We start from the raw sequence: 55,197 nt of genomic DNA on the forward strand, positions 1-55,197 counted from the left end.
CATCGGGACGTCCGCGTCTGCCCGGCTCGCGGCCTGGGTCTGGGTCTGATCGCCCATGCCGACGAAGTAGACGCCGGCTGCGATCACGACCGCCACGACCGCAACCGCAGCCGCGATCACTAGGCCTTTGCTTCGGGTGCTGTGGGAATTGGGTGTTTCCGCCACGTCCTTACTCCGCAGTTCGAGCTGTTATTAGGCCTTTTGGTTAAGGCAAGAGCGCGGCGAAAGCCAGCCCTCAAACCTTACGATTTTGTGAGCGTTTGGCCGCCGTGCCGAGCCGCACCAGCGCATCGCGCAAGAGCTCGTATTCGATCTCGGCATCCTCCGGCAACACGGTCGGATCCGGCGGCAGCGGGTCGTGCCGCTGCGGGCGCGTAAGCTTGCCCACCGGGGCCTGCTTGATCCGCATCTCCACCACGGCGCGGTAGCCGAAGAAGCTGTTCACCCGCTCCATGATCTGCCGCGCCTTGTACTGCACTTCGATCGAGCGCGGCCCGTCTACCCGCAGCACCAGCGTTGCGCCTTCCGGGCGCTTGCGGGCCGGCTGCTCTTCGTCCTCGGCGGTTTCGCGAGGCTGGCGCGGCCAGATCAGCCGGTCGGGGGCGGTATATTTCGCCGTGCCCGCGCCCACGATGCTGGCCCATTGCTCCAGCAGCGCCATGGTGGTGAAGCCGCGGGCGCGCGCCGCCGGTTCGAGAGCGCGTGCGGCGAGGCCTCCCAATGGCTTCAGCCCTTGGGCGCGCCGCTTCGGATCGGCCGCATAGCGACCGCCCGATGAAGCGGCTGACGATCGTTCTGCTGTTTCGCCGGCCATGTTCGGATCCAGAATGGCTCGCATCGGTTTCGCCGCATCTGGGGATCGTCCGACGCGGCGCCTTGCCTTCACTGGCGGTGACACTACACCATCGAGCCCGAGATGACGAAGGCGCCGCGAGCGCCGAAGGAGTTTTCCCATTGGCCGCAATTCAGGATGTGGAGGCGGCGGCCTCCGCCGGGCCCGCCATCGCCGAAAAGCTGCTTGCCTGGTACGGCCGGGAGGGGCGGTCGCTGCCCTGGCGCATTCCGCCCGGTGCTGACGAGACGCCCGATCCCTATAAGGTCTGGCTCAGCGAGGTCATGCTCCAACAGACGACCGTGAAGGCCGTGCTGCCCCGCTATGGCCGGTTCCTGCGCCGTTGGCCGCGGGTGGAGGATCTGGCGGCCGCGCCATTGGGTGATGTCCTCGCCGAATGGGCCGGCCTCGGCTATTACGCCCGCGCCCGCAATCTGCACGCCTGTGCCGTCGCCGTCGCCGAGGAGCATGGCGGACGCTTTCCGGCCACCGAGGCGGGGCTGAAGCAACTACCTGGCATCGGCGACTATACCGCCGCCGCCATCGCCGCGATCGCATTCAACGAACCGGCCGCGCCGGTCGACGGCAACATCGAGAGGGTGATGACGCGGCTCTTCGCGCTTAAGACGCCGTTGCCGGAAGCGAAGCCCGAAATCAAAGCGCTGGCCGCGAGCCTGACGCCGAAGGATCGCCCCGGCGATTTCGCCCAATGTCTGATGGATCTCGGCGCTCAGATCTGCACGCCCAAACGTCCGGCCTGCGGGCTGTGCCCGATCCGCGCCGATTGCGCCGGCTATGCGGAGGGTCTGGCGGAGGTGTTGCCTTACAAGGCTGCGAAGGCGGAGCGCCCGACGCGCCTCGGCACCGCCTTCGTGAGCGTTCGCCAAGACGGTGCGGTACTGCTGCGCGAGCGCCCGCCGAAGGGATTGCTGGGCGGCATGCTGGAGGTGCCCTCGACGCCGTGGGAGGGGCAGCAGGCGTCGGCGCCCCTGGATTTCGCGCCGCTGGAGGCGGACTGGCGGAAGAAGGTCGGGCTCGTGGAGCACACCTTCACCCATTTTCATTTGAAGCTTGAAATTTATGCCGCCGAGGTGGCCGAGGGGGCCGCCCTGTCGGTGGCGGCGGATCCCGGCCGCTGCCGTTGGGTGGCGCGGCGCGACCTTGCGGATGCCGCCTTGCCGAGCCTCATGCGGAAAGTCCTCCGGCATGGGCTCGGCGAATAGAGCTGCGGGAATCTCTTACTCCGCCGCAACGACCGGCTTCGGCTTGGCCGTCACGCTGTCTGGCAGGCGGTAGGGGCGCGACGACTTGACGGGCGCCTCCGCCGCCTTGCGCGCGGCGGACGGCTCCGGCAGAGCCGCCACAGGCGGAATCCAGAACTTCTTCTCGATGTCCTTGGTCCGGCGGGATCGGAACAACTTCATGAGGTTGCCTCCAACTGGCGCCGCGCGACATCGCGCAGGCTATCGATCGGGGTAAGCGTCCCTTCCTTTTCGACGTGCCAGAAGGTCCAGCCATTGCAGGCCGATGACCCCTGGACCTGGGCGCCCATCTTATGAATGGAGCCCTGCGCGCCCTTCACGGCGATGCTGCCGTCGGCGCGTACGCGGGCCTCGTGGCGGGCCCGGTGGTCGTAGAGAACCGTGCCGGGCGAGATCAGCCCGAGCTCGACCAGTGAGCCGAACGGGATGCGCTGCTCCTGGCGCTTGCCCTGCATGACCTTCATGGCGTCGTCGCCCAGAGGCTCGATCTCCGCCAGACGCTTGCGGGCGATGCGCGCATAATCGGGATCGCGCTCGATGCCGATATAGTGGCGCCCCAGCTTCTTGGCGGCCGCAGCCGTGGTGCCGCTGCCGGAGAACGGGTCGAGCACGACATCGCCTTCGTTGGAGGAGGCGAGGATAACCCGGCCCATCAGGGCCTCGGGCTTCTGGGTTGGGTGGGCCTTCTTGCCGGTCTCCATCTTCAGCCGTTCGGGACCGGAGCAGATCGGCATCAGCCAATCGGAACGCATCTGGAGATCGTCGTTCAGCGCCTTCATCGCTTCGTAATTGAAGCGGTAGCGGCTCTTCTGGCTCTTCGCGGCCCAGATGAGCGTCTCGTGGGCGTTGGTGAAGCGGCGCCCCCGGAAGTTCGGCATGGGATTGGTCTTGCGCCAGATCACGTCGTTGAGGATCCAGAAGCCCATATCCTGCAGCTGGGTGCCGAGGCGGAAGATGTTGTGATAGCTGCCGATCACCCAAAGGGATCCGTCATCCTTCAGAACCCGCCGGCACTGGGCCAGCCAGTCATTGGTGAACTGGTCGTAGTTCTCGAAGCTGGAGAACTTGTCCCAGTCGTCATCGACGCCGTCGACCTTTGAATTGTTCGGACGGAGCAGATCCTTCTGGAGCTGCAGATTGTAGGGCGGGTCGGCGAAGACCAGATCGACGGAGCGATCTGGAAGCTCTGCCAGCTCTGCCACGCAATCGCCGAGAATGATGCTATCGACCGGGAGCGTCGCCCCCGCCTCTTCCTTAAGCATTGACCGCCTCCGAAGACGCTGAAACCAAACAGTCGGAGCCGCCCCGGCAAATCAGCCGGCGCGAAAGGTCAAACTTGAGGAAAGTTGGTAAAGACGCTGTTAACCGAGCTGCAGCTCGAGTTCCTCGACGAGACCGAGGGCCTTCCCGATGGGGCTGAAGGAGCGTCGGTGATGCAGGCAGACGCCGTGCTTCTGGATGGCTTCCGCGTGCTCACGGGTGCCGTAGCCCTTGTTCCGCTCCCAGCCGTATTTCCGGTAGCGCTTGGCGAGCTTCACCATCATGCGGTCGCGGGTGACCTTGGCGACGATCGAGGCTGCCGCGATGGACACCGAGAGGCCGTCGCCGCCGACCACGGGCCGGGCAGGGCAGGGGAAACGCTTCGGCTTGATGTTGCCGTCGATGAGTGCCGCGACCGCGGGTGCCTCCATCTCGCGGAAGGCGCGGCGCATGGCCCACAGGCTGGCCTGCAGGATATTGTCCCGGTCGATCCGTTTCACATGGCCGATGGCGATGCCGACGATGGCGCTCGCCATGATCTCCTCGAACCGGTCCTCGCGCTCTTTTTCGGTGAGCTTCTTCGAATCGTTCAGCCCCTCCGGGATGCGGTCCGGATTCAGGATGACCGATGCGGCCACCACGGGCCCCGCCCAGGGGCCGCGGCCCGCCTCGTCGAGGCCGGCGACCGGCCCCTTATGCTGGTCCATGAGATCGGCTTCCAGCACGTAGCTGGGTTTGTCGGGAAGAAAGGCCGATTCGAAGAGCGCATCCATGAAGGCGACTTTTGCGCCCCATCGGCTCTCATGCAATCCCCCTCCGGGCAGGGGCGGATGCGGAATGTGGAAAAGCGTCGGCCCTAACGCGTCCGGGCGCGCCCGGTCAGAACAGACGCATCTGCTGTCCCGGCAGCACGGGCGCTTCGAAGAGATCGGTCCGCAAACGGGTCTTGTCCTTGTTCAGGCCGAGCCTCTGCACGGCCATCTCGAAGCGCCGGCCGATCATCCAGGCATAAGGGCCGTCGCCCACCATGCGCTCGCCCCACTTGGCATCGTAGAGCTTGCCGCCCCTCGATTGACGCATCAGCGACAGTACCTTGGCCGCCCGATCGGGGCAGTTCGCCTCAAGCCATTCGGTGAACAGATCGGCGATCTCCAACGGCAGACGAAGCAGCACATAGCCAGCCTCCTTCGCTCCGGCGACCGAAGCCCGTTCCAGAATCCGCTCCATCTCCATATCCGTCAGGCCCGGCATGATGGGTGCCACCATGACCGATGTCGGGATCCCGGCCTCGGTCAGCGCGGCTACGGTCTCCAGCCGCTTTTCCGGCGCCGCGGCCCGCGGCTCCATGGCCCGCGACAGCTTCCGGTCAAGCGTGGTGACCGACAGCGCCACCTTGGCCAGACCGCGCTTCGCCATGGACGAAAGGATGTCGATATCCCGCAGGACCAGGGACGACTTGGTGACGATCGCAACCGGATGGTTGGCCTCGTCCAGCACCTGAAGGATATCCCGCATCAGACCGTATTGCCTGTCGATGGGCTGGTAGGGATCGGTGTTCGTGCCGATGGCGATGGTGGCCGGCTTGTATTTCGGATGCGCCAGCTCGCGTTTCAGCTGCTCGGCAGCGTTGACCTTGGCGAAAAGGCGCGTCTCGAAATCAAGCCCCGGCGACAGCCCCATGAAGGCGTGGGTCGGCCGCGCGAAGCAATAGACGCAACCATGCTCGCAGCCGCGATAGGGATTGATGGACCTGTCGAAGCCGATATCCGGGGATTCGTTCCGGGTAATGATTGCCTTCGCCCGGATCTCCTGCACCTGGGTGGAGAGCGCATCGAGATCCCCCACGGAACCCCAGCCGTCGTCCACCGGCTGGTAGGCGATCGGCTCGAACCGCCCCGACCGGTTGGTCAGCGCACCGCGGCCGCGCCGCCGCTCCGCAGGAACGCCGCCCGCTTCCAGGGGGAAGCTCTCGTGCTTTTCTGGCTTTCTAAGGTCCACGCTCATGGCTCCTATATAGGTCTTGCCATAGAACAAAGCAAGAACATTGATACATCGATCACAAGAGCCAGCGACGCGGAACCCGATTGCCGCTCGCAGACTAAACGCTATAGTCCCGCCATGATTTCCATAGTTATCCCCAGTTTTAATGCGGGAACGACATTGGTCCCGACTCTGAACGCCCTGATCCCGGGTGCTGTCGACGGGTTGGTGCGCGAGGCCATCCTGGCCGATGGCGGTTCGACCGACGGCACCCTCGACATTGCCGAGGCCGCGGGCATGGAGATCGTCCGGGCCGAACGGGGCAGGGGAACCCAGCTGCGGGCGGGCGCCGCCCGGGCCAAGGGGGACTGGCTGCTTTTCATCCACGCCGATACGGAGCTCGATCAGACCTGGCTGGACCATGCCGCCCATTTCATGGCCCGCGTGGATCGCGGGGAACGGGCGCCCGCCGCCGCCACCTTCCGCTTCGCCTTGGACGACGACGGCGTCATGCCATGGTTTTTGGAGCGTCTCGTGGCGCTGCGCTTCATGGTGTTCCGGCTGCCCTATGGGGATCAGGGGCTTCTGATCCCCCGCCGCCTTTATAACGAGCTGGGAGGCTTCGACCCCGTGCCCCTGATGGAAGACGTGGCCTTCGTCAGGAAATTAAAGCGGAACCAGCTGGTGATGCTCCGCGCGGAGGCTGTGACCAGCGCCGAACGCTATCGCAGCGAAGGCTACCTCCTGAGAGGTCTCCGCAACCTGTTCTGCATGCTGCTCTACACCTTCCGGGTACCGCCCCGGGTCCTGGCCCGGCTTTACGGTCAGGCACCGGGCGGCGCGTGAAGCCGGTCCTCATCGTCATGGCGAAGACACCCGGTCTCGGCCGGGCCAAGCGACGTCTCGCCGCCGAGATCGGTGATGCCGCGGCGGCCCGCTTCTATCGGAGCTGTCTGGAAAGGATCTTGCGGCGCCTGGGCGGCGATCCGCGCTGGCGTCTGAAGATCGCCGTGACCCCGGATGGGGCCTGCCGCGAACCTTATTGGCGGCGCATCGGCATCGGACATCGCGCTTCGATCCTGCGCCAGGGGCAGGGCGGGCTGGGAGAACGCATGCATCGCCTGTTATGCGGAGAACGCGCCCCCACGCTCCTCATCGGCAGCGACATTCCCTGTATCGAACGCCACGACATTGCTCGGGCCTTCATGAAGCTCCGGCGATACGACGCCGTGTTCGGGCCGGCGGAAGATGGCGGATTCTGGCTTGTGGGGATCAGGCAGCCGAAACGCATCCGGCCGTTCGAGAATGTACGCTGGTCCACCCGCTATGCGCTGACCGACACGTTGGAGAATTTTCGGAGGAGGGAGGTCGCTTTCGCCCCTCTGCTCGCCGATGTCGATACCAGAGCCGACTACAGGCGCTTCAGGCGGGGAGCGGAGCGGCTGGTGCCGCCCCGCGCCTGAGGTCCGCCGCTACTGGGCCGTGGCCGGATCGATCATCGTCTTCACTTCGGTGATCTTGTTGGCCGGAAAGCCGGAAAGCTCCGCATGCTTGCGGATCGCATCCTCGTCCTTGGCCAGATAGACGCAGAACGTCTTGTCGTCGGCCACGTAACTCTCCACCCATTGGATGTCCGAAGCGCCGATCTTGCACAGCGCGTCGTTGGACGTGTTCGCGGCACCCGAAAGCTCGCCTTCGTTCATCTTGCCGACGCCGGGAATATCGCGCTCGATGATGTACTTCTTCAAAGCCATTGGAGTTCCTCCTTACTGGTTACGTTCGAATTTCCGGGCCGTTTCCCGACCTTCTGGTTGGTAGGCAACTGGGGCAAAAAGATTATGCCTCGATCGTCCGGACGACGGAGGCGATGGCCGGCTTGATCGCGCCGGGATCCTTCATCGCCCAGGCCACCAGGCTGGCGCCTTCCAAGGTGCTCAGGATGAGCGTCGCAGTGTGCTTCGGTTTGAGATCGGATCTCAGCTCGCCCGCCTTCTTGCCCTCGCGGATGACCCCCTGGAGCCATTCCAGGTGCAGTTCGAAGAATCCTCTCACCCGCACCTGAAGAGATTCGGGCAAAACGTACGCCTCCGCCGACAGAGCGCCGCATAGCGGCATCATCCCGTCCTTCATGCTGGAGACGAAGAATGCGGCGTATCGGTTCAGGCGATCGATGGCCGATTTCTCGTTCGCAAGGATGGCGTCCAGCGCCGCGCGGAAATCGTCCAGATAGCTGTCGATGAGCGCAGCGCCCAGAGCTTCCTTGGTGGGAAAATGATGATGGATGGACGCTTTTCGGATGCCGACCTTCTCGGCGAGATCGGCATAGCTGAAGGCAGCATAGCCGCGCGTGCGCAGCAGCGTCTCCGTCTCCTTCAGCAGTAGCTCTCGCGTGTCGGTCGCCATTCAGGATCTCCTGCCACGGTTGGGGGGCAGTCTCCGTGTGTTGCAGTAATCTACCTACCAGATGGTAGGCTAGGCTCAACCTTCAAGGTTCGGCAAGGGAGTCTGTTGCGACGTGGCCTCATGACGGCGAGAACAGGTGCTCCGAAAATAAGGCGGAGTTCGCGTGGGACGTCCCGCGGAATGGCGCTGACTGCGGGCTTTTCCGAAGCGCAGTTCTAGAATTTCCAGCTCGCGCGCCCCTTGATCCCATGCTCTTCGGCGCCGGAGGCGATTTGCCCGTCATAGGCGATGGAGAGGGTCGCGGCCGGCGAGACGGCGAAGTCGAGCCCCGCCTCGATCAGGGCAGAGTCCCGGGCGATCGGCGTCCCCGTGACGTCGAATCCGATATCCGTGGAGGCGAAAGCCAGCGCCTGCACCGTGTCGATGGGCTCGAACGCGTGCAGCCAGGCCACCGACGCCCGCGGGCTGACGTTGACTCCGCGCACTTGCATGGAGGTAGCCGCACGGAGGCCCAGGCTCGAATAGCCGACCTCTTCCGTCTTACCCGATGAGGAGAGACCCGCGACCGCGCCGCTTTCGGTGAAACCGTCCGTCCTCTGATGCACATAGGCAAGTCCCGAGAAGGCTTCGGCGCCGATGTCGCGCTGGACCATGAGCGGATAGGCGAGCTCGCCGAAGACCTGGCCCTGATCGCCGCCGTATGACGCCTTCTCGAATTCGTAGAAGCCCGGGAAGACCACGTAGCGGCTGGTCTCGAGGTCCTGCCAGGACCACACGCCGCCGCCGCGGAGATTGAATCGGTTCACGCGGCCCGAGCCGTAGAGCGCCAGATGGTACGCATCGACTTTGCCGGAGGACAGCCGCGCATCCTCGTCGAGGCCGGACGTGCTGTAGCCCGCGGCGAGACCCGCTCGCCAGCCGGGTAGCACCTCCGCATCGACGCCTGAGAGGAAGCCGCCATACGTTGCATCGAGGGAGGCGGCATTGCCGTTGCCGTCGAAATTCCCCCACGACCCGAAACCCTGGGTCCAGAAGGTCGGCGCATGCTTTGAGGGCAGCGGCTTCATGTCGGAGCCCAGATCTTTCGACCCATAGCCCAGCGCCATCATGCCTCGATGGATGTCGGCGCTCGCCATCTGCACCGATTGCGGTCCGCCGGCACCCAGTCCGCTACCGCCGTAGCTCGCCTGCACGAGCCGGCCGATCACCACATCGCGGAGATGGCGGCTCTGATTGATCAGCGCCCCGTTCACGCTCGCATGCAGCTCCCCCGAAAGCGCGTCGAAGGCCTGCCGCGCGCCGGGAGCCGTTTGGTTGAGGATATCCAGGAAGAGCGGGTTGCTGGTGGGGAAGCGGTCTAGTGCATGGGCGACCGCGCATTGGTTCGATGAAGTCGCCACCGAGCAGAAGCTGACGAAGCCGCCGCCGCCTCCACCGCCGCCCCCGCCATGTGTCGTCCTGTTCAGTACCAGATAGACGCTGTCGGCATCGTATTCGAGGGTCGGCGTCAGAAAGGCGAAGTTGGTGCGCGCGGAGCTGAACGTGCCGACGCGTCCGCCGAGCGCCCGCAGGATCAGATAGCGCGTGTTGGGCAGGTAGGTGCCGACCTGGGCCAACACATCGACGAGACCGCCATTGAGAACGGCCGAACCGGCGGTGTTGATCAGGTCGGAGACGCCGGCCGCATTGATGTCCAGCGCATAGATCGATCCGGCATCGAAGGTGACATTGCCCGAGATGCCGATCGTGCCGATGCTGCCGACGCCCGGCGCCACACTGGCACCGCTACGGACGGTGAGCGCACCCACCGTGCCCGTGCCGGCCAGCGAACCGCCATTCAGAGTGACGTTTCCGCCCGCCGTCCCCCGCACGATCAGCTCTCCGGCATTGACCGTGATATCGCTGGCGACCGAGCCCGTCCCCATGATCTCCAAGGTGCCCGCATCCAGCGTTGCGCCGCCGGAGAAGCTGTTGGTGCCAGAAAGCCGGACCAGGCCACTTCCCGTCTTGAGGAGGGAGCCCGTGCCGGAGATGTCGCCGGAATAGGTGCCGTCGAACGCTTGGTCGAAGACAAGCGCGGCATTGTCGACGATGTCGCCGGTGAGGCTATCGGTATCGCCCCGTAGAGTACCGGCCGAGATCGTGGTTCCGCCGGTGTAGCTGCTGCTGCCGGAAAGACTGAGTGTCCCGGCGCCGCTTTTGGTGAGGGAGCCGGTGCCGGAGATGTCGCCTGAGAACGTGCCGTTGGCGGTCTGGTCGAAGACGAGCGCGGCATTGTCGACGATGTCGCCCGTGAGGCTGCCGGTGTCGCCTTGCAGCGTACCCGCCGAGATGGTCGTTCCGCCCGAGTAGCTGTTGCTCCCCGAGAGCGTCAGCGTTCCGGCATTCGTCTTCGTCAGAGACCCCGTTCCAGAGATATCGCCAGAGAACGTGCCGTTCACCGCCTGGTCGAAGACAAGCGCCGCATCGTCCGTGATGTCTCCGGTCAGGCTTGTCGTATCACCCTGCAAGGTGCCGGCCGAGATCAGCGTGCCTCCGGTATAGCTGTTCGTACCCGTGAGGATCAGCCGCCCAGCGCCAGTCTTCGTGAGGCCCGCCGTGCCTGAGACGTCGCCGGCCAGAGTGGCGTCATTGCCGGATGTGACTTGGATTGCACCGTCGGCATCGAGCGCCACGTCGCGGCTGCTCGTGAGGGTCGACGTGATTTCCAGCGTGCCACCCGAACCTCCGAAAGTCAGTCCGCCAGCCCCATCACCGAGATTGGCGTCCGCAGAGATGCTCAGCCTGCCTTGATCGATTTCCGTTCCGCCGCTGTAGGTATTTGTGCCGGAGAGGATCAGGGTGCCTGCACCGGTTTTCGCAAGTGAACCGGTCCCTGCGATGTCGTCTGAGAAGGTGCCGTTCGCAGCTTGGTCGAAGATCAGAGCCGCGTTATCGACGATGTCGCCGGTGAGGCTTGTCGTGTCGCCTTGCAGTGTCCCGGCCGAGATCGTCGTGCCGCCGGAATAGCTGTTGGTGCCGGAGAGGATGAGAGTCCCGGAGTTCGTCTTGGTTAGAGAACCCGTTCCGGAAATATCGCCTGAGAACGTCCCGTTGCTGCCTTGATCGAAGACCAGGGCCGCGTTGTCGACGATATCGCCCACGATGCTCGTCGTATCGCCTTGCAGGGTTCCGGCGGAAATTGTCGTGCCGCCCGAGTAGCTGTTCGTGCCGGATAGGATGAGGGTGCCGGAGTTCGTCTTGGTCAGAGAACCAGTTCCGGAAATGTCGCCTGAGAACGTCCCGTTGGCGCCTTGATCGAAGACCAATGCAGCGTTGTCGACGATGTCGCCGACGAGGCTCGCGGTATCGCCTTGCAGCGTCCCGGCCGAGATGGTCGTGCCGCCGGTGTAGCTGTTCGCGCCGCTGAGAATGAGCGTCCCGGCGCCCGTCTTGGTCAACGATCCGGTTCCCGAGATATCGCTCGAGAATGTGCCGTTCGCGGTTTGGTCGAAGACCAGAGCCGCGTTGTCGACGATGTCGCCGATGAGGCTGGTCGTGTCGCCTTGCAGCGTCCCGGCCGAGATGGTCGTTCCACCGGTATAGCTGTTGGTGCCTGAGAGGATGAGCGTCCCGGAGTTCGTCTTGGTTAGAGAACCAGATCCGGAAATGTCACCGGAGAAGGTCCCGTTTGAGCCTTGGTCGAACACGAGGGCAGCGTTGTCGACGATATCGCCCACGAGGCTCGTCGTATCGCCTTGCAGGGTTCCGGCGGAAATTGTCGTGCCGCCCGAATAGCTGTTCGTGCCGGATAGGATGAGGGTGCCGGCGCCGGTTTTTGTAACCGAACCAGTCCCTGAAATATCGCCGGAGAACGTGCCGTTCGCCGCCTGATCAAAAACCAAAGCGGCGTTGTCGACGATGTCGCCGGTGAGGCTCGTCGTATCGCCCTGAAGCGTGCCGGCTGAAATCGTGGTCCCGCCGGTGTAGCTATTGGTTCCGGTGAGGATCAGGGTTCCTGAGTTTGTTTTTGTCAGACTGCCGGCCCCTGAAACGTCACCGGCGAACGTGCCATTGCTCCCTTGATCAAAAACGAGCGCGGCGTTGTCGATGATGTCGCCGACCAGGCTGGTCGTATCGCCTTGCAGCGTCCCCGCCGAGATCGTCGTGCCGCCGGTGTAGCTGTTCGAGCCGGATAGGATGAGCGTCCCTGCGCCGGATTTGGTGAGGGAACCAGTGCCGGAGATATCGCCAGCGAAAGTCCCGTTCGCCACCTGGTCGAAGACCAGCACGGCATTGTCCGTGATGTCGCCGGTGAGGCTATCGGTGTCGCCCTGCAGCGTGCCCGCCGAGATCGTCGTCCCTCCCGTATATGTGTTGGTGCCAGAGAGGATGAGCGTTCCGACGCCAGATTTGGTCAGGGAACCGCTGCCCGAAATATCGCCGGAGAACGTGCCGTTCGCCGCCTGATCGAAAACCAAAGCGGCATTGTCGACGATGTCTCCAACGAGGCTGCCGGTATCGCCCTGAAGCGTGCCCGCGGAGATGGTCGTGCCGCCCGTGTAGCTGTTGCTGCCCGTCAGGATCAGCGTGCCGGTGTTTATCTTCGTTAGCGACCCGGTGCCTGAGATATCGCCGGCAAATGTGCCGTTGGTCGCCTGATCGAAGGTGAGCGCGGCATTGTTCACCACATCGCCGACGATGCTGTCGCTGTCGATCTGCAGCGTCCCCGCTGAGATCGTCGTGCCGCCCGTATAGGTGTTCTCGCCGGTGAGGATCAGCGTGCCCGCGCCGGTCTTGGTCACGGTGCCGGTCCCCGAGATCACACTGGAATAGGTGCCGTCCGCTGTCTGGTCGAAGACAAGCTCTGCGTCGTTGACGATGTCGTCCACCAGCGTGGTGGTGTCGCCCTCCAGGATGCCGCCGGCGATGGTGGTCAGCCCGGTGAGCAGCGAGCTGCCGGTGAGGTTCAGGGTGCCGGTCCCTGTCTTGGTGAAATTGCCGTCGCCCTGGATGGTGCCACTGAAGGTCCCGGACGAGCTCATATCCGCCGTCAGGGTCTGGCCGGAAGCGACATTGATCGTGCCGCTGCCGGAAAGCGTGCCGATCGTTTCCGTCTGGTTCACCGTCAGCGTCGCGTTGACGACGATGGCGGTGCCGGGGAGGGCGTTGCCGCCGGTGACCACCAGTTCGCCGCCGTTGATCGTGGTCGTGCCCGTATAGGTATTGGTTCCGGTCAGCGTGACCGTTCCGAGATTCGTCAGGCTGAGCAGAAGGCTGGCGCCCGCGCGTCGAGGTTCACCCCAATATTCTGGTCGGCCGTGCCGCCGACCGTGAGCCCGCCGGAATTGGAGAAGCTCACCGTGCCGTTCTGGAACGTGAAGGTGTTGAGACCGATGATCGTCCAGCTGTCCGGAGAGACGGTCGCGCCGCCGAGATCGACCGTTCCGGATCCCACCAAGCTGTTGTTGAAAAGCGCCGCCTCACCGGAGGAGTTCGGGACCAGGGTCGGCACCCAGTTCAGGCTGTTGTTGTAGCTTGCGCTGATCGTGCCGGACCAGACCGACTGCGCGTTCGCGGGTGTCCCGCAGAGGAGGAGGGCAAGCCCGCCCAACGCCGTCGACGCTATCGATCGATAAACAATTCCCGTGGCTGGCATCCTGACACCTCTGTTGGGCGCGCTACGCCAGCCGTTCGGCCGATTGGGACAGGTTGCACAGACTTCATTCGCGCACACGTGGAACGTGCGGCAGATATGGTTAACGAAACGTTAAGGAGCCCATTCTGAAGGGGCCTTAAATGCAGGAAATAAAAAGAATATTCGGATCGGTGAGGCCCCAGGAAGGGCGCACCCCTCATGAGGGGTGCGCTACCGAAGGGTGCAAATCAAGCTTCCGGTTTCCCTTCTTTCAACCGCGGCATGATCTCGATGAAGCTGCAGGGCCGGTGCCGGTTGTCGAACTGGAACTTCAGCACCTTCGTCCAGGCGTCCTCGCAGGCTCCGGGCGAACCAGGTACGGAAAAGATGTAGGTCCCGTTGGCGAGGCCGCCGCAGGCGCGCGATTGCAGGGTCGAGGTGCCGACCGTCTCGAAGCTCACCATGTGGAAGATCACCGAGAATCCCTCGATCTCCTTGTCGTAGAGCGGGCGCACCGCCTCGGGCGTCACGTCGCGCCCCGTGAAGCCCGTTCCGCCCGTGGTGATCACCACATCGATCTCAGGATCGTCGATCCAGGCCTGCACCTGGGAGCGGATGGACTCGACGTCGTCCGTTGCCGTCTCACGCGCCGCTACCACATGGCCCGCCTCGGTGATCATCTCGGCGAGCAGGGGACCGGATTTGTCGGTCTTCTTGGTGCGCGTGTCCGAGATAGTCAGCACGGCGATGCGGATCGGGATGAAGGGGCGGGTCTCGTCGAAACGGGGCATATTCCTGGTTCTCTCCATTCAATTGAGTCATGCCCGGCACAAGGCGGGTAATGACTCTCAACTTTGATCGCTGTCCAGCCGCTGCTTCACCATCAGCAGGTCCTGCCAGGCCTTCCGTTTCGCGGCGGAATTCCGGAGCAGAAACGCAGGGTGCAGGGTCGCCATCACGGGAATCGGCGTGTCTGTCTTGTCGTAGCTCTTCCACTTGCCGCGCAAGCGCATAATTCCCTGCGTGGTCTGCAGCATGGTCGAGGCGGCGGCGCCCCCCAGCAGCATGATCGTCTTCGGCTTCAACAGCGCAATCTGCTGCTCCAGGAAGGGCAGGCACGCGGCGATCTCCTGGGGCGTCGGCGTGCGGTTTCCCGGCGGGCGCCAGTAGACGGTATTTGTGATGTAGACCGAGTCTTCGGCGCGTCCGATGGCGGCCAGCATCTTGTCGAGCAGCTGTCCGGCGCGTCCCACGAAAGGCTTGCCCTGCAGATCTTCGTCGCGGCCGGGCGCTTCCCCGATCAACATCAGATCGGCGGTCTCGCTGCCCCGGGAGAAACACAGGCTCTTCGCGGTGCGCTTGAGGGGACAGCCGTCGAACTGCTCGACGAGGGCCCGGAGCTCGGCGAGGCTCGCTGTCTTCGCGATCTCGCCGGCCGAAGGCATGTCGGCTGTCTCCTGCCGCCGCGGCTGAACCGGCCGGGGTGTGACGGTCTTTGGCGCGGGCCGGGGTTCGCGGGTTGTCGCGAAATCCGAATACCGGTCGGGAAGGGGCGGGCGCTCACGGCCACCAGCCCGTTCGGCAACCGGTGCTTGCTGTGGCGCAGGGGCCGCCCGAGGCTTTGCGCTCACCGAAAACGCATCGAGCGGCGCTTCGCCGATCGCCTCGTCGGCGCCCATCGCGGCGTACCAGTCGAGCAGCGCTGCGACCTCGCCCTCTATCGTGCGGTCCTTCGTCATCCGGTCCATAGTTTACGCTCTAGCACAGGCCGAGGCAGCGCGACACTTGACCAAATCCCCGCGAAATACGAGGCTAACCACTATATTTGGGAGCCCTGAGAGGAACTTCCCCTACACCTCTCCGTTCCTTTTCACGACCGGCCCGCTGCGCAACGCCAAGAAGCGCTGGGCCGGTTTGTCCGTTTAGAGATGAGTTGGCTGGGAGCCTGAATTTTGAGCGAAGAAGTTGAACGCGAAGCCGAAGAGGCTGAACGCGAGACAATGGAGTTCGATGTTGTGATCGTCGGCGCCGGCCCCGCGGGTCTGGCCGCGGCGATCCGTCTGAAACAGCTGGCGGCGGAAAAGGACCAGGACCTGAACGTAGTCGTCTTGGAGAAGGGCGCCGAAGTCGGGGCGCATATCCTCTCCGGCCTCGTGATGGATCCCATCGGCCTCGACAAGCTGATTCCCGATTGGCGCGATCAGGATTGCCCGCTCACCACGAAGGTGAGCGACGACAAGTTCTATTATCTGTCGTCGGAGAGCGGCAGCTTCGGTATCCCCACCCTCCTGAACCCGCCGCTGATGAACAACCATCACTGCTATACCGGGAGTCTCGGCGCGCTCTGCAAATGGCTGGGCGAGCAGGCCGAGGCGCTTGGTGTTGAGGTGTATCCCGGCATCGCCGTGACGGGCGCCATCTATGGCGACGACGGCGAGGTGAAGGGCGTCATCACCGGAGACATGGGCATCGGCCGCGACGGTGAGAAGAAGGATAGCTACACTCCGGGCATCGCGCTCACCGGCAAGTACACGCTCCTGGCCGAGGGCGCACGCGGCTCGCTCAGCAAAGAGGTCATCAGCCGCTTCGAACTGAACCACGAAAGCGGTCCGCAGAAATACGGCATCGGCCTGAAGGAGCTTTGGGAAATTCCCGCAGAGAAGCACAAGCCGGGCCTGGTGCAGCACACCATGGGGTGGCCCCTCGACGACCACACTGGCGGCGGCACGTTCCTCTACCATTTCGGGGACAATCTGGTGTCCGTCGGCTTCGTCATGCATCTCACTACGCCAACCCCTATTTGCATCCCTTCAAGGAATTCCAGCGGGCCAAGACACATCCCGCCATCAAAAAGCATCTGGAGGGGGGCAAGCGCATCTCCTACGGCGCCCGCGCGCTGACTGAGGGCGGCCTGCAGGCGATCCCGAAATTGACCTTTCCCGGCGGCGCGCTGCTCGGCTGCGCGGCCGGCTTCATGAACGTGCCCCGCATCAAGGGCAGCCATAACGCCATGCTGTCCGGCATGGCGGCGGCGGAAGCCGTCTTCGACGCCATCGGCGAGGAGCGCAGCCACGACGAGTTGACCGCCTACGAGGAAAAGGTCCGTACCGGCGACATCGCCAAGGATCTGACGCCTGTCCGCAACGTGAAGCCGCTCTGGTCGCGCTACGGCACCAAACTCGGCATCATGCTGGGCGGGCTCGATATGTGGGCCAATACCCTCATGCCGTTCCTCAAGCACACCCTGAAGCATCTGAAGCCCGACTTCGCCACTTTGAAGCATGCGGACAAGGCGAAGCCGATCGAATACCCGAAGCCCGACAACGAGCTGACCTTCGATATTCTGTCCTCGGTCTTCCTGTCAGGCACGAATCACGCCGAGGACCAGCCCGTGCATCTGAAGCTGGGCGACCCCGCGATTCCGATCCAGGACAATCTGCCGGAATATGCCGAGCCGGCGCAGCGCTACTGTCCGGCCCAGGTCTACGAAGTGATCGAGGAAGGCGGCGAGAAGCGCTTCCAGATCAATGCCCAGAACTGCGTCCACTGTAAGACCTGCGATATCAAGGACCCGGCGCAGAATATCAATTGGGTACCGCCGGAAGGTGGTGACGGCCCGACCTACGCCAATATGTAGGCGCGACGGCAAGGCCTTCTTCGTTAAGCGCTTTTAAGTTTTCAGGCGGCGGCAAAACCCTTAAACCCGAAGCCGGGGCTAATTGCGTTCAATCACAGCCGGAGACGCCGCATGCCGAAGCCGAGCACCGAGACCAAGCGCCACGCGATGTTAGAGCTGGCCGAGCGGCCCATTCTGCGTTGGTCCCTGCTGTCCCTGCTCATCGTGTTTCTCGCGGCGCCCGCCGCCTATTCGGAGGTCGGCGCCGAGAACGGCGAGACGGCCGCGAAGGGCACGCTGCTCGGCAACTATCTCTCGGGGCGGGTCGCCCGCAACGAGCACGATATCGACACGGCCGCGGAGTATTACGCCAAGGCGCTCGATGAGGACCCGGACAACGTGGTTCTGCTTGAGCAGGCCTTTCTGCTGGAAGTCGCTAATGGCGACTGGAACCGTGCCGTCACTCTCGGCAACCGGCTGATCGACACCGATCCCACTCATCGCATCGCGCGCTTCCTGCTTGGCCTGAACGCCGCCAAGGAAGGCAATTACGATGAGGCCGAGAAGGACTTCGCCTCAGCCCGGCAAGGCCCCATCGCCGATCTCGCCTCGACGCTTTCCCGGGCATGGGTCGAGCAGGCACGCGGCAACACCGACAAGGCCCTCTCCACTCTCGACGGTCTGAGCAGCGCGAGCTGGGCGCAGTTCTATCAGCGCTATCACCGCGCCTTGATCGCCGATGTCGCGGGCCGGCCAAAGGTGGCCGAGCGCGCCTATGCGGAGGCCTTCGCGTCGAGCCCCGGCACGATCCGAGTGGCCGAGGCCTACGCCCGGCATCTTGCGAAGAACGGCAAGCGCGACAAGGCGATCACGATTCTCAAGACGAATATGGAAGCCGCCGCCAAGCACCCGATCACCGAAGGTCTGCTGGAGCGGATCGAGGCGGGCGAGACGCCGCCGCTCGTCGCCGAGAACACCAATGAGGGCTTGGCCGAGGTCTATTACGGCATCGGCGATGCGCTGGCCGGCGAAGGAGGCCTCGATCTCGGCCTCGTCTTCCTCCAGTTCGGCATCTACATGAAGCCAGATCTCGACCTAGCCTATGTCGCTCTGGCGGAAGCCTACGACAATGCCGAGAAATACGATCTTGAGCTTCGCGCCTTCGATCAGGTGAGCAAGGATTCGCCTCTGTGGCTCAACGTTCAGATCCAGAAGGCCTTCGCCCTGAACGGTCTCGAGCGCGTCGATGAGGCGCAAGCGACCCTCGAGAATCTCATCAAGGCATATCCGGACGATATCCGGCCACTGGACGCCCTCGGCAATATCCTCCGCTCCCATGAGCGCTACAAGGAAGCGCTGCCCTACTACGACAAGGCCATCGCTTTGATCGACGAGCCTCAGGAGCAGCACTGGTCGATCTTCTATTCCCGCGGCGTCTGCCATGAGCGGCTGAAGGAATGGCCCAAGGCGGAGAAGGATTTGAAGCAGGCGCTCGATCTCAAGCCCGAGGAGTCCCTGGTCCTCAATTATCTCGGCTACACCTGGGTCGATCAGAAAACCAATCTGAAGACCGCCATGGATTACATCCGTAAGGCCGTGAAACTTAAGCCCGACGACGGCTATTACGTCGATAGCCTGGGCTGGGCCTATTACCGCCTCGGCAATCTCGACGCGGCGGTGAAGCAGCTTGAGCGTGCTGTCGAGCTGGAGCCCAACGATCCGATCATCAACGATCATCTGGGTGACGTTTACTGGCGGGTGGGCCGCAAGCTCGAGGCAAAATATCAGTGGCAGCAGGCCCTGGAGCTGAAGCCCGAAGAAGCGGACGCCAAGAAGATCCGGCAGAAGCTGGCGGACGGCCTGGAAGACCAGCCGAAAACCAAGGCTGCCGAGCGGGCCAAGCCGGACGACGCTCCGACCGCGCAATAGCAGGCGGCCCGGAACGGCCGCTTCGTCCTCAAGTTTGCCGACAAGGTCTTATGAGCCTCCTCACCGAACCCGCACGGGCGAAGCTCAACCTCACCCTGCTCGTCCACGGCCGTCGGGCCGACGGCTACCACGAGTTGGAGAGCCTGGTCGCTTTCGCCGATCTCGGAGACGAGCTATCGCTGGAAGCAGGCGACGCGCCCGTGCTCGACGTAACGGGGCCGTTCGCCTCTGCGATCGATGGCGACAATCTCCTGGAGCGCGTCTCGCGTGCCGCGGCCGGCCACGTTCCGGGACTGTCGACCGGCCGGATCGGACTGGAGAAGGAGCTTCCCGTCGCGGCGGGGCTGGGCGGCGGATCCGCCGATGCGGCAGCGTTCCTCCGGCTGCTCATGCGCGTCGAACCTGAGCGGCTCACCAACAACATCGCCGAGACAATCGCCAATGCCCTGGGGTCGGACATCCTCGCCTGCCTGAGAAGCGAGACGGTGTTGATGCAAGGCCGCGGAGAACAGCTGACCCCAGTCCAAGGCCTGCCGCGCGCCGGAATCGTCATGGCGAACCCGGGCGTTCCGCTTTCGGCTGCGGAGATCTATGGAGGACTCGGCGCCTCCCGATTGCCGGACAATTTCGTCCCGGCGATCGTGCGCCTGGACTTCGACCGATCATTCGACCGTCTCGCCGGCCATCTCGAATCGAGGGGCAACGACCTGCAGGCGACCGCCGTAACCCGCGCACCGGCTATCGCAGACGTCTTGAACGCTCTGGAAGCGCTGGACGGCGCCAGCTGCGTCCGCCTTTCCGGCAGCGGACCGACCTGCTTCGCGCTGTTCGAAGATGTGGAGAGGGCGCAAGGCCAGGCGGACGCGCTCGCCGCGGCTCATCCCGAATGGTGGGTGAGGGCGACGGCGATCGGTGACTAAGCTTGAAGTGAACGGTGGCTAATAGGCCCGCGAGACGCAGAAATCGACCGTCTCGAGCATCGCCTCCTTGGCGTCCGAATCCGGGAAGATGGCGAGCGCGTCCCGTGCGATGGCGCCGTAGTCCCGCGCACGCTCGACCGTCGCTTCACCCGCGCCGCGGCGCTCGATCAGACTGATCGCATGCTCCAGATCGCCGTCCTGGATATCGCCGTCCTGCAGGGTGCGGCGCCAGAAGTCGCGCTCCGCCTCGTTGCCCCAGCGATAGCTGAGCACCGTCGGCAGGGTGATCTTGCCTTCGCGGAAATCGTCCCCGATGGACTTACCGAGATCCGCCTGCTGGCCGGAGTAATCGAGCGCATCGTCGATAAGCTGGAAAGCCAGCCCCAGATTGCGCCCATAGGCCCGCAAGGCCGCTGTCTCTGATTTCGGCCTATCGGCGATCGTGCCGCCGACCTCGCAGGCCGCCGCGAACAGGGCGGCGGTCTTGCAGTTGATAACGGCGAGATATTCGTCCTGGGTCGTCGCGGTGTTGTTGGCGGTGATGAGCTGCATCACCTCGCCCTCCGCTATGGTCGCCGCGGCATTGGAGAGGATGCGCAGGGCGTCGAGCGAGCCCACATCGACCATCATCTTGAAGGCCTGGCCCAGCAGGTAGTCGCCGACCAGCACGCTCGCCTCGTTGCCCCAGAGCATGCGCGCGGTCTTCTTCCCGCGCCGCAGCTCGCTTTCGTCGACCACGTCGTCATGGAGCAGGGTTGCCGTATGCATGAACTCGACGCTGGCCGCGAGATGCACATGGCCGGAGCCTGTGTAGTCGCACAGCTTCGCCGACGCCAGCGTCAGCATCGGGCGCAACCGCTTGCCGCCCGAATCGATTAGATGGCGGGCAAGCTCGGGGATCAGATCCACGTGGGACCGGGCGCGCTCGATGATGATCGCGTTCACGCGGCCCATGTCCTCCTCCACCAGTGTGGTGAGAGCACTCGCGCTGCCAACGGCCTTGCGCGCCTTGCCGAGTTCGACGACGACCCCCAATGCGATAACTCCTAAAGTTTTCCTGAGCCCAGAGACTTATGCGTTCGTAAGGTCCTATATTCGGACGTGCCGGTCCAAGGTTCAAGATGCGCAAAAATACCGCAGGACCGGGACAACGGGATGAGGCCCTATGAAGGAACTGATGCGAACCAACGACGCCGTGCTGATCTCCTTTGTCAGCACCCTGCTATCGGAAGCCGATATCGATTTCATGGTAGCGGATACGAATATGAGCGTCATGGAAGGCTCGTTGGGCGTTCTGCCGCGCCGGGTCCTCGTGGCGGAAGACGAGATGAACAAGGCGCGGCGCATCCTCGAAGAAGCCGGCGTGGGGGACGCGATCAAAGATGCCGGAACATCCTGAACCCGACACAGCCCCCTTCGGCGACGAGACCACGCGCGACGCCTTTCTCGGCGGCCTGATTGAGGCGGTGCAGCCGGTGTCCGGCCATCGCTCGGGCACAGACGCCGTCTTCCTCGCCGCCGCCGCGCTCGACGAGCAGGAGCGCGGTCCCTTGCGGCTGCTGGATGCCGGTGCGGGCAGCGGCGTGGCAGGTCTTTGTCTACTGGCCCGATTCCCCAATCTCTCGGTCACTGCCGTGGAACGCAACTCGGACGCTTGTGCACTGGCCCGCGCGAACGGCGCCGAGAACGGTTTTTCCGCGCGCTACGAGGTCATCGAGGCCGATCTCACCGCGCCGGGAAAGACCCTTGCCGAGGCCGGGCTGAAGCAGGGAAGCTATCAGAGGCTGATCGCCAATCCGCCGTTCTACCTGCAAGGAGCCGTACGGCCCGGCCAGGGACGGGAGGACGCCCATGTCATGGCGCCGGGCGGGCTGGAAGATTGGGCTCGCTTCCTGGCGGCCATGGCGGCGCCGGAAGCCATCCTCACCATGATCCACCGCCCCGACGCTCTCGCCGAGCTTGTCGGCGTGCTCGGACGCCGGTTCGGCGACCTGACGCTGTATCCGCTCTTTCCGAAACAGGGCGCACCCGCAAGCCGGGTCCTGATCCAGGGGCGGAAGGGACGGCGCGGACCCTTGCGGCTGCGTCAGGGACTCGTGCTCCACGAGGCGGATGGCCGCTACACCGAACAGGCCGAAGCGGTGCTTCGCCACGGCGAGGCGCTCCCGGTTGCGGGCTGAGCCAGTCCGTTTCGGGCACTGGTTATCGCTTCTGAAATAAGAGAACGAAGACCGCCGCCGATTTTTGGGGAGAGGCGTGGCGGCGGTCTTCGCGAGTCGCCGGCGTGAGGCTAGGGCCGGCGGCAGGGCGGGCTCATGGCGTGCCCGCTCGCTTCGGGGCTACCACCAATTGCGGTAGTAGCGATGTCCCCAGTAGCCATAGCCGCGATCGTAGCGATGGTTGTGATAGTCGCGGTAAGCATGCCGGCGGTCATGGTCGTGGTGACTGTAGCGTCCGTGATAGCCGCGGCGGTCGTAGTGCCGCCGGTCGTAATGATGTCCGCGGTCCCAGCGATTGCCGATCTCGATGGAGACCCCGCCCGCATTGGCGGCGGTGGAGCCCAGCGTGAGCGGTGCGACCAGGGCGAGGCCAAGAGCGGCGGCACCGAAAAGCGTTTGCTTCAACATTGCGATCCTCCGTAGGGGCGCCTCGGCGCCCGATGTCTTCCCACCCGACCGAACCGTCGGGCTCATGAGACCTGTTTTACGGAGATCGCTGTGAACCGTAGCTGAGCCCGCCATTCATCCGGCGTTCAGTTTGGAAGGTAGAGCCGGCATGTGGCTGTACAGCTGGAAGAGTCCGGCGCGGGAAACGAAGAAAGCCGCCCCGGTTTCCCGGAGCGGCTTTCGATTTGCGTTATCGGCGTAGCGGCTTAGCGCCAGCGGCGCCGATACTTGTAGCGATAGTTCGGCCGGTAATTTCGATAATACGGCCGGGGGGCGTAATAGGAGCGCGGAGCGTAGTAGGGCCGTCTCCAATAGGGGTAGTAGGCGTAAGGGTAGGCGCCGCCATACCGGTATCGATAGGGATAGTTGTAACCGTATCCGTATCCGGGACCGACATAGATGCCCACCCCGGCATTCGCACTCTTCACTGGCGTGAACGACGCCAGAGCGAGCACGGCCGCGGCGAAAGCGAAGGTCAACACCCTTCTCATCTTTTCTCCTCCATGAGGACGCGCGGCTCCTCGGCGAAAGGCTTAACCCGCCACACATCCCGTCATTTCCAGCGGGGCTGGAGAATATCAAATAAGAACGGGTGCTAGGCACGGCAAGGTTGAATGCGCTTAACCAAGCCTTACGGCCTGTCACGCCTTGCGCCGCTTTCCGGCTGGGCGCGACCTTGATTTAGCGGCTGCCGCCTATACGTTGAGCGCCATGGAAACACCCACCCCCGCCGAGCCGGCCATTCCCCCTTCCTCCGATACCGTCACCCGCCCCAGCGAAAGCGCCGCCCGCCCTTGGTACAAGCGCCTCCTTCCGGAGAAGTGGTTCCACAAGGGACCGCTCGTTCCGGTGCTGCGCTTCGAAGGCACCATCGGCGCCGTCACGCCACTGAAGCCGGGCCTCTCCCTGTCGGCCACGGCCGGCGCCATCGAGAAGGCCTTCACCATGAAGGGCGCCAAGGCCGTCGCGGTGCAGATCAACTCGCCCGGCGGGTCGCCGGTCCAATCGACCCTTATCTTCAAGCGCCTGCGTGCGCTCGCGAAGGAGAACGACCTCAAGGTCTACGTCTTCGCCGAGGACGTGGCCGCATCGGGCGGCTATCTCATCGCCCTCGCCGGCGACGAGATCTACGCCGAGGAGAGCTCCATCGTCGGCTCCATCGGGGTGATCACCGCCGGCTTCGGTTTCCACGAGCTGATCAACCGCCTCGGCATCGAGCGCCGCGTCATTACCGCCGGCGAGAACAAGACGACCCTCGACGCATTCAAGCCGGAGAAGCAGGAGGACGTCGAGCGCATCAAATCCATCCAGCGCGACGTCCATGCCTCCTTCACCGATCTCGTGAAGCAGCGCCGCGGCGCCAAGATCGAGTCCCACGGCGATGGCCTGTTCACGGGCGAGTTCTGGTCAGGCAAGCGCGCCGCCGAGCTCGGCCTCATCGATGGCGTCAGCGATTTGCGCACCGCATGCGGGAAATTTTCGGCGAGGATACGCGTTTCAAGCTCGTCCAGGCCAAAACCGGCTGGTTCCGCAAGAAGCCTCATGTGGGGGCAGGCGACGGTTTCGCCTCATTGCGGGGCTTGCCACAGGACCTGGCCGGTGATGTGATCTCCGCTCTCGAGGCGCGATCCCTATGGTCGAGATTCGGATTCTAGAATTCGGGTTCTGAAAAATGCCCCAGCTGATCTTCCTCCTGGTGACCGGTGCAGGCATGATCCTGGCCGGCAGGCTTCTGCGCGGCGCCTCGGGCCGGGTGGCGGACGATCTTCGGGAGGTCCGGGAGGCCATGAACCGCAAGGAGCAGAGCCGGGATCGCACCACGGCCACGCCGCTGGAGCGCGACCCCGCGACGGGCATCTACCGCCCCAAGCGCCCCGACGTTTCTTAAGCCTTTTCGCCGGATCGGCCCCTTATTCGGTGCGCCGACCTTGATCTTGCTGCTCCGATCCGAAATAGAGTGGCGCGAGATTTCGTATTTCGCGGCCCACAATTCGCCTGCCCCTCGGCGCACAAGGTCCAAATGACCGCAAGCCATCCTGCCAAGACGAGCGCACCCAGCCCGAAAACCTCCTTTCAGGATCTGATCCTGACCCTGGAGACTTACTGGGCCGGAAAGGGCTGCGTTATCCTCCAGCCCTATGACATGGAGATGGGGGCGGGGACCTTCCATCCGGCCACGACGCTGCGGTCTCTTGGGCCCAAGCCGTGGAAAGCAGCCTATGTGCAGCCTTGCCGCAGGCCGAAGGACGGGCGCTATGGCGAGAACCCGAACCGGCTTCAGCACTACTACCAATTTCAGGTCATCCTGAAGCCGTCGCCGGCCGATCTCCAGGACCTCTACCTGAAGAGTCTTGAGGCCATCGGCATCGATCCGCTCAACCACGACATCCGTTTCGTTGAGGACGACTGGGAGAGCCCGACCCTGGGCGCATGGGGCCTCGGTTGGGAGGTCTGGTGCGATGGCATGGAGGTTTCCCAGTTCACCTACTTCCAGCAGGTCGGCGGCTTCGACTGCGAGCCCGTCTCGGGAGAGCTAACCTACGGGCTTGAGCGCCTCGCCATGTACGTCCAGGGCGTCGACAACGTCTACGACTTGAACTTCAACGGCGGCGAGGGCGACGCCAAGGTCGCCTATGGCGACGTCTTCCTTCAGGCGGAGCAGGAATATTCCCGGCACAATTTCGAGTACGCCGACGTCGCCCGCCTCTTCGAGCATTTCAAGGATGCCGAGGCGGAATGCCAGTCGCTGCTTCAGAAGGGTGCCCACGGTGAGCATCACGAGTTGGTCCTCCCGGCCTACGACCAGTGCATCAAGGCTTCCCACATCTTCAATCTGCTGGACGCGCGCGGCGTGATCTCCGTGACCGAGCGCCAGGGCTACATCCTGAAAGTGCGCGATCTTGCCAAGGCGTGCTGCGCGGCCTGGCTGAAGACCGAAGCGGGAGGGGCGTCATGAGCGGCGAGCTTCTTCTCGAGCTGTTCTCCGAAGAGATCCCGGCACGCATGCAGGCCAAAGCCGAAGGCGACCTCGCGCGCCTCGTCGGCGATGCCCTGGCCGCGGCGGGTCTCGAATTCACCGAGATGCGAACCTTCGCGACGCCACGCCGCTTGACCCTTGTCATCGAGGGGCTGCCGCAGGCGTCGCCCGACGTTTCCGAGGAGCGCAAAGGCCCCCGCGTCGGCGCCCCCGACAAGGCGGTTGAAGGCTTCCTCAAATCGGCAGGCCTCTCATCCATCGATCAGGCGGAGATCCAGTCCGACAAGAAGGGCGAGTTCTACGTCGCCAGAATCGAAAGACAAGGCCGCGCCACGTCCGACGTCATCGCCGAGGCGATCCCGCAGATCGTTCGCGACTTCCCCTGGCCGAAATCCATGCGCTGGGGTTCCGGCAAGCTCCGCTGGGTCCGGCCGCTCCATTCGATCCTGTGCCTGTTCGACGGCAAGGTCGTGACCTTCGAGATCGACGGCATCGAAAGCGGCGACGAGACTCGCGGCCACCGCTTCATGGCGCCCGAGCCGTTCAAGGTGAAGGATTTCGCCGATTACGAGAAGCGCCTCCGCAAGGCCAAGGTCATCCTCGATTCAGGCGAACGGCGCGACATCATCCTGAACGGCGCGACGAAGCTCGCCGAGTCCCAGGGCCTGGCTCTGGTCGACGATGCCGGGCTGGTTGCCGAGAATGCAGGTCTGACCGAATGGCCGGTCCCGCTCCTGGGCCAGTTCGATGCGAGCTTCCTGGAGGTGCCGCCCGAGGTGCTGACCTCGACCATGAAGGCGCATCAGAAATGCTTCTCAGTCCGCACGCCGGGCAAGGAAGGCCTCGGCGAGCTCGCCAACCGCTTCGTCCTGGTGGCCAACCTCGAAGCCAAGGATGGCGGCAAGGCTATCACCGCCGGCAACGAGCGGGTGATTGCGGCGCGCCTGTCGGATGCGAAATTCTTCTTCGACCAAGATCGCCAGGTGCCCCTCGAAGATCGCACTCGCGAACTCCAGAAAGTCGTCTTCCACGAAAAGCTCGGCACCCAATACGACCGCATCCAGCGCATCCGCGTGCTCGCCCGCGAGATCGCGCCGATGGTGGACGCCGAAGCCGACGAGGCCGAGCGCGCCGCCATGCTCTGCAAGTCCGACCTGACCTCGGAGATGGTTGGAGAGTTCCCGGAGCTTCAGGGCGTCATGGGCCGCTACTACGCCCTCGACCAGGAGGAGCACCCCAACGTGGCCGACGCCATCGGCGCTCACTATAAGCCGGTGGGTGCAGGCGACGATGTGCCGACAGAGCCCACGGCAATCGCTGTGGCGCTCGCCGACAAGCTCGACATGCTGGTGGGCTTCTGGGCCATCGACGAGAAACCGTCCGGCTCCAAGGACCCCTTCGCGCTCCGCCGCGCAGCGCTGGGCGTCATCCGCATCGTGTTGGAGAACGGGATCAAGCTTTCTTTGATGAAAGCACTTGAGTTTCAAGCCGGTCAGACGGTCGAAACTTTCAAGGAAATCGCGCGTCGGCGTAAAGAGACGAACGCGGTCGGAGAAGCCTTATCGAACTGGGGCGGTCAGAAGGTCCGCAAGAATAATCTCGACCTCCTCGACTTCTTCGCCGACCGGCTGAAGGTTTATCTGCGCGATCAGGGCGCCCGCCACGATCTCATCGATGCGGTTTTTTCTTTGGGCGGCCAGGACGACCTCCTCATGATCGTCCGCCGGGTCGAGGCGCTGGGCAAGTTCCTGCAGACGGAGGACGGCGCCAATCTGCTGGCCGGCACCAAGCGCGCCAGCAACATCTTGCGCATCGAGGAGAAGAAGGACGGTAAGACCTTCGACGGTGTGCCGGACCCGACGCTCTTTGAAAAAGAAGAAGAAAACGTCCTCGAAGCGAAGCTGACGGAGGTTGAGCAGGCCGCGCGGGCGGCCATCGAGAACGAGGATTTCGAGGCCGCCATGACGGCGCTCGCCCAGCTTCGCGCCCCCGTCGATGCCTTTTTCGACAACGTGACCGTCAACGCAGACGACCGGAAACTGCGGGAGAACCGCCTCAAGCTCCTCAACAGGATTCGTGCGGCGACCCTCACCGTTGCCGATTTTTCCCGGATCGAAGGTTGAACTTCTGCGTTAAGCTTCCTGCCTAGGCTGCCCCGCGCCCGAATTTTGCCCATGGGAAGGCGGCGCGGACGGCCCAAAAGCACGGTTAGGAGGAAGCCCTATGAACCGACCCTTCGTGACAATCTGTGCCCTCGTTCTGACGGCAGGCCTGGCGAGCGCCTGCGGCCCGGACGAGGATGAATCCGCCAACGCCGACGAGACCACCCAAGAACAATCGACCTCGGATCAAGCCGCGAACGATGACGTGACCACCGAGACGGAAATCACCGCCGAGACCGATCAGGCCGGCGATACCGTCGTCGAGGACGACACGGTCGAGATGGCGCAATCCGACGATGCGCCCGCCGCCGATGACGCGGCTGCACCCGACGATTCCGCCGCCGCGCCCGAGCCCAACGATGCGGCCGGTGAGGACACGGAAGCCGATACCAAGGCGCCTCCGGCGAAGGCGGCGACGCCGCTGCATCCGGCGGCGATAAGGCGCCCGACGAAGTCATAAAATCCGTCGAGAAAGGCAAGCTGAAGAGCCCCTATGCCGACGACCCCAAGAAGGTCGCCGACGCCGGCCATAAGCTCTTCATGGGCTTTGGCTGCAACGGTTGCCATGGTGGCGCCGGCGGCGGTGGCATGGGCCCGCCCCTGACCAACGACGTTTGGGTCTATGGCAGCGACGACGACACCCTGTTCCGCTTCATTACCCTTGGCTCCGACGGCTACCAGAAGGAGTACAACGCCTCGCGGAAGGGCTCCGAGAACGTCGTCGGTCCGATGCCTCCCAAGGGCGGTGCTGACATCAATTCCGCCGACGATATCTGGAAGGTCATCGCCTGGATCCGCACCGTCAATCCGGCATCCGGCGGTGGGTCCGGAGGCGAAGCAGGCGGCAAGGATAGCGGTGGCGCGCCACCGCCTCCCGACTTCGACTAGCGGTTAGCGACTGAATCGCTTGCACATCGGATGGCGGGGCGGATATGCCGGAAGGCATGCCCCGCCATCTCTTTGTCTACGGCACGTTGCGTCGCGGCAGCCAGGGTCCCATGGCCGCTCAGCTCCATGCCGCGACCACCTGGATCGGCCCCGCCACCGCAAGTGGGGCTCTTTACGATTTCGGCAGCTTCCCGGGCGCAGTCTTCGATCCCCGCCATCCGGGGTTCATCGTCGGCGAGGTGTTCGTCATGCCGGAAGATGCACGCCTGTTGGCGGCGCTGGATGCCTATGAAGGCATCGCGGAAATCGAGGAAGACGGGCTCTACCGCAGGGTGGAGATCGAGCTGCGGCTACGCGACGGCGAGCATGTATCTGCGTGGAGCTACGAGCTCGTGGAGGTGCCGCCCCCGTCTCGGCGCATTCCTCATGGCGACTGGTTGAAGAAGTTCAGCGGGGTTGACTGATCCCTTCACCAATTCCATCGCGCTGATTGTTTCCCGCCGGGCAGGGGAGTAGAACCGCTCCCTCGAATATGGATACCCATGTGACCCAGCATGTGACCCAACAAGAGCCGGAGAGCACCGAACCGCCCAAATGGGTTTACGCCTTCGGCGCAGGCCGCGCCGACGGCTCCGCGGCGATGAAGAACATCCTCGGCGGCAAGGGCGCGCACCTTGCCGAGATGTCCAGGCTCGGCCTGCCCGTGCCGCCCGGCTTCAGCATCTCGTCCGATGTCTGCCGCGCCTACTACAAGGCGGGCCGCGCACTCCCCGAAGAGCTGAAGCCCATGGTGGACGAGGCTCTCGAACTGGTCGGCCAGACCACCGGCTCCCGCTTCGGCGATCCCAAGGATCCGCTTCTCGTGTCCGTCCGCTCCGGCTCGCGCGCCTCCATGCCGGGCATGATGGATACGGTTCTCAATCTCGGCCTCAACGACGAGACAGTCGAAGGCATCGCCGCCCGGTTCGGCGACCGCCGCTTCGCCTACGACAGCTACCGCCGCTTCATCCAGATGTATGGCGACGTGGTGCTCGGGATCGACAACCACCTGTTCGAGGAGCAGCTCGAGCACTTCAAGAACATGAAGGGCTACGATCTCGATACCGATCTGACCGCCGAGGAATGGCTGGAGATCATCCGCCGCTACAAGGATCTTGTGGAGAAGGAGCTCGGCGAGCCGTTCCCCCAGAACCTCCACGACCAGCTCTGGGGGGCCATCGCTGCCGTCTTCGGCTCCTGGCAGAACGCCCGCGCCATAGCCTATCGCCGCCTGCACGATATTCCGGATGCGTGGGGAACGGCCGTCAATATCCAAGCCATGGTCTTCGGCAACCGCGGCGACAAGAGCGCCACCGGCGTTGCCTTCACCCGCAATCCTTCGACCGGCGAGAAGGAGCTTTATGGCGAGTTCCTCATCAACGCCCAGGGTGAGGACGTCGTTTCCGGCATGCGAACGCCCCAATCCCTGACAGCCGAGGCAAGGCGCCAGTCCAACGACCGGCGCGATTCCCTCGAGGAGGCGATGCCGGAGACCTTCGCCGAGCTCTGCGCGGTTTGCGACAAGCTCGAAGCCCATTTCCGCGACATGCAGGACATCGAGTTCACGGTCGAGGACGGCACTCTGTGGATGCTCCAGACCCGCAACGGTAAGCGCACCATGCCGGCGGCTCTGAAGATCGCCGTGGACATGGCCTCCGAAGGCGTCATCAGCCGGGAGGAGGCGGTCGCGAGCATCAACCCGGCTCAGCTTGACCAGCTTCTCCATCCGACCATCGATCCCGATGCCCCGAAGGAAGTGATCGGTCGAGGCCTTGCCGCCTCTCCCGGTGCGGCCTCCGGCGAGCTGGTCTTTGATGCCGATGAGGCGGTCCACCTGCGCGCCCAGGGCCATACGGTGATCCTCGCCCGGGTGGAGACGTCGCCCGAGGACGTCCAGGGAATGCATGCAGCCGCCGGCATCGTCACGACCCGCGGCGGCATGACCAGCCACGCCGCCGTGGTCGCCCGCGGGATGGGCCGGCCTTGCGTCTCGGGCGCAGCCAGAATCCAGATCGATCTCGACAAGGAGACCCTCAGCGCCGGCGGCGTCACCTTGCGCAAGGGCGATATCGTCACCCTGGACGGTTCGAGCGGCGAGGTGATCAAGGGCCGCGTCTCCACGCGGCAGCCGGAGATGTCCGAGGCCTTCGCGACGCTCATGAGCTGGGCGGACGACATTCGGCGCTTGGAGATCCGCGCCAACGCCGACAGTGAGTTCGATGCCGCGCAAGCCCGGGATTTCGGGGCCGAGGGTATCGGTCTATGCCGTACCGAGCATATGTTCTTCGACGAAAACCGCATCCCCGTCATGCGCGAGATGATCCTCGCCGAGGATATCGAGGGCCGGCGTGAAGCGCTGGCCAAGCTCCTGCCCATGCAGCGCGAGGATTTCGTCGCCCTGTTCGAGTTGATGGCCGGCAAGCCGGTCACCATCCGTCTGCTCGATCCGCCATTGCACGAATTCCTCCCCCACGACGAGGCCCATATCGGCGAGATCGCCAAAGCCATGGGGATCAGCAAGGCGCGTCTGTCCCGCCGCGTCGCGGCGCTGCGCGAGTTCAATCCCATGCTCGGTCATCGCGGCGCCCGGCTTCTCGTGAGCTATCCTGAGATCGCCGAGATGCAGGCTCGCGCCATCTTCGAAGCGGCCTGCGAAGCCGGCGAGAAGCTCGGCGCGCCCGTCTTGCCGGAGATCATGGTCCCGCTCGTCACGTTGAAAGCCGAGCTGGATATCGTCCGCGCCCATGTCGATCGCGTCGCCGCCGAAGTGGGCGAGGAGCGCGGCATGAAGCTCGACTATACGGTGGGGACCATGATGGAGCTGCCCCGCGCCTGCCTCGCCGCCGGCGAGATCGGCCTCAGCGCCGATTTCTTCTCCTTCGGCACCAACGACCTCACCCAGACGACCTTCGGCCTCTCACGCGACGATGCCGGGCGCTTTCTCGGCGAGTATTCCGACAAGGGCATTATCCGCCACGACCCGTTCATGACCCTCGACGAAGGCGTGCAGGAATTGATGGCCATCGGATTGGAGCGGGGCAGGGCGGCCCATCCGGGCCTGAAGGTCGGGATCTGCGGTGAGCACGGCGGCGATCCCGCCACCATCCGCTTCTGCGAAGAGTTCGGGATGGACTACGTTTCCTGCTCCCCCTACCGCGTCCCCATCGCGAGGCTTGCCGCTGCACAGGCCAAATTGGGATCGGTGTTTACCCAGTCTTAATAACAATTTGCGAAGACGTGTTTACACCTTGTTGACCACATTTTGCCCAAACTTCTGGGCAAGGTTACGAGGAAGCAAGACGGGATCCGGGGCAGACCGGTCGAGGGTATCGCGTAGAGTTTATTCTGCCGTGCTTTTCGTCCCTCTCCGGAAAATTTGAGACGCTTCAGCCTGCAGCCTCGCCGAGCATCTTGGCGACAGTCGGGCCAGAGGAGTCGCGCCCTTGGGACGGGCGAGACCTCCGATGAAGTTGACGGGGACTAAGTTGGAGGGACCATGAGCGAGCGCTCATGCGGCGGGAAAAAGCGGGCCGTCTTACCTGTTGTGCTGGGAGCCCTGGCGGGCATTCCTCTTCTGGGGCTGGCGTATGTCGCTGCCGTCCCCGGCAATATGGTCGCTTTCCAGATCGAGTTGCTCTTGTCCGGCAAGGGATCGGTCAAGGCTCTCACCAACGCCATCACCGATGAAGCCAAGCGCCCGGAGCCCCTGGCCCCCGAAGCCATGGCGCTGTTCCGCAGCTTCGGCAAAGGTCCCCGCGCCGATCAGTATCTTGAAGTGGTCACCACCACCTACGCGCCCAAGAAGCCCATCGTGGCTGCGCTGCTGACCGGCGATGGCGGTCTCAAATCCGGCGCCCTGGTGAACACCGACGCCATCACCCGCAGCGCCAAGGCGGATCGCCTCAACCAGACCTTCAGCCAGGTCGCTCTCAAGGGACCCTTGAGCGACGGCCGCGGCACCGACATCTTCATGCGCCCGACCCTCGATGAAGAGGAGTTCGCCTTCGGCCGCAGCTATGACGGCATGGCGCTCCTGCAATGGGCCGTATTGAAGCCCCTCGAGGAGAAGGAAGAGGGCGTTTCCTACAAGGGCGAGACCGAAGCCGAATTCCGCGCCCGCGAGCGCCGCTGCCTCGCCACCGCCATCTATTTCGAAGCCCGTGGCGAGCCCGTACGCGGCCAGCTCGCCGTAGCGCAAGTCGTGATGAACCGGGTACGCAGCCCGAAATTCCCCGACACCGTCTGCGGCGTCGTCTATCAGGGCCAGTTCAAGAAGGGCTGCCAGTTCTCCTTCACTTGCGACGGCAAATCCGACAATCCGGATGATGACGACGAGTGGACCCTCGCTCAGGAACTTGCCGAGCAGGTCACGACCGATCAGGTGTGGCTGCCCGAGGTCGATTACTCGACCTTCTATCATGCCAACTACGTGCGTCCCCGCTGGGCGCGCAGCATGAACAAGATCGACAAGATCGGCGCGCATATCTTCTACAAGAAGCGCCACGAGGAGCCTTACGTCGTTACCGTGCCCCACGGCGACGTGCAGGTTGCCAGCGATGAGGAGATCAACAGCGTGTTCACGCCGTCCCTCGTCCACCAGGCCTCCGCCACGCCGACAACGTCGAGCCCGAACATCTCGCTCGTATCGTCTTCCGGTGGCGCGCCTAACGCCACTCCAGCGACAGGTCTAGGTTTCTCGGCGAGTGAGTGAGCGCGCCGACCGAAATGAAATCGACGCCGGTCTCGGCGATCCCGCGGACGGTCTCCAGGGTGACGCCGCCTGAAGCCTCCGTCTGAACCTTCGGCGCCCGCTCGCGAACCATCCGGACAGCCTCTTTCAGCGTCTCCGGATCCATATTGTCCAGCAGCACCGCGTCGATGGGTTGGGTCAGCGCCTCTTCCAGCTGATCCAGCCGGTCCACCTCAACCTCGATGCGCAATTTGCGCCCGGCTTTCTCTCCCAGATGGCGCTCGATTGCCGCCAGTGCAGGTTCGATACCGCCGGCCTCGGCAATATGGTTGTCCTTCACCAGCACCGCGTCGAACAGGCCGAAGCGGTGATTGCGTCCGCCGCCGGCCAGCACCGCGAACTTCTCCAGCGCCCGCAGACCGGGCGTCGTCTTCCGGGTATCGATGATCGTCGCGCCGGTCCCTTCCACCCGCTCCACGAACTGAGCGGTGAGGCTGGCGATTCCACTTAGCCGGCCCAGGAAATTCAGGGCGACCCGCTCGCCGGTGAGGATGGCCCGCGCCTTGCCGTGAATGTCGGCTACGCCGTCTCCGGCGGCGACCGCCTCGCCGTCCTCCACGATCGGGTTGAAGTGAAGCTCCGGATCAAAGGCCTTGAAGGCGGCCTCAGCCAGTTCGAGACCTGCGATCACGCCGTTCTCCCGCGCCACGATGCGGGCATTTCCCAGCGCGCTCTCCGGCACGATGGCATCGGTGGTGACGTCGCCCGCCTGCCCGAGATCTTCGGACAGCGCAAGCTTGACCAGCTGTGCGACCAGGGGCGGGGGGAGGGTGAGAGGAGATGTCATGGAAAGGTGCGGTGCGTCAGGCGCCTAAGCATGCAGCGCGGTGACAACGCCGGGACGCGCCTCTTCGCCGCCCACCGCGTCCCGTGCGACCGAATCCGCCTCCTCCAGGGTGAAGAAACTGCGCCTGGCCAGCGCCGGATTGGCTTCGGGGTAATCGCTGCGGAAATGCGCGCCGCGGCTCTCATGCCGGGCAAAAGCCGCCGCGGCAATCAGCTTCGCGGTGGTCAGCATATTCTTCAGGGGCCGGTCCGGATGGCTCCGCTCGAGCTCAGCGATAACGCGGAGAACCTCCCGCAGGGATTGCTCGTCCCGCACAACGCCGGCCTTTGCCGCCATGGTCTGGCGCAGCAGGCGAATGCGCCGCGTATCGTCCCGGGCCGCGGGCTCGTCATAGTCGAAGGCGGGCGCGGCATCGCCGCGGTAATTCTGCATGGTGGCCGAAACGTCCTCGGCAACCCGGGCACCGAACACGACCGCCTCGAGCAGCGAGTTCGACGCAAGCCGGTTGGCACCATGGGCGCCCGTAGAGGCAACCTCGCCGCACGCCCAAAGGCCGTCGACCGAGGTCCGCCCGTCGGCATCGGTCAGCACGCCGCCCATATGATAGTGCGCCGCAGGGGCCACCGGCACCGGCTCGACGGCCGGGTCGATCCCCGCTGCCAGACAGGAGGCGTGCACCGTGGGGAAACGCTTGGCGAGGGTCGCCCCGAATGGACGAAGATCGAGGAACGCGCCGGCCCCGCTTACCACCTGACGATGCACTGCGCGGGCCACGATATCCCGGGGCGCAAGCTCCGCATCGGGATGCACGCCGCGCATGAAGCGCTTACCGGACTTGTCGATCAGGTGAGCGCCTTCGCCGCGCAAGGCCTCCGTGGCCAGCGGCGCCGGGTCGGCACCGATGGCGAGCGCGGTCGGATGGAACTGGACGAACTCCGCATCGGCGATCACCGCACCGGCCCGCGCGGCCACCGCCACGCCTTCACCTTTCGATTGCGCCGGGTTCGTCGTCACCGCGTAGAGCTGTCCCGCGCCGCCTGTGGCGAGAACCACCGCGCGCGCAGGCAGGATACGGCGCTTCGGCCGGTTCTGATCCGCACTGTGCAGCGCGATGCCGGCCACGCGGCCGTCGCTGAGGAGGAGGTCCCCCGCGTTCCACCCATCCATAACCGTGATGGAGGGCGTGGCGCGCACCGCCTCGATCAGCGCTTGCATGATCGCCTTGCCCGCGGTGTCGCCCTTCACATGCAGGATACGCCGGCTGGTATGAGCCGCCTCCTGGCCAAGGGCGAGCTTGCCTTCGAGGTCGCGGTCGAACGGGACGCCGTATTCGAGAAGCTCCTCGACGCGCATCCGCGCTTCACGCGCCATCAGTTCCGCGATGCTGTCTTCCACGATGCCGGCGCCGGCTTCCACCGTGTCGGCCGCATGGGCTTCCGGCGAGTCGCCTTCGCCGACGGCTGCCGCGATTCCGGCCTGGGCCCAAAAGCTGGAGCCCCCTTCGCCGAACGGCGCGCCAGAGACGACGGTGACCGGCAAGGGTGCCAGCTTCAGCGCCGTGAACAAGCCGGCAAGCCCGGCCCCGACGACCACGATGCCGCCGTCGGTACCGCGGGCGCGAGTGCCCAATCTGCGCATTTCAGCATCGCTCATGAGAGGTCTCCTGCCGCAAAGCGCCTAGTTGTTGAGGTTGATCATGCGCTCGACCGCCCGGCGCGCTGGCTCCGCAACATCCTCGGGCACCGTGACCTCCTCTTTCAGGAAGATCAGGCTGTCGAGGATCTTCGGCAGGGTTATGCGCTTCATATGCGGGCAGAGATTGCACGGCCGCACGAACTCGACGCCGGGCGTCTCGACAGCGACGTTGTCGCTCATGGAGCACTCGGTCACCAGCAGCACCTTGCTCGGCTGGTTGTCCTGCACCCACTGGATCATGCCGCTCGTCGAACCGGTGAAGTCGGACTCGCCGATGACGTCCGGCGGACATTCGGGATGAGCAATGATCTTCACCCCCGGATCGGCTTCCCGATAGGCGCGCAGCTCCTCTGCCGTGAAGCGCTCGTGCACCTCGCAATGGCCCTTCCAGGTGATGATCTGGACGTCGGTCTTGCTGGCCACGTATTTCGCCAGGAACTCGTCGGGAATCAGGATCACCCGGTCCGTGCCCATGGACTCGACGACCTTCACCGCGTTGGACGAGGTGCAGCAAATATCGCACTCCGCCTTAACCTCGGCCGAGGTGTTCACATAGGTCACGATCGGTACGCCGGGATAGGCTTCCCGGAGCGCGCGGACATCGGCGCCCGTGATCGATTCCGCCAGCGAACAGCCTGCATTGCTGTCGGGAATCAGCACCGTCTTGTTGGGGTTCAGGAGCTTGGACGTCTCGGCCATGAAGTGCACGCCGCACTGCACGATCACGTCGGCATCCGCCTTCGCCGCCTCGCGGGCAAGCTGCAGGGAGTCGCCGACCACGTCGGCCACGCAATGGAAGATCTCCGGCGTCATGTAGTTATGCGCCAGAACCACCGCGTTCCGGTGCTTCTTCAGGTCGTTGATCGCCTTCACATAGGGGGCGAAGCCGGGCCATTCGATCGGCGGAATCACCCGCTTCACGCGCTCGTAGAGATGCGCGGTCTCGCGCTCCACTTCAGGCGTGTAGGCAAGCTCCGGGATCAAATGGTCAGGCAGCGGCGCACCCTCATACGGATTGAGAATCTCGTGGGAGTGCGTTTCCTGAGGTGTCCCCGCCATGGTCTGAACTCTCCGTTCGGTATGCCCTTGATTGATACGACCCATAATGGGATAGGTAATACTCATTATGAGTATATATAGGGCGTTAAATTACCGGCACAAGGTCTTCAGGCCCTGTGCCGGCGAAGGGCAGCACCTCCGCCGCCCCCCTGAATGGATATCTCACTTCGGACTATAAGAGCAGTTCGAACCGATTTCCAGAGGAACGGCGCAGGAAGGTTGGCAGGTCTAGCCGTCCGTCTTGTCTGCCTTCGTCAGCCGGATCAGCTTGCCGTCGGTCCCGTCGGTGAGCGCCCAAACGGCGCCATCGGGGCCTTGGCCGACATCGCGAATGCGGGACCCCATATCAAGCCGCTCCTCGCCGGTGATCTTGTCGCCGTCGAAGGTCAGCCGGATGATGGCGGAAGACGACATGCCTGCCAGCAGCGCATCGCCGTCCCACTCGGGAATCGCCTTGCCCGTATAGAAGGTGAAGCCCGAAGGCGAGATCACCGGGTTCCAGTATTTCACCGCGTCTTCGAACTCTGGATGGGTCGGCGGATTCGGGATTTTCGTGTCGTCGTAATTGTTGCCCCAGCTCACCACGGGCCAGCCGTAGTTCTTGCCGGCCTCCGGCTTGTTGATCTCGTCGCCGCCCTTGGGGCCGAGTTCGACGGTCCAGAGCTCGCCCGTGTCGGGCTTGATGGCGGCGCCCTGCACATTGCGGTGACCGTAGGACCAGATCTCCGGCAGTGCCTTGTCGTCGCCAACGAAAGGATTGTCGTCCGGCACGCTACCGTCCTTGTTGATGCGGATGACCTTGCCGAGGTCGGTCTTCAGATCCTGCGCCGGATCGAACTGGAAGCGCTCGCCCGTGGTGATGAACAGCTTGCCGTCCGGAGCGAACGCGAGGCGGGAGCCGAAATGGTTCGGTCCTTTGATCTTGGGCTTCTGACGGAAGATCACTTCAACGTCGGTGAGCTTGCCGTCCTTCAGCTTGCCCCGGGCCGCCGCCGTGCCGGCTTTGCCGTCTTTGCCGGGCTCCGCGTAGGTCAGATAGATGTAGTTGTTCGTCTCGAACTCGGGATCGAGCGCCACATCCAGCAGCCCGCCCTGACCGTTGGCCCAAACCTCCGGGACACCCTCGATGGGATCGGAGACCTTGCCGTCCTTGGAGACCTTCACCAGGTCGCCGTTCTTCTCGGTCACCAGCACCTCGCCGTCGGGCAGGAAGGCGAAGCCCCAGGGGCTCTTGAGCTGGGCGATGGTCTCGACCGCGATCGGACCGGCCTCGCTCTTCACCGTTTCGTTCAACGCGAGAGCCGGCTGGCTGAGGAGCAAAAGAGCGGCCAGCGCGCCCGCAAAATGGATCGGCTTCAATGACATATCGAACTCTCTAGAAAGAAATTTGTGGCCACCTGCCCAAAACGCCGCCGGTGCTCTTAAGTTCATGGACGACGGGTGTGGCCCTCGCGTGACGCAACGGAAGATATGCAATGACCGTGCAATCGTCGGATGAGATCGATCCGCTTGAGATCGAGGTGGGCGGCAGGGCCCTTCTGACGGAACCGCTGCTGAACAAGGGGCTCGCCTTCACCGTGGAGGAGCGCAGCGCATTCGGGCTGCATGGCCTGCTGCCGCCCCATATCGAGACCCTGGAGGAGCAGGTGGAGCGCCGCCTCATCGCGGTGCGGCGCTTGCGGACGAATGCGGAGCGGTACCACTTCCTCTCCGACTTGCAGGACGAGAACGAGACGCTCTTCTACGCCCTTATCACCTCCCATCTCTCCGAGATGCTGCCGATCATCTACACGCCCACGGTCGGCCAGGGCTGCCAGGAATTCAGCGATTATTGGCGTTACCCGCGCGGTCTTTTCCTCAGCCTTCCCTATAAGGACCGGATCGCCGAGATCCTGTCCCACCCGCGCTACGATCGTGTCGAGACCATCGTCGTCTCCGATGGCGAGCGGGTCCTGGGGCTCGGCGACCAAGGGGTTGGCGGCATGGGTATTCCGGTCGGAAAGCTCGCCCTCTACACCGCCTGCGGCGGACTCAACCCCGCCACGACGCTGCCAGTGTTCCTCGATGTCGGAACCGACAACCAGGCCAGGCTCGACGATCCGCTCTATATCGGCTGGCGGCACGCCCGGGTGCGTGGCCCGGAATACGACGCTTTCGTGGAGAGCTTCGTCTCGGCCTTGGAAGAGCGCTGGCCCAACGTGCTTCTGCAATGGGAGGATTTCGCCCGCGGCCAGGCGGGTACGCTGCTGAACCGCTATCGGGACCGGCTCCTCACCTTCAACGACGATATTCAGGGCACCGCGGCCGTGGCCGCCGGCACCTTGCTCGCCGCCATGCATGTCTCCGGCGTTGCGTTCAAGGACCAGCGCATCGTCATTGTTGGCGCCGGCTCTGCCGGGTGCGGCATCGCCAAGCTCATCCTGCACCAGATGGTCGAGTCCGGACTTTCCGAGGCGGAGGCCCGGCGGCGCTTCCATGCGGTCGATATCGACGGTCTGCTGGTGGAGGGGATGCCCGGCCTGTTGGATTTCCAGCAACCCTTCGCCCAGCCCCGGGAGGCGGTCGCGGATTGGAAGCGCAAAGGCGCCGGCAAGATCACCCTCGAAGACGTCGTCGCCAACGCCAAGCCCACTCTCATGATCGGCGTATCGGCCCAGCCGGGCATCTTCCACGAGGAGCTGGTGCGGACCATGGCGGCCAATGTCGACCGGCCGGTGATCATGCCCCTATCCAATCCGACCTCCCGCGCCGAGGCCATGCCCAAGGATCTCGTCGAATGGACCGACGGCCGCGTGATCACCTGCACCGGCAGCCCCTTCACGCCCGTCGAGTATGGAGGCCGGCTGCACGTCATCGACCAGACCAATAACGCCTATATCTTCCCGGGGCTCGGCCTCGGCGTTCTCGCCGTGGGGGCGCGGCGTGTCAGCGATGGCATGTTTGCCGCCGCGGCCCGTGCGCTTGCGGCCATTTCGCCGGCACGGAAGGACCCGCATGCGTCGCTTCTCCCGCCGACGGATTCTCTCAGGGATGTGGCGATCGCCATTGCCGCTGCCGTGGCCAAGCGCGCCCGCGATGAAGGTTTGTGCGATGCGTTCGAGGATGACGATCTGCCTCTGCTGCTCGCCAAGAAGCAGTGGCGCCCCGTCTATCGTCTTTACGTGAAGAAACCCGGCTATCGGCGCATCCCGCAACGGCCGGACCTTTAGCCCCGGGCGGCTTTGACGCGTAGGCCAGGCGCCGGACGCTCCAGCACCACCTCTCGGCGGAAGCGGTAGAGCCGCGCCGGCCGGCCGCCGGTTTGGGTCGAGACCCCGCCCGTCTGCTCAACCAGCCCGGCATTCTCCACGAGACGGCGGAAATTCTGCTTATGGAGCAGCGTGCCGGAGATCGCCTCCACCGTCTGCTGCAGGTCGAAGAGCGTGAACTCCGCCGGCAGCAGCTCGAAAACCACCGGGCGGTATTTCAGCTTGCCCCGCAGCCGGCTGATGGCCGTCGCCAGGATTCGCCGATGATCGAATTCCATGGGACGTCCGAGTTCTGGCAAGTCGGGCCAGTCGCTCGCGGCGATCCGGCCGTCGCGTTTCGCCTCCGTCACCAGACCGGCCTCGTAGAGCAGCTCGTAGCGCTCCAGCACCTTCTCCTCGTCCCACCCGCCGTCTCCGATGCCGAAGCCGATCTTGAGGCGTTCCTCGCGGCCAAGCGGGCGCACGGGGCGATCCGGCCGGGGCGGGCGCCTCGCCCATTCCTTCAGACGCGGCTCGATCTCATCGGTGAGGATCTTCGGCTTGCCCTTCCGCCAGTCTTCCCAGGGGAAATAGGCATACCAGGCGACCAGTGCGACCCGCGCAAATCCTCGACGGTGCCGCGGGTCAGGGCGAGGTAGCCGACCGAGAGCATGTGCGAGACCGCCTGGGCGGCCTCAGCATGGCGCCCGCGATCGCCGAACGTGTAGAGCTGCTCCACATAGCCGAGATCGAGACCGGTCTGTTCCTCCACCCAGCTCCGCAAGCCGATCTCCAGCGTGCGGTGCTCGCGCGGGCTGAACGGTCCGAAGGGCAGGGCATCGAATTCACCGGAGCCGACAGCGCCGGGGCGCACGACGAGGATCTGGGGCTGCTGCTCGCGCACCGTCACGATGGCGGCGTTCAGCCCGAGTTCGATATGGAGGTCGGGAGAGTGGGGGTCGTCGGAGTCGGGCGGAGGCGTAGAGGCAGCCATGGCTTACGCCGCGAGCTGAGCGTCGAGCCTGAAAACCCGTCCCTCGGCTGCGATCTCGCCATCGCCGATAGCTTCCACCGCCTCGATCATCCGGCCCTGGCGTTCCAGCAGGGCATCTGCCAAGGCGACCAGCCTGCGGTTCGGATAGGCTGTCGACGAGGCTTGGCGCAAAGCCTTCGCGATCTCGAATTCGCAGGCCTCCGGATTAAGCGAGCACAACACGATGAAGGCCGCGGCCGTCGATCGGCTGATCCCGGCCCAGCAATGGATGAGCAGCGGCGCCTCGCGTTCCCAGCTCTGGGCGAAGGCGATCAGCTCTTCCACGTGGTTCTGGCACGGCACGACGTAGCCGTGCTCCGGCTCGCTGACGTCGTTCATCGCGAGCTTCAGATGCCGGGCTGGCTCGATTCCAGCTGGCGTGTCGATCAACATGTCGTTGTTGATGAGGGTCACCACATGGCTCACCCCGGCATCCGCCACGGTTCCGGCCACCCGGCTCAGCGGCGAAACGTAGATGGTCTGCTTTATGACGCCGTCAGGTTGCAACTGCTCGCCCATTTCGAATCACCCTCTCGAACCGCTTCCTGCCCGTTTTTCATGGCAGAATGACGGTTTTTCCGCGCATCGCCAACGTAAAGCGGGAAAAAGTTGCTCAGATGTGAAGCTGGCCGAACCGCTTGAGAAAAAGCTTCTGAGCTTCGTCGGCCGGCAGGGGCTTCAGACGCTCGAGTTTCTTCCGCAGCGGCTCCGGAACGCCACGCGGGCTGCCGAAGAAACGGCGGGCCTCCGGCGCTTCGAAACCGGCCAGCACCGTCGCCTCGTAATAGGCCGCGATCCGGTCCCCGCGCTTCACCAGTTGTTCAATCCCTGCGGGTGGTTCCGGCGGCAGTCCGAACCGCAGATAGACCGCTGCCATGAGGCGGTGTTCGAACGCTTTGTAGTCGAAGTGCAGCGCCGCCTTGAACGGGCTGATCAGGTCGCCGATCACGTACTCGGCCGCGTCGTGAAGCAGCGCCGCGAGACGCCACTTCGGGTCCAGCGTCGGGCGGATCGCGCAGACAATCTCTTCCACCATCACGCTGTGCTGGGCGACTGAAAGCGCGTGCAGGCCCTCGGTCTGTCCGTTCCAGCGCGAAACCCGCGCAAGTCCATGAGCAATATCGGAAATTTCGATGTCGAGGGGCGAGGGGTCGAGCAAGTCGAGCCGCCGGCCGCTCAGCATCCGCTGCCAGGCGCGCGCCTTATTCGCAGAGGCGGGACTAGTCATGGCTCGCCGAGATCTTGGCCAACAGCCACGCCCCTTCTATCGGCTTCCGGAAAACTTGCAAAATCGATGTCGTGCAACTGGACGAAGAGAGCATAATATGCAGGGTAACTTTCCGCGAGGGGCCGCTCGTTCAATGCCGTCACAGGGAGCATGACACATGGCAAGAACCAAGCTGACCAGGTATTCGCTAGCGTATAATTCAACCAATAGTCGTTGGGAGCTTAAGAACGAATCCACGAAGGATGTGGTCAAGAAGTTCAAGACAAAAGCCGACGCGATCAAGGGCGGCGTGCTCGAGAAGGCCGTAAAAGAGGGATCGGTCCGGATCAAGAAGCGCGACGGCAAGATCCAGGAAGAGCGGACCTATCCGCGCAACCGGGATCCGAGGGGCTCCAAGGGTTAGTCAGTTTGGCGGGGCCCTCAGGGAGACGCCGCGGGCTGCAACGGCTACGGCGTGGGCTTCGCCAATTCTTCACATGCGGCATGGCGCGGGCACGACACCATGTGATCGTTCACCAGCCCCATGCTCTGCATCATGGCGTAAAGCGTGGTGGGGCCGCAAAAGCGGAACCCCCGCGCCTTTAGCGCCTTGGAGAGCGCACGGCTCTCCGCTGTCTCTGCCGGAACTTCGGAAAGCGAACGGAACCGGTTCTGGATGGGAGCTCCGTCGACGAAGCTCCAGATGAATTGGCTGAAGCCTTCCTTCCCATCGAGCTCCAGAAAGGCCTGGGCATTGCCGATGGCGGCTTCGATCTTCCCCCGATGACGGATAATCCCGGGATCGGCGACCAAGGCGTCCACCTTGTCCGGCCCGAAGCGAGCGACCTTTTCCGGATCGAAATTCTCGAACACCTCCCGGAAGCGCTCCCGCTTTCGCAGGATCGTGATCCAGGACAGCCCGGCCTGGAAACCTTCCAGCACCAGCTTCTCGAAAAGCGCCCGGGCATCGTGCTGGGGCACGCCCCACTCGTTGTCGTGATAGGCGATGTAGAGCGGATCGCTCCCGGCCCAGCCGCAGCGCGTTCCGTCTGCGGGGATCTCTTCGGTTCTCATGCCGTGGCGGCCTCGGTCGGCACCTCGAAGCTCGCCCAGTCGGGCTGAACCAGCCGGACGACGGTGCCGCCGCAGCACAAGCGCTCGCCTTTGGCAATCGCATCGGCCGCGCGGTCGAGCCGGATGAGCGCGAGGCCCCGGCTTCCACTCACGGAGGTCAGGTTGCCGAGCGAGCCGCCGTCTGCCTCTACTGCCGTGCCGGGCTCGGGCAGGGGCCCTTCACCGATCAGCGGCACGACGCGTTTCCGTGCCGTACCGCGATGCTGCATGCGGGAGACGACCTCCTGGCCGACGAAGCAGCCTTTGCGGAAATCGACGCCGTTCAGCTGATCGAACAGCGCTTCATGCGGGAAAGCCTGGCCGTACTCGAAGTCGTTCCCGCCGGCGGGAACGCCGAGCGCGATCCGCTCTGCGTCATACTCCGCCTCGTAGGTCTCGGGACACTCGATCGCGGCGAAAGCCTCTTCCGTGAGAAGCAGGCGCTCGCCCAGCGCGGCAAGACGCGGATCGGGAAACGCGACGATCTCCTCCGGCAGCGCGGGTGCCACGCCGAGCACCACGGCCGCCTTCAGTTCAGGCTTTGGCGTGATCTCCGCCTTGGCGCGCAGCTTGTAGAGCGTGAGCCGCTTCGTGAGGTCATCGGCCAGCTCGGCCGGGCAATCGATCAGATAGCCGCCCGCCCCGTCGCCGACGATCAAGAAGTCGAACAGGATCTTGCCTTGCGGCGTCAGCAATCCGGCATGGATGCCGAGCCCGTCGCCCGCCCGCTCCATCGAATTGGTTATGATGCCTTGGAGAAACTTCTCCGCCTCCGGTCCGGAGACGCCGATCACGGCGCGGTCGGCAAGTAGGATCTTCCGGCAATCGCTCATGGGCTAAAGCTCGTGGGACTAAAGATGGCTCAGGTCTTGAGATGGCTCCGCACCGGCATCTCTGCTAGCAAGGCTTCAGATGTATTGAAGCGCTGGAGCCGCCGCAAGGTGGCGCCGCCCCACGACGCTGAGGAGAGCGCCTTTCGTGAGCTACGACCTGCTGATCAAGAACGGAACCGTCGTCAATCATGCCGGCGAAACCCAGGCGGATATCGCGGTCGAGAACGGTCGCATCGCGGCTATCGGCAAGATCGACGACAGCGCCGCCGAAACCATCGACGCGACCGGGCTCCATATCTTGCCGGGCGCATCGATACCCAGGTCCACTTCCGCGAGCCCGGCGGCGAGCACAAGGAGGATCTGGCGAGCGGCAGCCGTTCTGCGGTCATGGGCGGTGTGACGGCCGTCTTCGAGATGCCCAACACGAAGCCCGAAACCACCACAGAAGAGGCCTTAAAGGACAAGATCGACCGGGCCTTGGGCCGCATGCATTGCGACTTCGCTTTCTATGTCGGAGCGACCCGGGAGAACGTGAACCAGCTCAGCCGTCTGGAGAAGTTGCCTGGCGCCGCAGGCATCAAGGTCTTCCTCGGCTCCTCGACGGGCGATCTCCTGGTGGATGACGAGGACGTCCTCGATCAGGTGCTGTCACAGATCACGCGGCGTGCAGCCTTCCATTCCGAACATGAAGGACGGCTGAAGTCGCGCCTCGACATTCGCCGCGAAGACGATCCCGCGAGCCACACCGAATGGCGGGATGCCGAAGCCGCGCTCAGCTCCACCACGGCACTGATCCGCGCGGCCCGGCGCGCCGGCAAGCGAATCCACGTGCTCCATGTGTCGACCGGCGCGGAGATGGAGCTGCTTGCGCTCCACAAGGACGTTGCGAGCGTCGAGGTCACGCCCCAGCATCTCCTCCTCGAAGCGGATGAGGCCTACGCGCGGCTCGGCACGAAAGCCCAGATGAACCCGCCGCTTCGCGATGCCGCCCATCAGCAGCTGATCTGGTGGGGCCTGGAGCAGGGCGTGGTCGACGTGCTCGGCTCCGATCACGCACCCCATACTCTTGAGGAGAAGGCGAAGCCGTACCCCGCATCGCCATCCGGCATGCCGGGCGTCCAGACCCTCGTCCCCGTCATGCTCGATCAGGTCAATCAAGGGAAGCTCAGCCTCGCCCGCTTCGTCGACCTCACCAGCGCAGGCGCCCAGCGTCTCTTCTCCATCGCGGGCAAGGGCCGCATCGCGGTCGGCTACGACGCCGACTTCACCATCGTCGATATGAAGCGTGAAGAGACCATCGAGGACGAGTGGGTCGCGAGCAAATGCTCCTGGACGCCCTTCGCCGGCCGCCGCGTGAAAGGCTGGCCCGTGGGCACCTTCATCCGCGGCTACAGGGCCATGTGGGAGGGTGAGCTGACCGAGCCCAAAGGCCGTCCGGTTCGCTTCGGCGAGGCTTTGCAGCCAGAGCGGGACGACTGACGCCGACCCGCTTACTTTTTGAAATAATGTAAAATTCCGCGATCCGAGATGCCGGCCCGGTGACCGGTATACTTGCCCGCCTTCATCATCTTCACCGCTTGTTTCGGCGGCACGATGCGGAACAGCTCCACCTGCTCGACAGGCGTGAGCTTGGTGAGATCGCGCTCGGCGAAATAGGGCCAGATATACATGACGCTGTCTTTGCGCTCGATCTTCACGAAGCCCGACGAGAACACGTTGAGGATGTCCGCCAGGATGTCCCGCCCCGATCCGTCGACCGACCGCTTCTTCCAATAGGCGATCGGGTCCGTGCTCGGCCCGTTCCGCACCATCGGTTTCAGCCCGTTCGATTCCAGGACCGGACGCATGGCTTCGAGATCGCCTGTCTGGGCAGCCTCGATAATCTGAGCCAGATTTTCCTGCACCCGCTGCGGCAGCGACGAGACGTCGAATTGCGGTTCCGGACCATTGTCCGCGGCTGCCCCGGTCTCGGCTTTTTCGCCTTCCGGCATCGGAAGCGGCGCGGTGCTCTGAGGCCGCACCTGTTCGTTGGCGGCGAGCAGGCGAGGGCGCGAATCCCCACCGTTTGCCGCGCTTCCCGTCACTGCAGCCGGCGCTGGGTCGTTGCCGTAGACAAGCATCGCGACGCCCGCTACCAATGCAAACACGGTCCCGATGAAGGTTTTTCCGAAGAGATTCATGCATCGCTCCTCAATGGGTGGATCGAATATCACACCCCGCACGGCAAATTCAGGGCGAGCCGAGCGGTCCTCGAACTTCCCTACAAACGAGGTCTAGACCGCCTTGGTTGCTGGCGCTCAAATTGTATTTTCCGGCATCCAGCTGGTTTTGGTCGGATTGGTCATCGGCATCCTTGTGGCTGCTCCCATGGGGCCGGTCAACGTGCTGGTCATTCAGCGCGCCGTCGCACGCGGCTTTTCCGGTGGGCTCGCAGCCGGCCTCGGCGCCGTGCTCGGCGATGGTCTGCTGGCTTTCATCGCCGCCTTCAGCCTGACCGCCGTGTCCGATTTGATGATGGCCTATTCCCAGTGGATCCAGATCATCGGCGGGCTGATCCTGCTGGCTTTCGGCATCGCGCTTTTCATGGCCCGGCCCGTTCTCGAGGTCGCGCCGGAGGATCGCTCGAGCCTGTCCAAGCATATGGGGATCATCCCCCAGACCTTCCTGCTGACGGTCAGCAATCCTGGCGCGATCCTCGGTATGCTCGCCATCTTCGGCGGCTTGGGATCGCTGATCGGGGGGCTGGAGACTTATCTCGAGGCGCTGATCGTCGTGGCCTCGGTGATGGGCGGAAGCCTGCTCTGGTGGCTCGGCCTGTCCGAGATCATCGCTCTGATCCGTCATCGGCTGACGGAAGAGCGGCTCCGAATCGTCAATCGGATTGCCGGCACGGTGCTGCTGGCGTTCGGCGTCGGACTGCTGGTGAAGGCTGCTATCGAAGCGCTTTAAGGCTCACGCGAAGGCGAGAGCGGCTTGGCCTGGGCTAGTGGGTGTTCCGCTTGACCGTGAACTCGCCATTGGTGACGCGGCGGGAAAGATTACCGGCCATCTTGGCGACGGCGTCCTCGCCATAGATCGAGATCAGATCCGCGAAGGCCGCGAACAGCGCGGCATTGGCGAGCATCTCCGGCTCGATCCCGTCGAGCAGCGCCTCTTCCCACGCATCGAGAATGTAGGACAGCGCGGCTTCCTTGTGATCGTCATCGGCAAGTCCGGCGACGCTCTCGTTGATTGATAACGTGCGATACAATTCGGCTTCTCCCTCGCGCGAAACGCGTATGTGTCATCGCTCACTAGCATGTGGCCAAGGGAGCTGCCGGTTAGAGTGACCAAACCGTTAACAAGTAAGGTTTACGCCGCGTCCCTCACTCGCGCGATTGCGCCGTGTCCCGGGTCTCTGCGGTGTCGTCGGATTCGGTTTCTTCTTCCGCTGCATCCGCATCCCGGCTGCCCGAAGGGTTCGCGAGGGCGAGCGCGATCTTCGCGCCTTCGTCTGTGAAGCGGTCGATGGCGGTGGTCGCCGACGGGTTGCAGTTGCGATAGGTGCGGCGGAAACCGCGATAGCCGTCGTTGAAGGAATTCACCAGCCGCGCCCGGCGCACCGCCGTGGTGCCCTCGCTTTTCACCAGCTCCTCCATCTGCTGACGCCACAGCTGGCCTTCGTCGGCGCCGCATAGCTCGCGCAGATAGTGGAGTGCCCCGAGGATCTCCGCGAGCCGCAGCAGCTTGTCGTCATAGGGCCGGTCGTCAGGCGGCGGGGGCGGAGGCGGAAGCTCCGCCTGCGGCTCGATGGGCGGAAGGTCGTTGCCCGGCGGCGGCGCAGGGGCCGGCTCCGGCGGCCGGGTGGGGCGGGAGCGTGGCTTGTCGTTGAACCATGGCGACCAGAAAAACTGGGCTTTGGCCGCAGGCATCCCCGCCGTCAGGCCCGTGGCGAGCCAGCAGCAGGCAGCAAGCGCGAGTATGTACGGTCTGGCCCGATTTCCCATCAGATTTGACTAGCGCTTCCCCGGAGGGAAATCCAGCCGAAGCGGGGGCTCTGGCGGACGAAGCTCGAGAACGGAAATAGACAGGTTGAGATGGGTTGCCCTGTGGAAAGGGCGCTAGCCCTTGTCGAACAGGGCGTCGATCGCGTCCTGGCCGCTCGCAGCCTGGTCGGCCTCATCTTCGGGCGAACCGCTGACCTCGCCGATGGCGATGGCATTGGCCGCATGTATCAGATCCCGCAGACGCATTGATCCCTCGAAGCAGAGCTCGGTCAGCGCATCCCGGTCGCCCTGGACCAACTGCAGCTGAACCCTCTCCACGAGGATTCCGGCCTGCGTATGAAGCCGGGCGACGGCGGCATCGAATGCGCGCCGGATATCTTGCGGCGCCCGGTGATAGGCCGCGATGGCCAGATTCTTGTCCCGGAAGCCCGAAGCGGTGAAATGCTCTTCGTATGTGATGGGCCGCCAGCCGGAGAGATCCTCGGCGAACTCCTCGGGCTCCGACGCGACCGCCTCAAGAAGCATGACCAACTCGTGGAAATGATTCAGGTAATCGCTGGCGAGCAGAGTGGCTTCATTGATGTTGGTGCCGGGGATATGGGACCGGAAGTGGTTCACCATGGCCGACCGGAAGGCCGCAACGATGTCTTCGCGGCTCACCTCTCGTTCAAGGTCGACCTCGTCAGGCTTGTCATCCGTCGGTCGACGCCCCAACATTCCTGTTTCTCGCTTTAGCCCCATCACGAGAGCAGTCTTCGCGTAACAGGGTTACCAAAGGGTTACGGTCCCGCCCAACCATGTGTTCTCGCTACACTTTATCGGCTCCGCCCGACGCGGTGCGTGCATTTTTCGCCTATAGAGAGCAACCGAACTTTCCTGCACGTTATAATATCGCCCCGACGCAGCCGGTACCGGTGGTGATTCGCGGCGACGACGGCAGCCCGCAATTCGTGCTCATGCGCTGGGGTTTCATCCCGGCCTATGTGAAAGGCGACGAGCGTCCGCCCGTGCTGATCAACGCGCGCAGCGAGACCGTGGCCGAGAAGCCGGCCTTCCGCGCGGCTTTCAAGCGGCGCCGCTGCCTGCTTCCGGCAGACGGGTTCTACGAATGGACCGGGCCGAAGGGGGCAAAGCGTCCGTTCCTGCTGGATCGGCTCGATGGCGGCCTGTTCGGCTTTGCCGGGATTTGGGAATGCTGGCAGGACCGCAAGAACGGTGGCGAGATCGACACGGTGGCGATCCTGACCTGCGGCGCGAACACTGTCGTGGGCCGTCTCCACGACCGCATGCCCGTCATCCTCCAGCCGGAGCAGTTCGAGACGTGGCTCGGCGGCGAGGAGACCGACCTTGGCGACGCGAGCGCCTGATGCGTCCGGCGGCCGAAGACGTTCTGCAGGCGACGGAGATGGATCCGAGGATCAACAACTCGAAGATCGACGAGCCTGGCATCCAGCAGCCGGTCCAGCCCGCGCTCCTTTAGGTCCGGCATTCGCCCCTTCTTGGCGTCATCCCGGCGAAAACCGGGATCCCGTAAACAGCGAAGGCGCGGCTGCAACTCGCTTCATGGCCTCCATGGTTCGAGACGCGAGCTGCCCTAGCCCTCACCATGGGGGATAGCCCAGCCCCCGCTAAACCACCTTGCCCGGATTGAGGATGCCCTTCGGATCGAGCGTGCGCTTGATCGAGCGCATGAGCTCCAACTCGACCTCGGATTTGGCGTGGGGAAGCATGTCCCGCTTCGCCTGACCGACCCCATGCTCCGCCGAGATGGAGCCGCCGAGATCCAGCACGATCTCGTGCACCGCCGCGTTCACCGCTTCCCAGTGGGACAGGAAGATCGCCTTATCCTGTCCCGGGGGCTGGCTGATATTGTAGTGGATGTTGCCGTCGCCGTAGTGGCCGAAGGGAACGGGCCGCGCGCCCGGCACCATGAGCTGGATAAGCTGATCGGCCCGGGTGATGAACTCCGGAATGTCGGCGACCGGCACCGAGACGTCGTGCTTTATGCTGCCGCCTTCGTATTTCTGAGCCTCGCTCATATCTTCACGCAGACGCCACAGGGCGCCGGCCTGATCGAGGGAATGGGCGATGGTGCCGTCGGCGATCTCGCCCGCTTCCAGCGCTTCCGCCAACAGGGCCTCGACGCCGGAAGCCAGCCCGGCATCGGCATTGGCGGAGGAGAACTCCACCAGCGCGTACCAGGCATGGGACTTCTGGAGTGGATCCTTGGTGCCCTCGAAATGGCGGGTCACGAACTCGATCCCGATGCGCGGGATGATCTCGAACGCCGTCAGCTCCGTGGCCCCGAACTGATAGGCCCGATCAAAGAACGCCGCCGCATCCTGTAGGGAGCGAAACCCGACCATGGCGGTGGCCGTCTCGGCGGGAATCGGGAACAGCCGAATGACCGCGGCGGTGATCACGCCGAGCGTGCCCTCCGCCCCCATGAAAAGATGCTTCAGGTCGTAGCCGCTATTGTCCTTGCGGAGCGGTTTCAGCCCGTCCCAGACGCGCCCGTCGGCGAGCACCACTTCCAGGCCCAGGACCAGATCGCGCGCATTCCCGTAGGCGAGCACCGCCGTGCCCCCGGCGTTGGTGGAGAGCACGCCGCCGATCTGGCAGCTGCCTTCCGAGGCGATACGCAACGGAAAAAGGCGATGCGCATTGAGGGCCACGTCCTGAGCCTGAGCCAGCACCAGCCCGGCCTCGACGGTCATGCAGTTCCCGGCAAGATCGATCTCGCGGATCCGATTGAGCCGGGAAAGATTAAGCAGGATCTCATCGCCGGCCTCGGAGGGGATCTGCCCGCCCACCAGCCCCGTATTGCCGCCCTGGGGTACGATGGCCGTTCCGGTCTGGTTGGCCAGTGCCAGGATCTGGGAGACCTCGTCGACGCTGCCGGGCATCAGGACGAGTGCCGCCTTGCCGTGATAACGGTCGCGCCATTCGTGCAGATAGGGCGCCATCGCGCCCGCATCGGAGATGGCGTGGGCTTCGCCGACGATGGCGACGAATTGCTGGAGGATGTCGGGGGAGGGCGCCTTGAGCTCTGCCATGACGTGCCGCTCAGCGCTCCGCCGCCGCCCGCTGCAGCCGGTCGTTGATCGCCTCGCCGAGACCTTCGAAGGGGATCGGCATCACCGCGATACTGCCGGCCGCTGTCTCGTCCAGCGCGCGCAAGGCGTGGAAGAAATTCGCCGCCGCCTCCTGCAGGTCGCCGCTCTCGCTAAGATTGAAGGTGGGGCCGTCGAAGGGCGGAGCATCGGGGCCGAACGTCAGGAACGCCTCGCCCGGTTTGGGATCCGTCGCTCCGAGGCGGATCGCGCTGTCGGGCGCATAGTGGCTGGCAAGCTGCCCCGGCGAAAGTGGCGCGCCTTCAATGCCGCCGAAGCTGCTCAGCTTGCGCCCCAGAACCTCCTCGATCTCTTCCCGCGGCAGCGCGCCGCTGCGCAGGATCTGCGGCCCGTCCTCGGTGACGCGGATGACCGTTGATTCCAGGCCGATGGGGCAGCGTCCGCCGTCCAGGATGATGGCCGGCACATCGCCCAGCTCGGCATGGACGTCGGCGGCCGATGTCGGGCTGATCCGTCCCGAGCGGTTCGCGCTCGGCGCCGCGATTGGAAGCTGGGCGGTCTCCAGGAGGCGCCGCGCGACCTTGTGGGCCGGCGACCGGAGCGCGACCGTATCGAGACCCGAGGATACAAGCGGGCTCAAGGGGCAGTTCTCGAGACGCGGCAGAACCAGGGTCAGCGGACCCGGCCAGAACGCATCGGCCAGTTCCTCGGCGAGGGTCGAGAACGCGGCATATTCCGTGGCCGCGCCGAAATCGTGGACATGGACGATCAGCGGGTTGAAGCGAGGCCGCGACTTGGCGGCGAAGATGCCTGCGACCGCTGCACTGTCGAGCGCATTGGCCCCCAGGCCGTATACTGTCTCCGTCGGAAAGGCGACGAGCTCGCCCGCCGCCAGCGCGAGCGCTGCCCGGCTGAAATCGTTCTCGCTTCTGGCCACGATCTTCATAACAAGGCGCCTTGGGTGATCCTCAGGCGTTCATCCCGCGTTCGCACCCTACGGTCAAGGTCGCCGCCGCCCAAGTTGCTGAAGCAGGATCGGCCACGCTACAAGGTGGTATGAGCACGGTATTGCTGTCCCACCCCGATTGTCTGAAGCACGATACGAGCCCCGGCTATCCCGAACGCTCCGACCGCCTGCGCGCGATCTCCCGTGCCTTGCAGGACGAAGCGTTCGACGGCCTGGAGCGTGTCGAGGCGCCGAAGGCGTCACTGGGGACCATCGGTCTCGTGCATCCGCCCGCTTTCATCGAGGAGGTCAGGAAGGCCATCCCGCTGGAGGGTTATTCCCATCTCGACCCGGACACCGTGGTTTCGCCCGGAAGCTGGGATGCCGCCCTGCGTGCGGCCGGCGCGGGGATCGAGGCAGTCGACCGTGTCATGACCGGCAAGGCGGACAACGCCTTCTGCGCGATCCGCCCGCCCGGCCACCATGCCGAACCCGACCGCGCCATGGGATTCTGCCTATTCAGCAATATCGCGATCGCCGCCTTCCATGCCCGCGCGGCTCACGGCGCGGACCGGGTCGCCGTGGTCGATTTCGACGTCCATCACGGCAACGGCACCCAGAAGGCGTTCTGGAGCGAGAAGGATTTGTTCTACGGCTCGTCCCACCAGATGCCGCTCTTTCCGGGAACCGGTGCCGTCGACGAGACCGGTGTCGGCAATATCTGCAATGCTCCCTTGAGGCCCGGTGACGGGAGCGTGGAGTTCAAAGCGGCGTGGGACGACCGGATCATTCCCGCGCTGGAAGCCTTCTCGCCCGATCTTCTTCTGATTTCAGCCGGCTTCGATGCCCATCGCAGCGATCCGCTGGCCCAGATCGAGTTGAACGACGAGGATTTCGGCTGGATCACCGAGCGGCTTATGGAGGTGGCCGACACCCATTGCGATGGCCGTGTCGTCTCCATGCTCGAAGGCGGCTATGCGCTTGAAGCTTTGGCCCGCTCCACCGACCTCCACGTCAAGGCGCTGATGGCCGCCGCGGACTGACTGCGCGTCTCGGCCCGTCAGCCCTTCGCCACGATTTTCTTGTATCCCCTCGATCAAAGATTCGAAGAATTTCAGAGAGGAAACAATGTCACGTCTCACCACGGCGCCCCTTCTGGCCGCGATGGCACTCTCGCTAGGATTTGTCGCCGGTATCGCGAAAGCCGAGCCCTCCGAGATCCTGTTGCCCGAAGTGCATCCCTTCCCGGAGAGCATGACCTCCACCGAGGACGGCACCCTCTATGTCAGCAGCTTCTCCAACGGCGGCGTGCTCCGGGTAAAGCCGGGCGGCAAGCCGGAAGTGTGGATCGAGCCCGGCACCTTCGACACCCGCTCCACCTTGGGCGTGCTGGCCGACGAAGAGCGGGGCGTGCTTTGGGTTTGCTCCAGCGACGTCTCCGGGATCGGCGTGAAGGGCCCCAATGACATCAAGGGAAGCTATCTCAAGGTCTTCGATCTCGAGACCGGCCGGGGCGAGGTCAGTTACAAGCTCCCCAGCGAGATATCCGTCTGCAACGATATCGCCATCGGACCCGACGGCGCCGCGTACATCACCAACGTCGCCTCTCCCGAGATCCTCAAGCTCGACGAGGATGCGGGAGAGCTGAAAGTCTGGCTGACGGATGACGCCTTGAAGGGTGGGCTCGACGGGCTCGCATTCGGCGAGGACGGCAATCTCTATGTGAACACTTACAATGCCGGCGAGCTGTTCCGCGTCGACGTCGAGGATGGCGAGGCGAAAGGCTTCGAGAAGCTCGATACGGGGCCGCTGACCAAGCCCGACGGCATGCGGCCCATCGAGGGCGGCTTCGTCACGGTTCAGGGCGGCGGCGAGCTGAGCCGCATCTCTGTGGACGGCGACGACGTCACCATCGAGGAGATCGGGAGCTTCAAGGAGCCGACCGGTGTGACGGTCGCCGGCGACACGATCTGGGTCGCCGAAGGTCAGCTCGACTATCTCTCCGAGGAGAAGAAGGATCAGCCCCGGCCCGACTTCCACCTTCGCGCCGTACCGCTGCAGTAGCGGTGCACCTTAGCCAATGGCAGTGCGGGCCTGCTCTCCCCGCTGGGGAGAGGTGAAGATCGCCGCATCCGCCTCTTGATCCGGCGCGCGCAAGACCCGATAAAGCGAGCATGTCACAGACCCAAGATCACGCCGACATCAAGGACATGAGCTTCGAGCAGGCTCTGAAGGAGCTCGAAGGCATCGTCGAGCGCCTGGAAAAGGGCGATGTCGAGCTTGAGCACTCCATCGAGATCTATGAGCGCGGTGAGGCCCTGAAGCTCCATTGCGACGGGCTGCTGCGCAAGGCAGAGGCCAAGGTGGAAAAGATCTCTCTCGACGGCAGCGGCAAGGCTGCCGGCACCGAGCCCCTCGACGTCGAGGAGTAGCGCTTGATCTAGTGCTGAGCTGCGTGTGTCCGGTCGCTTTCCAGCACGGGCACCGGCGGCAGCGCCATCAGCGCCGGCTTGGCGAAGAAGTAGCCCTGGAAAAGCGAAATCCCGGCGGCCCGAAGCACGGCCAGCTCGTTCTCGCTCTCCACCCCTTCCGCCAGCACCGTGATATCCAGCGCGCGCGCCATGGAGACGATGCCCGCCACGATCACCTGCTTTGCGGGCGACGTATGGATGTCCCGCAAGAGGGCCATGTCGATCTTCAGAAGGTCCGGCTGCATCTGCGCCAGTAGGTTCAGCCCTGCGTAGCCGGCGCCGAAATCGTCGATCGCCGTGAGGAAACCGAATTTCCGATAGGTCTTCAGGATGTTCTGCACATGGGCGGTGTCGGTGATCCGCTCATCCTCTGTGAACTCGAACATCAGGTTCTTGTGAGGAAAGCCGGCGCGCTTGGCCGCGGCCAGCGACTTCTGGATGCAGGCCGTCGGCTCGTACACCGCA

The 55,197-nt window shown here is 64.2% G+C and carries 53 protein-coding genes and 4 pseudogenes (2 of these 57 running past the window's edge); 25 read left to right on the forward strand and 32 right to left on the reverse strand.

What is annotated here, in order from left to right; translation table 11 throughout:
* Together A7A08_RS09505 and A7A08_RS15605 are read right to left on the reverse strand one after the other, a co-directional pair.
* Window positions 1–120 carry the beginning of a DsbA family protein gene (locus tag A7A08_RS09505; protein ID WP_169822980.1) on the reverse strand. 579 nt of this gene lie to the left of the window's left edge, so only the first 120 of its 699 coding nucleotides appear in the window; the start codon lies at window positions 118–120; its stop codon lies off the left edge, out of view.
* A 115-nt stretch (window positions 121–235) separates the two neighbouring features.
* Window positions 236–838, reverse strand: a complete 603-nt coding sequence (locus A7A08_RS15605; protein WP_245290862.1) for a DUF721 domain-containing protein — start codon at window positions 836–838, stop codon at window positions 236–238.
* Window positions 839–954: 116 nt separating this feature from the next.
* On the opposite strand from A7A08_RS15605, the gene mutY reads away from it, so the two are divergent.
* Window positions 955–2,055 (forward strand): A/G-specific adenine glycosylase, encoded by a 1,101-nt coding sequence (gene mutY / locus A7A08_RS09515; protein ID WP_245290863.1) that lies wholly within the window; start codon window positions 955–957, stop codon window positions 2,053–2,055.
* Between the two features lie 15 nt (window positions 2,056–2,070).
* Here mutY and A7A08_RS09520 read toward each other — a convergent pair whose 3' ends face one another.
* From A7A08_RS09520 to A7A08_RS09535, 4 genes are all read right to left on the reverse strand, one after another.
* Window positions 2,071–2,256 (reverse strand): hypothetical protein, encoded by a 186-nt coding sequence (locus tag A7A08_RS09520; RefSeq protein WP_069095244.1) that lies wholly within the window; start codon window positions 2,254–2,256, stop codon window positions 2,071–2,073.
* Entirely contained in the window at window positions 2,253–3,356 is a 1,104-nt protein-coding gene (locus A7A08_RS09525) for a site-specific DNA-methyltransferase (protein WP_069095245.1), read from the reverse strand. Before A7A08_RS09525 ends, A7A08_RS09520 begins: the two co-directional genes overlap by 4 nt.
* A 99-nt stretch (window positions 3,357–3,455) precedes the next feature.
* Window positions 3,456–4,163 (reverse strand): ribonuclease HII, encoded by a 708-nt coding sequence (locus tag A7A08_RS09530; protein WP_245290864.1) that lies wholly within the window; start codon window positions 4,161–4,163, stop codon window positions 3,456–3,458.
* A 70-nt stretch (window positions 4,164–4,233) separates the two neighbouring features.
* On the reverse strand, window positions 4,234–5,358 hold the full coding sequence (locus A7A08_RS09535; RefSeq protein ID WP_069095330.1) for a PA0069 family radical SAM protein: 1,125 nt from the start codon (window positions 5,356–5,358) through the stop codon (window positions 4,234–4,236).
* A gap of 114 nt (window positions 5,359–5,472) precedes the next feature.
* Between A7A08_RS09535 and A7A08_RS09540 the strand changes: the two genes are divergently transcribed.
* Window positions 5,473–6,180 carry a TIGR04283 family arsenosugar biosynthesis glycosyltransferase gene (locus A7A08_RS09540; protein WP_069095246.1) on the forward strand — a complete coding sequence of 236 codons (708 nt, stop codon included), beginning with the start codon at window positions 5,473–5,475 and terminating at the stop codon, window positions 6,178–6,180.
* Window positions 6,177–6,797: a TIGR04282 family arsenosugar biosynthesis glycosyltransferase gene (locus tag A7A08_RS09545; protein ID WP_245290865.1), complete on the forward strand. Its 621-nt coding sequence runs from the start codon at window positions 6,177–6,179 to the stop codon at window positions 6,795–6,797. Before A7A08_RS09540 ends, A7A08_RS09545 begins: the two co-directional genes overlap by 4 nt.
* Before the next feature lie 9 nt (window positions 6,798–6,806).
* Here the strand turns inward: A7A08_RS09545 and A7A08_RS09550 are convergent, their stop codons facing one another.
* The 7 genes and pseudogenes from A7A08_RS09550 to A7A08_RS09575 all read right to left on the reverse strand — a co-directional run bounded on the left by A7A08_RS09550 (window position 6,807) and on the right by A7A08_RS09575 (window position 15,102).
* Window positions 6,807–7,088 carry a DUF4242 domain-containing protein gene (locus A7A08_RS09550; protein ID WP_245290866.1) on the reverse strand — a complete coding sequence of 94 codons (282 nt, stop codon included), beginning with the start codon at window positions 7,086–7,088 and terminating at the stop codon, window positions 6,807–6,809.
* Window positions 7,089–7,170: 82 nt separating this feature from the next.
* The gene (locus A7A08_RS09555; protein WP_069095247.1) at window positions 7,171–7,737 is read right to left on the reverse strand and encodes a TetR/AcrR family transcriptional regulator; all 567 of its coding nucleotides are present in this window, start codon (window positions 7,735–7,737) and stop codon (window positions 7,171–7,173) included.
* Between the two features lie 215 nt (window positions 7,738–7,952).
* Complete coding sequence (locus A7A08_RS09560) at window positions 7,953–12,902, reverse strand: autotransporter-associated beta strand repeat-containing protein (RefSeq protein WP_069095248.1); 4,950 nt, start codon at window positions 12,900–12,902, stop codon at window positions 7,953–7,955.
* Window positions 12,903–12,989: pseudogene (locus A7A08_RS17615) on the reverse strand (autotransporter-associated beta strand repeat-containing protein); the annotation flags it as partial.
* Complete coding sequence (locus tag A7A08_RS16840; RefSeq protein WP_069095249.1) at window positions 12,977–13,330, reverse strand: hypothetical protein; 354 nt, start codon at window positions 13,328–13,330, stop codon at window positions 12,977–12,979. The pseudogene A7A08_RS17615 and the gene A7A08_RS16840, both read right to left, overlap by 13 nt.
* Before the next feature lie 272 nt (window positions 13,331–13,602).
* Complete coding sequence (gene moaB / locus A7A08_RS09570; protein ID WP_069095250.1) at window positions 13,603–14,145, reverse strand: molybdenum cofactor biosynthesis protein B; 543 nt, start codon at window positions 14,143–14,145, stop codon at window positions 13,603–13,605.
* A gap of 57 nt (window positions 14,146–14,202) precedes the next feature.
* The gene (locus A7A08_RS09575) at window positions 14,203–15,102 is read right to left on the reverse strand and encodes a uracil-DNA glycosylase (protein WP_245290867.1); all 900 of its coding nucleotides are present in this window, start codon (window positions 15,100–15,102) and stop codon (window positions 14,203–14,205) included.
* Window positions 15,103–15,354: 252 nt separating this feature from the next.
* Between A7A08_RS09575 and A7A08_RS09580 the strand changes: the two are divergent.
* The 3 genes and pseudogenes from A7A08_RS09580 to A7A08_RS09590 all read left to right on the forward strand — a co-directional run bounded on the left by A7A08_RS09580 (window position 15,355) and on the right by A7A08_RS09590 (window position 19,819).
* Window positions 15,355–16,991, forward strand: a pseudogene (locus A7A08_RS09580) (electron transfer flavoprotein-ubiquinone oxidoreductase).
* 111 nt (window positions 16,992–17,102) lie between these two features.
* Complete coding sequence (locus tag A7A08_RS09585; RefSeq protein ID WP_083226634.1) at window positions 17,103–18,899, forward strand: tetratricopeptide repeat protein; 1,797 nt, start codon at window positions 17,103–17,105, stop codon at window positions 18,897–18,899.
* Between the two features lie 50 nt (window positions 18,900–18,949).
* Window positions 18,950–19,819, forward strand: a complete 870-nt coding sequence (locus A7A08_RS09590) for a 4-(cytidine 5'-diphospho)-2-C-methyl-D-erythritol kinase (RefSeq protein ID WP_069095251.1) — start codon at window positions 18,950–18,952, stop codon at window positions 19,817–19,819.
* A gap of 18 nt (window positions 19,820–19,837) precedes the next feature.
* Here the strand turns inward: A7A08_RS09590 and A7A08_RS09595 are convergent, their stop codons facing one another.
* Complete coding sequence (locus A7A08_RS09595) at window positions 19,838–20,854, reverse strand: polyprenyl synthetase family protein (RefSeq protein ID WP_069095252.1); 1,017 nt, start codon at window positions 20,852–20,854, stop codon at window positions 19,838–19,840.
* Between the two features lie 130 nt (window positions 20,855–20,984).
* Here A7A08_RS09595 and A7A08_RS09600 point away from each other — a divergent pair, with 130 nt between their 5' ends.
* Window positions 20,985–21,218: a putative signal transducing protein gene (locus tag A7A08_RS09600; protein WP_069095253.1), complete on the forward strand. Its 234-nt coding sequence runs from the start codon at window positions 20,985–20,987 to the stop codon at window positions 21,216–21,218.
* Complete coding sequence (locus A7A08_RS09605) at window positions 21,202–21,999, forward strand: tRNA1(Val) (adenine(37)-N6)-methyltransferase (protein ID WP_069095254.1); 798 nt, start codon at window positions 21,202–21,204, stop codon at window positions 21,997–21,999. The genes A7A08_RS09600 and A7A08_RS09605 overlap by 17 nt, the downstream gene beginning before the upstream one ends.
* Before the next feature lie 159 nt (window positions 22,000–22,158).
* Here the strand turns inward: A7A08_RS09605 and A7A08_RS09610 are convergent, their stop codons facing one another.
* Together A7A08_RS09610 and A7A08_RS16540 are read right to left on the reverse strand one after the other, a co-directional pair.
* Window positions 22,159–22,446, reverse strand: a complete 288-nt coding sequence (locus A7A08_RS09610; protein ID WP_069095255.1) for a hypothetical protein — start codon at window positions 22,444–22,446, stop codon at window positions 22,159–22,161.
* Between the two features lie 245 nt (window positions 22,447–22,691).
* The gene (locus A7A08_RS16540; RefSeq protein ID WP_208430608.1) at window positions 22,692–22,976 is read right to left on the reverse strand and encodes a hypothetical protein; all 285 of its coding nucleotides are present in this window, start codon (window positions 22,974–22,976) and stop codon (window positions 22,692–22,694) included.
* 220 nt (window positions 22,977–23,196) lie between these two features.
* Between A7A08_RS16540 and A7A08_RS09620 the strand changes: the two genes are divergently transcribed.
* The 9 genes from A7A08_RS09620 to A7A08_RS09660 all read left to right on the forward strand — a co-directional run bounded on the left by A7A08_RS09620 (window position 23,197) and on the right by A7A08_RS09660 (window position 33,262).
* The gene (locus A7A08_RS09620; RefSeq protein ID WP_342586649.1) at window positions 23,197–24,093 is read left to right on the forward strand and encodes a S49 family peptidase; all 897 of its coding nucleotides are present in this window, start codon (window positions 23,197–23,199) and stop codon (window positions 24,091–24,093) included.
* A 64-nt stretch (window positions 24,094–24,157) separates the two neighbouring features.
* Window positions 24,158–24,373 (forward strand): hypothetical protein, encoded by a 216-nt coding sequence (locus A7A08_RS09625; protein WP_069095257.1) that lies wholly within the window; start codon window positions 24,158–24,160, stop codon window positions 24,371–24,373.
* 132 nt (window positions 24,374–24,505) lie between these two features.
* Window positions 24,506–25,441 (forward strand): glycine--tRNA ligase subunit alpha, encoded by a 936-nt coding sequence (locus A7A08_RS09630; RefSeq protein WP_069095258.1) that lies wholly within the window; start codon window positions 24,506–24,508, stop codon window positions 25,439–25,441.
* Complete coding sequence (gene glyS, locus A7A08_RS09635; RefSeq protein WP_069095259.1) at window positions 25,438–27,585, forward strand: glycine--tRNA ligase subunit beta; 2,148 nt, start codon at window positions 25,438–25,440, stop codon at window positions 27,583–27,585. Before A7A08_RS09630 ends, glyS begins: the two co-directional genes overlap by 4 nt.
* Before the next feature lie 100 nt (window positions 27,586–27,685).
* Window positions 27,686–28,084, forward strand: coding sequence for a hypothetical protein (locus A7A08_RS09640; RefSeq protein WP_069095260.1), 399 nt, complete (start codon window positions 27,686–27,688; stop codon window positions 28,082–28,084).
* 80 nt (window positions 28,085–28,164) lie between these two features.
* Window positions 28,165–28,512 carry a c-type cytochrome gene (locus A7A08_RS09645; protein WP_141693925.1) on the forward strand — a complete coding sequence of 116 codons (348 nt, stop codon included), beginning with the start codon at window positions 28,165–28,167 and terminating at the stop codon, window positions 28,510–28,512.
* Window positions 28,513–28,556: 44 nt separating this feature from the next.
* On the forward strand, window positions 28,557–28,976 hold the full coding sequence (locus A7A08_RS09650; RefSeq protein ID WP_069095262.1) for a gamma-glutamylcyclotransferase family protein: 420 nt from the start codon (window positions 28,557–28,559) through the stop codon (window positions 28,974–28,976).
* A 68-nt stretch (window positions 28,977–29,044) separates the two neighbouring features.
* On the forward strand, window positions 29,045–31,771 hold the full coding sequence (gene ppdK / locus A7A08_RS09655) for a pyruvate, phosphate dikinase (protein WP_069095263.1): 2,727 nt from the start codon (window positions 29,045–29,047) through the stop codon (window positions 31,769–31,771).
* A 276-nt stretch (window positions 31,772–32,047) separates the two neighbouring features.
* The gene (locus tag A7A08_RS09660; RefSeq protein WP_083226636.1) at window positions 32,048–33,262 is read left to right on the forward strand and encodes a cell wall hydrolase; all 1,215 of its coding nucleotides are present in this window, start codon (window positions 32,048–32,050) and stop codon (window positions 33,260–33,262) included.
* Here the strand turns inward: A7A08_RS09660 and nadC are convergent.
* From nadC to A7A08_RS09680, 4 genes are all read right to left on the reverse strand, one after another.
* Window positions 33,216–34,088, reverse strand: coding sequence for a carboxylating nicotinate-nucleotide diphosphorylase (nadC, locus tag A7A08_RS09665; RefSeq protein WP_069095265.1), 873 nt, complete (start codon window positions 34,086–34,088; stop codon window positions 33,216–33,218). The two genes, A7A08_RS09660 and nadC, sit on opposite strands and share 47 nt — an antisense overlap.
* A gap of 24 nt (window positions 34,089–34,112) precedes the next feature.
* The gene (locus tag A7A08_RS09670; RefSeq protein WP_083226637.1) at window positions 34,113–35,741 is read right to left on the reverse strand and encodes an L-aspartate oxidase; all 1,629 of its coding nucleotides are present in this window, start codon (window positions 35,739–35,741) and stop codon (window positions 34,113–34,115) included.
* A 24-nt stretch (window positions 35,742–35,765) separates the two neighbouring features.
* A complete protein-coding gene (nadA, locus tag A7A08_RS09675; protein ID WP_069095266.1) occupies window positions 35,766–36,842 on the reverse strand; it encodes a quinolinate synthase NadA in 1,077 nt (358 codons plus the stop codon).
* 228 nt (window positions 36,843–37,070) lie between these two features.
* Complete coding sequence (locus A7A08_RS09680) at window positions 37,071–38,207, reverse strand: PQQ-dependent sugar dehydrogenase (protein WP_069095267.1); 1,137 nt, start codon at window positions 38,205–38,207, stop codon at window positions 37,071–37,073.
* A gap of 110 nt (window positions 38,208–38,317) precedes the next feature.
* Here A7A08_RS09680 and A7A08_RS09685 point away from each other — a divergent pair, with 110 nt between their 5' ends.
* Window positions 38,318–40,051 carry an NAD-dependent malic enzyme gene (locus A7A08_RS09685; protein WP_069095268.1) on the forward strand — a complete coding sequence of 578 codons (1,734 nt, stop codon included), beginning with the start codon at window positions 38,318–38,320 and terminating at the stop codon, window positions 40,049–40,051.
* On the opposite strand, the pseudogene A7A08_RS17620 reads toward A7A08_RS09685, so the two are convergent.
* From A7A08_RS17620 to A7A08_RS09700, 3 genes and pseudogenes are all read right to left on the reverse strand, one after another.
* Window positions 40,048–41,063, reverse strand: a pseudogene (locus A7A08_RS17620) (NUDIX hydrolase). The gene A7A08_RS09685 and the pseudogene A7A08_RS17620 sit on opposite strands and share 4 nt — an antisense overlap.
* 3 nt (window positions 41,064–41,066) lie before the next feature.
* Entirely contained in the window at window positions 41,067–41,621 is a 555-nt protein-coding gene (locus tag A7A08_RS09695; RefSeq protein WP_069095269.1) for a tyrosine phosphatase family protein, read from the reverse strand.
* A 94-nt stretch (window positions 41,622–41,715) separates the two neighbouring features.
* Window positions 41,716–42,330, reverse strand: a complete 615-nt coding sequence (locus tag A7A08_RS09700) for an HD domain-containing protein (RefSeq protein WP_069095270.1) — start codon at window positions 42,328–42,330, stop codon at window positions 41,716–41,718.
* A 157-nt stretch (window positions 42,331–42,487) separates the two neighbouring features.
* Here A7A08_RS09700 and A7A08_RS09705 point away from each other — a divergent pair, with 157 nt between their 5' ends.
* Window positions 42,488–42,733 (forward strand): DUF2188 domain-containing protein, encoded by a 246-nt coding sequence (locus tag A7A08_RS09705; RefSeq protein ID WP_069095271.1) that lies wholly within the window; start codon window positions 42,488–42,490, stop codon window positions 42,731–42,733.
* Between the two features lie 44 nt (window positions 42,734–42,777).
* Here A7A08_RS09705 and A7A08_RS09710 read toward each other — a convergent pair whose 3' ends face one another.
* Entirely contained in the window at window positions 42,778–43,383 is a 606-nt protein-coding gene (locus A7A08_RS09710; protein WP_069095272.1) for a DNA-3-methyladenine glycosylase I, read from the reverse strand.
* Window positions 43,380–44,255 (reverse strand): CAF17-like 4Fe-4S cluster assembly/insertion protein YgfZ, encoded by an 876-nt coding sequence (ygfZ, locus tag A7A08_RS09715; protein ID WP_069095273.1) that lies wholly within the window; start codon window positions 44,253–44,255, stop codon window positions 43,380–43,382. The genes A7A08_RS09710 and ygfZ overlap by 4 nt, the downstream gene beginning before the upstream one ends.
* 145 nt (window positions 44,256–44,400) lie before the next feature.
* Here ygfZ and A7A08_RS09720 point away from each other — a divergent pair.
* Window positions 44,401–45,734: pseudogene (locus tag A7A08_RS09720) on the forward strand (dihydroorotase).
* Between the two features lie 11 nt (window positions 45,735–45,745).
* Here the strand turns inward: A7A08_RS09720 and A7A08_RS09725 are convergent.
* Window positions 45,746–46,435 carry a hypothetical protein gene (locus A7A08_RS09725; RefSeq protein ID WP_069095274.1) on the reverse strand — a complete coding sequence of 230 codons (690 nt, stop codon included), beginning with the start codon at window positions 46,433–46,435 and terminating at the stop codon, window positions 45,746–45,748.
* 148 nt (window positions 46,436–46,583) lie between these two features.
* On the opposite strand from A7A08_RS09725, the gene A7A08_RS09730 reads away from it, so the two are divergent.
* The gene (locus A7A08_RS09730; RefSeq protein ID WP_245290868.1) at window positions 46,584–47,204 is read left to right on the forward strand and encodes a LysE family translocator; all 621 of its coding nucleotides are present in this window, start codon (window positions 46,584–46,586) and stop codon (window positions 47,202–47,204) included.
* A gap of 34 nt (window positions 47,205–47,238) precedes the next feature.
* On the opposite strand, the gene A7A08_RS09735 is transcribed toward A7A08_RS09730, so the two are convergent.
* From A7A08_RS09735 to A7A08_RS09745, 3 genes are all read right to left on the reverse strand, one after another.
* Window positions 47,239–47,505, reverse strand: a complete 267-nt coding sequence (locus A7A08_RS09735) for a hypothetical protein (protein WP_069095275.1) — start codon at window positions 47,503–47,505, stop codon at window positions 47,239–47,241.
* 115 nt (window positions 47,506–47,620) lie between these two features.
* Entirely contained in the window at window positions 47,621–48,166 is a 546-nt protein-coding gene (locus tag A7A08_RS09740) for a TIGR02301 family protein (RefSeq protein ID WP_083226648.1), read from the reverse strand.
* A 189-nt stretch (window positions 48,167–48,355) separates the two neighbouring features.
* Complete coding sequence (locus tag A7A08_RS09745; protein WP_083226638.1) at window positions 48,356–48,958, reverse strand: hypothetical protein; 603 nt, start codon at window positions 48,956–48,958, stop codon at window positions 48,356–48,358.
* Window positions 48,959–49,038: 80 nt separating this feature from the next.
* On the opposite strand from A7A08_RS09745, the gene A7A08_RS09750 reads away from it, so the two are divergent.
* A complete protein-coding gene (locus A7A08_RS09750; protein ID WP_083226639.1) occupies window positions 49,039–49,608 on the forward strand; it encodes an SOS response-associated peptidase in 570 nt (189 codons plus the stop codon).
* Between the two features lie 261 nt (window positions 49,609–49,869).
* Here A7A08_RS09750 and A7A08_RS09755 read toward each other — a convergent pair whose 3' ends face one another.
* Window positions 49,870–51,297 (reverse strand): FAD-binding oxidoreductase, encoded by a 1,428-nt coding sequence (locus tag A7A08_RS09755; RefSeq protein ID WP_069095278.1) that lies wholly within the window; start codon window positions 51,295–51,297, stop codon window positions 49,870–49,872.
* A gap of 10 nt (window positions 51,298–51,307) precedes the next feature.
* Window positions 51,308–52,261, reverse strand: a complete 954-nt coding sequence (locus A7A08_RS09760; protein WP_069095279.1) for an L-threonylcarbamoyladenylate synthase — start codon at window positions 52,259–52,261, stop codon at window positions 51,308–51,310.
* 110 nt (window positions 52,262–52,371) lie between these two features.
* Between A7A08_RS09760 and A7A08_RS09765 the strand changes: the two genes are divergently transcribed.
* From A7A08_RS09765 to A7A08_RS09775, 3 genes are all read left to right on the forward strand, one after another.
* Window positions 52,372–53,304 carry a histone deacetylase family protein gene (locus A7A08_RS09765; protein WP_069095280.1) on the forward strand — a complete coding sequence of 311 codons (933 nt, stop codon included), beginning with the start codon at window positions 52,372–52,374 and terminating at the stop codon, window positions 53,302–53,304.
* Window positions 53,305–53,389: 85 nt separating this feature from the next.
* Window positions 53,390–54,325 (forward strand): Vgb family protein, encoded by a 936-nt coding sequence (locus tag A7A08_RS09770; protein ID WP_069095281.1) that lies wholly within the window; start codon window positions 53,390–53,392, stop codon window positions 54,323–54,325.
* A 110-nt stretch (window positions 54,326–54,435) separates the two neighbouring features.
* The gene (locus tag A7A08_RS09775; protein ID WP_069095282.1) at window positions 54,436–54,693 is read left to right on the forward strand and encodes an exodeoxyribonuclease VII small subunit; all 258 of its coding nucleotides are present in this window, start codon (window positions 54,436–54,438) and stop codon (window positions 54,691–54,693) included.
* 8 nt (window positions 54,694–54,701) lie between these two features.
* On the opposite strand, the gene A7A08_RS09780 is transcribed toward A7A08_RS09775, so the two are convergent.
* Window positions 54,702–55,197 carry the 3' portion of an EAL domain-containing protein gene (locus A7A08_RS09780; protein WP_069095283.1) on the reverse strand. 275 nt of this gene lie beyond the right edge of the window, so the window shows 496 of its 771 coding nt (coding positions 276–771); the start codon falls outside the window, past its right edge; its stop codon occupies window positions 54,702–54,704.

The sequence above is a fragment of the Methyloligella halotolerans genome (assembly GCF_001708935.1).
Taxonomy (GTDB): domain Bacteria; phylum Pseudomonadota; class Alphaproteobacteria; order Rhizobiales; family Methyloligellaceae; genus Methyloligella; species Methyloligella halotolerans.

Excerpts from the sequence above, each read along its gene's own strand:
- A7A08_RS15605 (WP_245290862.1), bottom strand. The coding sequence starts at position 838 with ATGCGAGCCATTCTGGATCCGAACATGGCCGGCGAAACAGCAGAACGA.
- A7A08_RS09520 (WP_069095244.1), bottom strand. The coding sequence starts at position 2,256 with ATGAAGTTGTTCCGATCCCGCCGGACCAAGGACATCGAGAAGAAGTTC.
- A7A08_RS09525 (WP_069095245.1), bottom strand. The coding sequence starts at position 3,356 with ATGCTTAAGGAAGAGGCGGGGGCGACGCTCCCGGTCGATAGCATCATT.
- A7A08_RS09535 (WP_069095330.1), bottom strand. The coding sequence starts at position 5,358 with ATGAGCGTGGACCTTAGAAAGCCAGAAAAGCACGAGAGCTTCCCCCTG.
- A7A08_RS09540 (WP_069095246.1), top strand. The coding sequence starts at position 5,473 with ATGATTTCCATAGTTATCCCCAGTTTTAATGCGGGAACGACATTGGTC.
- A7A08_RS09550 (WP_245290866.1), bottom strand. The coding sequence starts at position 7,088 with ATGGCTTTGAAGAAGTACATCATCGAGCGCGATATTCCCGGCGTCGGC.
- A7A08_RS09555 (WP_069095247.1), bottom strand. The coding sequence starts at position 7,737 with ATGGCGACCGACACGCGAGAGCTACTGCTGAAGGAGACGGAGACGCTG.
- moaB (WP_069095250.1), bottom strand. The coding sequence starts at position 14,145 with ATGCCCCGTTTCGACGAGACCCGCCCCTTCATCCCGATCCGCATCGCC.
- A7A08_RS09575 (WP_245290867.1), bottom strand. The coding sequence starts at position 15,102 with ATGGACCGGATGACGAAGGACCGCACGATAGAGGGCGAGGTCGCAGCG.
- A7A08_RS09585 (WP_083226634.1), top strand. The coding sequence starts at position 17,103 with ATGCCGAAGCCGAGCACCGAGACCAAGCGCCACGCGATGTTAGAGCTG.
- A7A08_RS09590 (WP_069095251.1), top strand. The coding sequence starts at position 18,950 with ATGAGCCTCCTCACCGAACCCGCACGGGCGAAGCTCAACCTCACCCTG.
- A7A08_RS09600 (WP_069095253.1), top strand. The coding sequence starts at position 20,985 with ATGAAGGAACTGATGCGAACCAACGACGCCGTGCTGATCTCCTTTGTC.
- A7A08_RS09605 (WP_069095254.1), top strand. The coding sequence starts at position 21,202 with ATGCCGGAACATCCTGAACCCGACACAGCCCCCTTCGGCGACGAGACC.
- A7A08_RS09610 (WP_069095255.1), bottom strand. The coding sequence starts at position 22,446 with ATGTTGAAGCAAACGCTTTTCGGTGCCGCCGCTCTTGGCCTCGCCCTG.
- A7A08_RS16540 (WP_208430608.1), bottom strand. The coding sequence starts at position 22,976 with ATGAGAAGGGTGTTGACCTTCGCTTTCGCCGCGGCCGTGCTCGCTCTG.
- A7A08_RS09620 (WP_342586649.1), top strand. The coding sequence starts at position 23,197 with ATGGAAACACCCACCCCCGCCGAGCCGGCCATTCCCCCTTCCTCCGAT.
- A7A08_RS09625 (WP_069095257.1), top strand. The coding sequence starts at position 24,158 with ATGCCCCAGCTGATCTTCCTCCTGGTGACCGGTGCAGGCATGATCCTG.
- A7A08_RS09630 (WP_069095258.1), top strand. The coding sequence starts at position 24,506 with ATGACCGCAAGCCATCCTGCCAAGACGAGCGCACCCAGCCCGAAAACC.
- glyS (WP_069095259.1), top strand. The coding sequence starts at position 25,438 with ATGAGCGGCGAGCTTCTTCTCGAGCTGTTCTCCGAAGAGATCCCGGCA.
- A7A08_RS09640 (WP_069095260.1), top strand. The coding sequence starts at position 27,686 with ATGAACCGACCCTTCGTGACAATCTGTGCCCTCGTTCTGACGGCAGGC.
- A7A08_RS09645 (WP_141693925.1), top strand. The coding sequence starts at position 28,165 with ATGGGCTTTGGCTGCAACGGTTGCCATGGTGGCGCCGGCGGCGGTGGC.
- A7A08_RS09650 (WP_069095262.1), top strand. The coding sequence starts at position 28,557 with ATGCCGGAAGGCATGCCCCGCCATCTCTTTGTCTACGGCACGTTGCGT.
- ppdK (WP_069095263.1), top strand. The coding sequence starts at position 29,045 with ATGGATACCCATGTGACCCAGCATGTGACCCAACAAGAGCCGGAGAGC.
- A7A08_RS09660 (WP_083226636.1), top strand. The coding sequence starts at position 32,048 with ATGAGCGAGCGCTCATGCGGCGGGAAAAAGCGGGCCGTCTTACCTGTT.
- nadC (WP_069095265.1), bottom strand. The coding sequence starts at position 34,088 with ATGACATCTCCTCTCACCCTCCCCCCGCCCCTGGTCGCACAGCTGGTC.
- A7A08_RS09670 (WP_083226637.1), bottom strand. The coding sequence starts at position 35,741 with ATGAGCGATGCTGAAATGCGCAGATTGGGCACTCGCGCCCGCGGTACC.
- nadA (WP_069095266.1), bottom strand. The coding sequence starts at position 36,842 with ATGGCGGGGACACCTCAGGAAACGCACTCCCACGAGATTCTCAATCCG.
- A7A08_RS09680 (WP_069095267.1), bottom strand. The coding sequence starts at position 38,207 with ATGTCATTGAAGCCGATCCATTTTGCGGGCGCGCTGGCCGCTCTTTTG.
- A7A08_RS09685 (WP_069095268.1), top strand. The coding sequence starts at position 38,318 with ATGACCGTGCAATCGTCGGATGAGATCGATCCGCTTGAGATCGAGGTG.
- A7A08_RS09695 (WP_069095269.1), bottom strand. The coding sequence starts at position 41,621 with ATGGGCGAGCAGTTGCAACCTGACGGCGTCATAAAGCAGACCATCTAC.
- A7A08_RS09700 (WP_069095270.1), bottom strand. The coding sequence starts at position 42,330 with ATGACTAGTCCCGCCTCTGCGAATAAGGCGCGCGCCTGGCAGCGGATG.
- A7A08_RS09705 (WP_069095271.1), top strand. The coding sequence starts at position 42,488 with ATGGCAAGAACCAAGCTGACCAGGTATTCGCTAGCGTATAATTCAACC.
- A7A08_RS09710 (WP_069095272.1), bottom strand. The coding sequence starts at position 43,383 with ATGAGAACCGAAGAGATCCCCGCAGACGGAACGCGCTGCGGCTGGGCC.
- ygfZ (WP_069095273.1), bottom strand. The coding sequence starts at position 44,255 with ATGAGCGATTGCCGGAAGATCCTACTTGCCGACCGCGCCGTGATCGGC.
- A7A08_RS09725 (WP_069095274.1), bottom strand. The coding sequence starts at position 46,435 with ATGAATCTCTTCGGAAAAACCTTCATCGGGACCGTGTTTGCATTGGTA.
- A7A08_RS09740 (WP_083226648.1), bottom strand. The coding sequence starts at position 48,166 with ATGCCTGCGGCCAAAGCCCAGTTTTTCTGGTCGCCATGGTTCAACGAC.
- A7A08_RS09745 (WP_083226638.1), bottom strand. The coding sequence starts at position 48,958 with ATGTTGGGGCGTCGACCGACGGATGACAAGCCTGACGAGGTCGACCTT.
- A7A08_RS09750 (WP_083226639.1), top strand. The coding sequence starts at position 49,039 with ATGTGTTCTCGCTACACTTTATCGGCTCCGCCCGACGCGGTGCGTGCA.
- A7A08_RS09755 (WP_069095278.1), bottom strand. The coding sequence starts at position 51,297 with ATGGCAGAGCTCAAGGCGCCCTCCCCCGACATCCTCCAGCAATTCGTC.
- A7A08_RS09760 (WP_069095279.1), bottom strand. The coding sequence starts at position 52,261 with ATGAAGATCGTGGCCAGAAGCGAGAACGATTTCAGCCGGGCAGCGCTC.
- A7A08_RS09765 (WP_069095280.1), top strand. The coding sequence starts at position 52,372 with ATGAGCACGGTATTGCTGTCCCACCCCGATTGTCTGAAGCACGATACG.
- A7A08_RS09770 (WP_069095281.1), top strand. The coding sequence starts at position 53,390 with ATGTCACGTCTCACCACGGCGCCCCTTCTGGCCGCGATGGCACTCTCG.
- A7A08_RS09775 (WP_069095282.1), top strand. The coding sequence starts at position 54,436 with ATGTCACAGACCCAAGATCACGCCGACATCAAGGACATGAGCTTCGAG.